This window comes from Vibrio sp. J502 (genome assembly GCF_025397955.1).
In the GTDB taxonomy this organism is placed as follows: Bacteria; Pseudomonadota; Gammaproteobacteria; order Enterobacterales; family Vibrionaceae; genus Vibrio; species Vibrio anguillarum.
Window position 1 is genome coordinate 1,787,816 of sequence record NZ_CP104554.1, and the last position, 57,671, is coordinate 1,845,486.

Consider the following 57,671-nt stretch of genomic DNA (forward strand, 5'->3'; position numbering starts at 1 on the left):
TACTATTCACTCCCAAATGGGTTCTAAACCTTGCAATGGGTGAAGCGGCTGTTTTACTGTTTGACAGTATTAGAGCAAAACCTAAAAAGCTAACCGAGCTAGGATTTCACTTCCAGTTTTCACACCTAGAACCTGCGTTGAAAAATATATTACAACATCGTGCTTAACCAAAACTGGCCTATATTTTTTGTGCATAGCAAGGTATACGATAATGACAAAAGCGATACTTATCAGTGGATAAACCGACGGTTGCATAAAGTAGTACAACCAACTTAATTGTCATTAATTCGTAACATTCATGTGACATGATCCAACTCTGGATATCCCCGTTAATCCAATATAAAGCGTTACATGTGGTACGACGAATATGACATTACACCAATTAAATTGGCTCAGTGTCGGTGTTGCGCTGACACTATTTTTAATATTATAGACACCTTTGCTTGCCCTCTCTTTGAGAGATAAAAAACGCTACTTTAACGGTAGCGTTTTTCATTTGCCCTTGATATTCCAATTTTCACCCCTATTTCTAAGACTATAAACTTGATTATCGCAAGGAAAATATCATGCAATCACCTTACATCGTTGAGGTCAATCAGCACAACTTTCGAGAGGTGTTCGAACGCTCAGTTGAGACTCCTATTCTCTTTTATTTTTGGGCACCCATAAATCAAGAGAGCGTACAACTCATTTCTGAATTACAAAGCGTAGCGCAACAGCACAGTGGCGCATTCACATTGGCTCTTCTTAACTGCCAACAAGAACAGCAAGTGGCAGCACAATTTGGTGTTCAAACCCTGCCAACAATCGCTCTGTTTATTAATGGTCAAGCGGTCGACGGTTTAGCCGGTGCTCAGACCATAGAAACAGTGAATGCAATGTTAAGCAAACATTTGCCAAGCCACGATGAAGTTGCGCTACAGCAAGCCTTAACACTGATAGAGCAAACACAACATTCGCAAGCACTACCTTTGCTACTAAGTCTACCTGACGATATGAAAGCAAAAGCAGAGGTCAAACTGGCCCTCGCTGATGTGTTTCTGGAAACTCAGCAGTATGAAGCGGCAGAAACAGAACTGGAACACATCCCACTAGAGTATCAAGATGGTTACTACAAAGGCTTAATCGCCAAACTGGAGCTGCATAAGCAAGCCGCTGACAGCCCAGAGATTCAATCATTAGAAGAGATTTTTTCCGCTGAGCCAAACAACGCTCACATAGCAAGTGAGTTAGCGCTTCAATATCATCAAGTTAACCGTAATGAAGAAGCTCTCGAGCTGTTATGGTCATTTTTACAAAGCGACCTCAATTGCCTCGATGGCGGGCTCAAAAAAGTGTTTATGGACATCTTAAGTGCTCTTGGACAAGGAAATAGTGTGGCAAATCTCTATCGCAGAAAGCTGTATTCACTATTATATTAATAATATCAAGCAATTAAACTGGAAACGTTCTGCTTTGATTGTTTAAAAAACCAGTATCAAATCTCATTATTTCATTTGTTCCATATCGATAACTGATAGAGAATGATCAATAGCAAAGCTCAAACGTTGATGAGAATCGCTCCTATATCCAAATGACTTGGAGATACCGGCAGTCGGCAAGTGAGTTCATCCCCATGAGCACAATAAGCTCTATGATTGGGGTGAACGAACTTAGCTAACACAGCGGCCGTTTCAATAGAGAAAGGAACATCAACATTAGGATTATTTAATACTTAAAAGGAACCGTTATGGCTATTGATTCACTCGTCGCCGTTGGCATATTTGTATTCGTCGTTATTTCATTTATCTTTTCTGCAGTGAAAACCGTTTCACAAGGGAGCAATTGGACAGTAGAGCGTTTTGGACGTTACACACACACCCTACGCCCCGGTTTAAATATCATTATTCCATTCATTGATCGCGTCGGACAAAAAATCAATATGATGGAACAGGTGCTTGATATCCCAGCACAAGAAGTGATATCCAAAGATAACGCCAATGTTGTTATCGACGCAGTTTGCTTCGTGCAAGTGATTGATGCTGCGAAAGCCGCCTATGAAGTTAGCGAACTACAACACGCCATTCGCAACTTAACTCTAACCAATATGCGTACCGTACTGGGCTCGATGGAACTGGATGAAATGCTCAGCCAGCGTGACATGATCAACACTAAATTGTTATCGATAGTCGATCAGGCGACTAACCCTTGGGGTGTAAAAGTCACTCGTATCGAAATTAAAGATGTACAACCACCAGCGGATTTAACCGCAGCGATGAATGCGCAAATGAAAGCGGAGAGAAATAAACGTGCTGAAGTGTTAGAAGCCGAAGGCGTACGTCAAGCACAAATTTTACGCGCCGAAGGCCAAAAGCAGTCTGAAATACTTAAAGCTGAAGGTGAAAAGCAGGCGGCTATTCTTCAAGCAGAAGCACGTGAACGCGCTGCTGAAGCAGAAGCTAAAGCGACAGAGATGGTTTCAAATGCGATTGCGCAAGGCGACATGCAAGCGGTTAACTACTTTATCGCTCAAGGATATACCGAAGCACTTAAAGCCATTGGTCAAGCAGAGAACAGCAAAATCATAATGCTGCCATTAGAAGCAACTGGGTTGATGGGTTCGGTTGCTGGCATTGCTGAAATGTTCAACCTGAAATCCTCACAAGATAAGTAGGCCTAACGTGATAGAGCTAATACAACAAATGAATTATTGGCACTGGCTCGCATTAGGCTTAGTGCTTGTTGCATTGGAACTGCTTGGAACTGCTGGGTATTTTCTTTGGTTAGGTATTTCCGCACTCATCGTTGGCCTTATCTTTGCGATGCTCCCCATCAGTTGGCAACTGCAGTGGATGGCTTTTGCAAGTTTATCACTCGTCACGACTTGGTTATGGTGGCGTAAACAATTTAAATCAGACCACGATGGTGACGAGACTCGTGATCTGAACCAGAAACAGAAACAGCTAATCGGACAAACAGCTCGTCTTAAAGAGAGCGTTCAAGAAGGGGCAACTTTTCGATTGCAGCTCGGCGATACGACGTGGACAGCAAAATGCCAGCAAAACCTAGAAGCCGATGTTGTGGTTAAAGTCGTAGATGTCGAAGGAATTGTGTTGATTGTTGAGCCTAAAGAGAGCCAGCCTCATTGAGTAAACATCAGTAAGAAAGTACATAAAAACCAAAAGTGATGAATTGCTTTTGGTTTTTTCACTTATGGGCAGCCAAATTGTAGTGAGTGCCTCGACAGCTCATTAGCTAATGAGCTCATTTTCACACTGACTTGTTCAAGTCGTTATGGCAACACTGCCCCTTCAAATTATCTATGATTGGGCATTCACTACCACCGTCGCCTGGACATTCGGTAATCCATTCTTCTAGTTGCAACTTAATCAATGAAAGCTCTGCCAGCTTCTGTGATACTTGTTTCAACTTCTCTTGCGCTTTCTCTTTGACTGCAAAACTGGTCCGGTACGGATCGTTGGCAAGGGCGAGTAAGGATTTACATTCCTCTAAACTAAAACCAACGCGCTTGCATCGCGCAATAAGTAAAAGATCATCAATATGCGCTTGTTGATAATGACGGTAACCATTCTCTGAACGAAGGGGCGGCGATATCAGCCCCTTCTCTTCATAAAGACGAATGGATTTAGCGGTAAGTGCTGTTAACTGAGAAACTTGGCTAATATTCATAGTAAGTGTATACCGAATCAACTTGAAGATGCAGGCTTGAGAACCTGAAAATGATCATTAATTCGAGATGTCAAAGAGCCTGCGATCTCTGGAAGAGTCACAGAAAAAAATTGGTCTATTGCCGCCTTGAAGTCCCGTTTTCTTTTGAAGTAAACGTTGTTCCTCGACTTCTCATTCATTACTTTCCATAGCCGCTCTATTGGGTTGAGGTTTGGACTGTAAGGTGGAAGATAATGCAGTTTAATATTCAGGACAAACGCCGCATCTTTGACTAAGTCACTGCGGTGATATCCCGCACCATCTAATATGATATGAAGCTTATGGGCTAACGAATAACTCTCTCTTAACTTACAGAAAAAACGAACAATCGATTCACTGTTAATGCTCTCATAGTCGTGAACAATGGTTGCACCAATATCCGACAGGTTCAGTGCGCCAATAATGTTCAATCGGCTACGATTACCCGTTGTTTCAATCACTTTATCCTGACCAGTACGTATCCAGCCATGCGATATCTTTGTTGATAGTGTTGGGTGAACTGCATCGATAAAGACTATCGATTCATCCTCGCCACAGCTTGCCTTTAGCGCTTCATACGCCTCTATGAATGCTTGCTGTTTTGCTTCATCAAACTTGTGTGGTATGCCTTTCGGTTGCTTGTAGCTAAAACCATTATGGTGAAGCCATTTGTTCATACCAGAAACAGTATAATCAAGCCCAAACGTCTCTTTAACATAGGCGACAATTTGATGAGTATGAGAATAGGTTTTCTCAGTCAAATGCTCGATTAGGTGCATGGTTTGAATAGCAGAAAGCTTGCTTTGGCTTCCTCCATTCTCAGGCTTAAGTTTTTCAGAAAGTACGTAGTCACTGAGGTGACGTGCAACGGTCGATTCATGAATACGAAGAGCTTGTGAAATCATAGTCTGACTCCAGCCTTCAGAAGCCAGCAAAACAGCCTTAATACGGTCGCAAACTCGACTATCACGCTCAATGTCGTGCATCTGTTCGAGTTGCAGTTTCTGTTGAGGAGTCAGTGTGATTTTCATGGTTTGTAGCATGATCCTGATTCTATTGAAAATCAAGCATCTTCAATGATCACGGGTATAATACTTAAAAGACATGGTTTAACCATGCCTTTTATAACGATAAATCGCAAGCTTGACTATTGATTTAGTAACCAGCTCAGAATCTGAGACTTCTCAGCTTTATTCGCTTTCTCATACCAGTACCCTAGCATATCTAATGGCTTATTTTCTGCCGTCAGAGGTTGGCTAATGTTATCTCGATTACTAAATGCCCAGTTTTCAAATATTTTCCGATCGTTAACATCAGCTTCAGTAAACCAATATTGAACCATTTCAATAGGTTTAGTCGCTTGCTCTTGCACTGAGTGAGTGATACTGGAAGGTATCGTTGAACTGCCTAAGGTGAAATTCGCCTCGTCAATCACGGCTAAGAAGTAGGCTTTAGGCACCGAAAATTCTACTTGGCTTTTGCCTGTTGATGAAGTCAGCGTAAACACAACCGAATCCGAGCTCAGCTGATGAATATATTCTTGAGATAATGGAAACTTAAACCATTGCGTCGTCGTACAATGCTCGGTACAAGTCTCAGCCAATGGACGATATGTTTCTACTTGAAACTTCTGTGATGAGTAAGTAACTGTGTCAAATTGGTCATAATTTTTAAAATAAGTAACATTCATATCAACATATGAATATTCAATATTTACCCCTTCAGATTTAGGGAAATTACCGACATAGCTTAGCTCAGATTTTACAATATCAGGTCCTAAAATTGCCTTAGCTCCTGGTGTAATGTCTTTTGCTACAACTTGAACATAGTTGTGCCTTTCTTTGACATTCTTCGCCACATCATTGAACACACTAGAACTGTCTAAATTACTGCATCCAACGGCCATTGTGATGGTTGAAAATAATATGGTCGTTTTAAATAAATTCATCATTTATGTCCTTGTTTATGGAGTAAAAACACCGGCACAAGGCCGGCGTTTTATTAAAGAAAGGCGAGGTTTGTCAAATTAGAAGCCGTATTCCAAGCCTACACGTACAAATCCTTTCTTATCATCAGAGTTGTATGCATCGTGCTGACCAACACGAATGTATGGCACGAAACCATTTTTCACGTACATCAGCTGTGCAGACAATACTTCATCATCATCATTTTGCTCTACACCGTTCACTTCAGAATCAAGGTTAGCTGCATAGCCTACTTTGAAGCCCCATGGACCATTCCAGTATTGGCCGATCAGAGAGTATTGACCTTGCTCACCTTCTTTACCAGCATTGCTATAGTGTTTAGAAACACCTTCCGTATACTTATAAGCCCCTGCTAAGCCAAAGCCTGCTGGCAGTGGAAGTTCAAAACCTACGATATACGCTGTTGCGTCAGCAGCAGCTTTAATATCATCTTTTTTGCCTTCTGTTAAAGTTAATTGGTATTTTGAGTTATTTTCGTAACCGACATGGAAAGTTACGATATCAGCTGCATTATAGTGAACAGCTGCACCAAAGTGATTTGAACCTTTAGTGCCTACATCACCACGACCAGCAGAAATGTTAAATGTTAGACCACCGAAGGCTGGTGAGTCGTAGCGAGCAATATCACCTTTACGATCATAATGGCCTGCAACATCGCCACCCCAATCGAATACACGACCTAAACCTGGGTTAGAGTATGGCCAGTCAACGATTTCATATAGAGGGGTTAGCATACGACCAAAACGAATTTTACCCCAATCTCCTTGCAAACCAAGAAAAGTATCACGGGCACCTAAAGTGTTACCTTTACCATCTTCGCCAACATAACCTGATTCAATTTGCATAAATACGTTCACATTATCAAACATATCTTTGCTAGCACGGAAACCTATGCGTGATTCATTTTCATAATCGTAGCCATTACTATCTTCTTGATAAAAAGCAGAAATAGCAGCAACACCGTACGCTTGCACGTTAAAATCAGACAGCACACCAATTGCACCTGTTTCAGACGCTGCGAATGCACCAGTTGACGCTATAGCAACTGCAGCGCCTAAAAGAGTACGTTTAAACATTTTGTCCATGGAAAAACTCCTAAAAAATAGATATAGCTGTTTTTTACTTCCCCCTTAAGTTGGCCGCCGAAGGGAGAAATCATTTCCTATGTTGAAAACCTAAATTAGTCATTAATTTTCTGATTTTCTCTTTTCCTGCATACACATCGTGTATCCATGTTCACTAGACTAACTTCGCAACAGAAAACATCAATGAGAACTTAATTTTTATCTAAAAAAATATGAGCTACGGCAAACTTTGACCAAGTAAGTGATCAAGATCTAATAAGTCATAAAACAAAATATAAAAACAAAAAACTCATTAATTTTCAAAACGATAAAAAAACAATTACACTAATAGCTTGAAGTGCATCGCAATAATAAATTGAAAGAGAGTAAAGTTCTTCTTGATTAGCATCGAAGAAAATGAGGGCTTTTTTTCTAATTACTGGACATTTTAATGTGGCGGTTTGAGATAAAAATAAAGCCTCAAAATTAATTTTGAGGCTTTATGAAGGAAGGGATGCTTAAAAAATTAGCTTTTCATTAACTCAAGCAAATCTTGTTCGCTGCGAATTTCGATCCCTAGTTCTTGCGCTTTTACTAATTTTGAACCGGCCGCTTCTCCGGCAAATAGTATATCGGTGTTTTTAGAGACGCTTCCCGTTACTTTTGCGCCAAGCTCTTGTAGCGCCGCTTTCGCATCACTTCTAGAGAGTTTCGACAAGCTCCCCGTCAAAACCACCACTTTACCAAGTAAAGGGAGAATCGCATCTTGGCTCGGCTTTTCGATATTAGGCCACTGGATACCGAGTTCGATCAATTCATTAATCACCCGTTTGTTTTTATCTTGCTCAAAAAAAGATGTGACATGACTCGCAACGATAACTCCAACATCTTGAACTTCAAGTAGTTCTTCATGGGTCGCTTGGCGAATTTTGTCTAATGACCCGAAATGGAGCGCAAGATTCGCCGCCGTCGCTTCCCCGACTTCACGTATGCCCAATGAATACAAAAAACGGGGTAATGTGGTCATTTTGGCGGCATTCAGTGCATTAACGATATTTTGTGCTGATTTTGGTCCCATACGCTCTAACACCGTTAGCTGCCCTGCTTTTAGACGGAAGAGGTCCGCGGGCGTGCTCACCATCTCTTTATCAACAAGCTGCTCAATCACTTTTTCGCCTAAACCATCCACGTCTAACGCTTTGCGAGAGACAAAGTGCTTTAATGCTTCTTTGCGCTGAGCTTGACACACTAACCCCCCTGTACAACGGGCGACAGCTTCACCTTCAACACGCTCAATGTCAGAGTTGCACACCGGGCAGTACTGCGGGAAAACAATATCGACCACTGTATCAGAGCGTCTGTCTAACAACACAGAAACAATCTGTGGGATAACGTCGCCTGCTCGACGAATAATAACGCTATCACCAATTTTCACGCCTAGGCGCTCAATTTCATCAGCGTTGTGTAATGTGGCATTGCTGACGGTGACTCCCCCCACAAATACAGGTTCTAACTTCGCAACAGGTGTAATAGCCCCGGTACGGCCCACTTGAAATTCAACATCGTTCAGGAGCGTTATTTCTTCTTGGGCGGGAAATTTATAAGCAATCGCCCAGCGAGGCGCCCGCGCGACAAAACCGAGCTTTTGTTGCAGTTCAATATCATCAACTTTAATCACCACGCCATCAATCTCATACGCGAGTTGAGCGCGACGAGTTAAGATACTTTGGTAGTACTCTTTCACTTCATCCATTGAAGAGACTAGACGTGTTTCAGGGCACATCGGCAGCCCCCACCCTTTTAACTGCAAAAAGCGCTGATAATGACTGCTTGCTAACTCAGCGCCTTCAATCACACCAACACTGTAAGCATAAAAATTCAACGGCCTTTGAGCTGTGATTTTTGAGTCGAGCTGTCTCAAGCTCCCTGCGGCCGCATTTCTTGGGTTAACAAAGGTTTTTTCACCTTTTTTGAGTGCTTGTTGGTTCAATCGCTCAAAACCGGCTTTAGGCATGAACACTTCACCACGAACTTCTAAACGAACGGGCCACCCTTTTCCCTGTAACTTCAGTGGAATAGCACTGATCGTTCGCACGTTTTCCGTAATATTTTCACCGACCGCGCCATCCCCACGCGTGGCGGCTTGTACTAACACACCATTATCGTAAAGCAAACTCACGGCTAAACCATCAAGCTTAGGTTCGCAGCAAAAAGCGTTAAAGTGGGCACTCGGTATCCGGTCTTGCATCCGCTTGTGAAAGGCATCAAGCTCTTTCTCATCAAACACATTATCTAAAGAGAGCATTGGAATTTCATGAGTCACCTGGGCAAAACCCTCTAAAGGCTTACCTCCAACACGCAAGCTGGGTGAATCCGCTGTGACTAACTCCGGATACTGCGATTCCAACTCAAGCAGCTCACGCATCAAACGATCATACTCAGCGTCAGGAATTTCAGGGTTATCTTCTACATAATAACGTACAGCATGATAATGCAGCGTCTCACGAAGTTGGCTTAATTTGTGTTCTATTGTTTGTATCATAATTCTCTCGGATCATGAAAAAAGGCTCCGACTAGGAGCCCTTAATGGTCGATGTTTATTCTACGCGTTGCGTGCGCTTTTAAACTCTTGGATTTGGCGTCGGTAGGCAGCCAATCGATCTGGCGTCATTAAATTACGCGCATCATCCAATACATTACCACCTAAATCATCGGCGATTTGCTGAGCGGTTTTAAGCATTAATTTGAAATTTTGATCAGGCTCGCCGTAGCAAGGCAGTGTCATGAAGAATGAGATACCGCGAGTAGTAAACTCCGCAGGATCATGATGTGCCAATGTACCGGGTTGCATCATGTTAGCAACACTAAACAGCACTTTCCCAGTACCTGACAGATCGGCATGCCGGTGGAAAATATCCATCTCACCATAAAGAAGGCCGTTTTGCTGCATACTGTCAAAAAGCTTAGTGCCGACAAAGGGATCATTTCCCGCACAATGCACATTCAGCACAATAACTTCCATTTCGGCTTCTTGAACGTCGGATTTTTGATTATCGTCAGCAACGACATCATCTTGTTCACTGAGACTTGAGGATTCGGTTTTCATCGATATTGAGGGCACATCATCGAGTTCATCAAGCACATTTTCAGGTTCAAAACTTGGTGAATAACCGTCAATGAGAGGGTCAACCGCTTCACTAAAATCTGGCTCTTTACGTACTTTGCGAATAATTTCGAAATCATCTTCCGGAGCAAATGAACGCTGGGTCGCAGATTGTGTATCATCGTGATCAACATCAATTTTACCAAGAGGCTTATCCTCAAACTTGGACTTCCCTTCTTTCTTACTGGTCCAAAGACCATGAAATAGCAACGCGGCTATCGCTAGCGCGCCAACAATTATGAGTACGAATCGCAATTCCTGCATGTTTCACTCTCAGTTTCTCGATGCATGGTTATTCTCAGCTTTACCAGCTTGAATTGAACGTGTCACCAACGTGGGTTATATCGGTCTATCGGGGTACTTTACCAAAAGTTTGTACCGATTTAGAACAACTTAATGTGAGAAGTTCAATACATGATGTGATTTTCACCACGCTTTTCTTCTTCGGCAGGTTGAGTAGAATAGCTTTTTAGTATTGATTAACAGATATTCACATGGATAACGGTATGACACTTAAGCAACGTTCAGGTTTTGGATACTTCTTTTTTGGTCTAGAGCTAGCACTGACCCCCGGCATTCGGCGCTTTGTGATTCTGCCATTACTCACCAACATCATTCTCGTCGGCAGCGCTCTTTTTTACTTATTCAATCATCTCAATACGTGGATAGAACAGTTTATTGGTCAAATCCCTGATTTTTTATCTTGGCTAAGTTACGTTTTATGGCCATTGCTCGCGATCACTATCTTAGCCACGTTCTCCTATTTCTTCAGTACGCTGGCTAACTTCGTCGCTGCACCATTTAATGGGCTACTCGCAGAAAAAGTGGAAGAAAGATTAATTGGCGCTCCAATCAACAGCGATGGCATCTGGTCTATGGTCAAAGATATCCCACGTATCCTCGCAAGAGAGTGGCGAAAATTAATCTATACCTTACCCAAAGCAATCGGTTTGTTCTTATTGCTCCTAATTCCTGCCTTAGGACAAACCTTAGGCCCTTTGCTGTGGTTCGTTTTCACTGCATGGATGTTAGCCATCCAATACTGTGACTACCCATTTGACAACCACAAAGTGAGCTTTAACCAGATGAGACACAATTTGAAACAAAAACAGACCAAGGCGTATAGCTTTGGTGTTTTAGTGTCGATTTTTACCACCATACCCATTGTTAACTTAATCGTCATGCCGGTTGCTGTATGCGGTGCAACAGCCATGTGGGTTGGTGAATTTAAAAACAAACTGCAGTGATGGTGCGAGGGAGATTCAACCTGCATATCCCTCTATAAGTTATAACTTTTTAATCCTTTTACGTTTTAAGGTTAACACCTATTCTGCATCTGTATCCACTCACGTGTCTTATCAGACCGCCAGGCACATATAACGTGTGTAATAAAGGAATATCGCAATGAGCAAAATTTACGAAGACAACTCTCTGACTATTGGTAACACTCCTCTTGTTCGCTTAAACAAAGTCAGCAAAGGTAAGGTACTGGCGAAAATTGAAGCGCGCAACCCAAGCTTTAGCGTGAAGTGCCGTATCGGTGCCAACATGATTTGGGAAGCAGAAAAAGCTGGCACACTGAAACCTGGCGTTGAACTTGTAGAGCCAACCAGCGGTAACACCGGTGTTGCTCTTGCGTTTGTTGCAGCAGCTCGTGGCTATAAGTTGACACTTACTATGCCTGAATCAATGAGTTTAGAGCGCCGTAAACTGCTTAAAGCTTTAGGAGCCAACCTTGAACTCACCGAAGCGGCGAAAGGCATGAAAGGCGCAATTGCTAAAGCAGAAGAAATTGTTGCCAGCAACCCTGAAAAATACTTGTTGCTGCAGCAATTCAATAACCCAGCCAACCCACAAATCCACGAAAAAACAACAGGGCCGGAAATATGGGATGCAACTGATGGTGAGATTGACGTGTTCGTTGCAGGTGTCGGAACCGGTGGTACTTTAACGGGCACAAGTCGCTACATTAAGGGCCAAAAAGGCAAGGCTATCATCTCAGTTGCGGTTGAACCTGCGGAGTCGCCAGTCATTGCTCAAGCACTTGCTGGAGATGAAATCAAACCTGCGCCACACAAAATCCAAGGTATAGGAGCGGGATTTATTCCTGGCAACCTCGATTTATCCCTCATTGACCGTGTTGAAGCCGTCACTTCAGAAGAAGCGATTGAAATGGCAAGACGCCTCATGGAAGAGGAAGGGATTTTGGCTGGAATTTCATCAGGCGCAGCGATTGTAGCAGCGAATAGATTAGCAGAACTACCTGAATTTGAAGGAAAAACAATTGTAGCGGTACTACCAAGCTCAGGTGAGCGTTATCTGAGCACCGCACTATTTTCTGGCCTATTTACCGAGAAAGAGAACCAACAGTAATAGGTGGTTAAATCAAATTTTCGTTTAAAAAAGCCCCATACAGGGGCTTTTTTGTTGATCCTTGCCTCACCTTTGGTAATATCACCTCGTTTTATTTTAAGCTTCGAAATAAAGAAGTCAGAAACGTATTAACTATAATGACGAATGACAACATAGATTGAAATCGTGATTATGACATTTAAATCAGTATCAGCTATGACACTAAAACAGCGTTACTCTGCTAGCAGAACCGTTGATTAGCAGTTAAGCTGTTCTGGTGAAGAAACTAACAAAAAATAAATCAATTGGGGTATATAACATGTACGAGAAGCAAGTAGAAATCACTGCAGAAAACGGCCTTCACACTCGTCCTGCTGCGCAGTTCGTTAAAGAAGCAAAAGTATTCGATGCAGACATCACAGTGACTTCTAACGGCAAAAGCGCAAGTGCTAAGAGCCTATTCAAACTTCAAACTCTTGGCCTAGTAAAAGGTACCGTTGTGACTATTTCTGCTGAAGGCCCTCAAGCTAAGCAAGCGGTAGATCACCTAGTTGCTCTCATGGACCAACTACATTAATCCGGTCCACTATTTCAAAGCCATTTTGTGAAAACAAAATGGCTTTGTTGGAAATAGTCTACATTTTGAGCTACTAATTACCGTTAGCGCAATAGTCCACATTCTCCCGTTTACAGTTGACCAATTTAAGGTAACGCTATGATTTCAGGCATCCTAGCATCTCCAGGCATTGCTTTTGGTAAAGCACTGCTACTTCAAGAAGATGAAATTGTCCTAAATACTCACTCTATTTCAGATGACCAAGTAGAAGCAGAAGTTCAGTGTTTTTATGACGCTCGTAACAAATCTTCTGCTCAGCTAGAAGTGATCAAACAAAAAGCACTTGAAACATTCGGTGAAGAAAAAGAAGCCATCTTTGAAGGCCACATCATGTTGCTTGAAGATGAAGAGCTAGAAGAGGAAATTTTAGCACTCATCAAAAATGACAAAATGCATGCAGACAACGCGATCTATACCGTGATCGAAGAGCAGGCTGCTGCCCTAGAATCTCTTGATGATGAATATCTAAAAGAACGCGCGACAGACATCCGCGATATCGGTACGCGCTTTGTTAAAAATGCACTCGGCATTAATATCGTTTCACTGAGTGATATTAACGAGCGGGTGATTCTTGTTGCTTACGATTTAACACCTTCTGAAACTGCACAAATCAATCTTGATTACGTGCTGGGTTTTGCTTGTGATATCGGTGGTCGTACATCTCATACTTCAATCATGGCACGTTCACTTGAGCTTCCAGCGATTGTTGGTACTAACGACATCACTAAGAAAGTAAAGAATGGCGACATGCTTATTCTTGACGCCATGAACAACAAAATCATCATTAATCCTTCAGAAGCACAGCTTGAAGAAGCGAAAAAAATTCGTGATGATTTTGCTGCGGAAAAAGAAGAGCTCGCAAAACTAAAAGACCTACCTGCTATCACACTCGATGGCCACCAAGTTGAAGTATGCGGTAACATCGGCACAGTAAAAGACTGCGATGGTATTTTACGCAACGGTGGTGAAGGCGTTGGCTTATATCGTACTGAGTTTTTATTCATGGACCGCAGCGCGCTACCAACTGAAGATGAGCAATACCAAGCTTATAAAGAAGTTGCAGAAGCGATGAGTGGTGAAGCGGTGATTATCCGTACCATGGATATCGGTGGTGATAAAGATCTTCCGTACATGGATCTACCAAAAGAGATGAACCCATTTTTGGGCTGGCGCGCGATTCGCATCAGCTTAGACCGTCGTGACATCTTACGAGATCAGCTTCGTGGCATTCTGCGTGCATCTGCGCATGGTAAACTGCGTATCATGTTCCCGATGATCATCTCTGTAGAAGAAATTCGTGAGCTTAAAAACGCCATTGAAGAATACAAAGAAGAACTTCGCACTGAAGGCTTAGCGTTCGATGAAAATATCGAAATCGGCGTTATGGTTGAAACACCTGCGGCAGCGGCAATTGCGCACCACTTGGCAAAAGAAGTGTCATTTTTCTCTATCGGTACCAATGATTTAACCCAATACACTCTTGCGGTTGACCGTGGTAACGAAATGATTTCACACCTGTATAACCCACTTTCTCCAGCGGTTTTAACCGTGATTAAGCAAGTGATTGATGCCTCACACGCTGAAGGTAAATGGACGGGTATGTGTGGCGAGTTAGCGGGTGATGAACGTGCAACGCTACTTCTACTTGGTATGGGACTCGATGAATTCTCTATGAGTGGTATCTCTATCCCTAAAGTGAAGAAAGTGATCCGCAACTCAAACTTCGCCGAAGTTAAAGCGATGGCAGAAGAAGCACTCTCTTTCCCAACCGCAGCTGAAATCGAAGCTTGTGTGGAAAAATTCATCGCAGAGAAAACGCAATAATTCGCTAATACCAATGAGATAGACGACTAAAAATAGGTCGTCTATTGTTGGCGATTGGTATACTATAATTCGACAGAATAAAATTAAACGTTAGGAGCATGACACAATGGGTCTGTTTGATAAACTTAAGAAGCTAGTATCTGACGACAGCTCAGATGCAGGTGCGATTGAAATTATTGCCCCTCTTTCTGGTGAAATCGTCAATATCGAAGATGTGCCAGATGTTGTTTTCGCTGAGAAAATTGTTGGTGATGGTATTGCGATTAAACCATCAGGCAACAAAATGGTAGCTCCAGTTAACGGCACTATCGGTAAGATTTTCGAAACTAACCATGCGTTTTCAATCGAGTCTGATGACGGTGTTGAGTTATTCGTTCACTTTGGTATCGACACAGTTGAGCTAAAAGGTGAAGGTTTTACTCGTATCGCTCAAGAAGGCCAAGCGGTTAAAGCAGGCGATACTGTTATCGAATTCGACCTAGCGCTTCTTGAAGAGAAAGCAAAATCAACACTAACACCTGTTGTTATCTCTAACATGGACGAAATCAAAGAGCTGAACAAGCTTTCTGGCACCGTCGTTGTTGGTGAAACACCGGTTCTACGTGTAACTAAGTAATTCGTTAAAATTTTTATTACGTAAAAAACGCTGCTGATCTGCAGCGTTTTTTGTTTCTACAAAAACAGCTCAAATCGCACTACAAACCTAACGCGTATTTCAACAGTTTTTCCTTCACTGGGCCTGAATGTTCGGCCAACTTCAATACCGCGTTGCGCACCAACTTTGCTGGCAAAACCTCGTTGCTGAACGTTTTATAAAACAGATCCATTCCTGATTGCATCACTAAGTTATCCGGCCTTCTGCATGTTTCATAATTCCGTAATTGCGCTTGTGTTAAAGCTTCTTGATTTTGTGTCACAGCTAATAACGCTTTTACATCTTTAAACCCTAAATTCACCCCTTGCCCAGCCAGAGGGTTAATCGTGTGTGCTGAATCGCCAACCAAAACACATTGCCGTTTCGCATATGTCTGAGCATGACGACGAGTGAGGGGAAATGCCCCACACTGCAACACGTTAATATCGCCTAGTTCCTCAGGAAAAGAGGCCAACACTTGCTCCCTTAACTGCTGCTTGTTCATCGCACACAATTGGCGAATTCGTTTTGGTGAGTCATACCATACCAAAGAAGCTTGATTACCCGGCAAAGGAAGAAACGAGCGCGGGCCGGATGGAAAAAATTGCTGCCAAGTAATATCTTGCTGAGGTTGATGAGTTTCGACATTGATCAACATGCAATGGTGTCGATAATCCCACGCGGTAATACCAATTCCCGCCAGCTGCCGCACAAGAGAATTTGCACCATCCGCACCAATCACCCAAGTTGCAGTAAGAGTTGCGCCTGACTCTAAAAGCACGCTATTTTGTTGACCAAACACAATGTGCTTGAGCTTATCAGGACAAAAAACCTGCAAATTCGGATAGTGCACAAATTGCCCCCACAATCCGATCTGAATAAGACGATTTTCGACCATATAACCCAGCTGAGGGAGGCCCAGTGCATCACTATGAAAACGAGTACGGCACTCTGGGTGCTCCCAGGTTTCTAGGCGGCGATAAGGGCAAACACGCATTTGCATAATTTCATCCCATGCGCCTAAGTCAGTAAGTAACTGAACCGAAGTTTGCGAAATGGCAGAAACGCGCAGATCCATTGCTTGGTCTATTGTAAATGCTTCAGGCTCTATACCTTCGACCATAGCAACCGTGCGACCTTGCTTAGCAAAGCCTATAGCCACTGCCGCCCCAACCATGCCACCGCCAATCACCACCACGTCAAAATTGTTCATTGTTTACACTTAATCATCTGAGTTTTGAGTCGATTTTCATTGTACGTTTTCAGCTCTTTTTTGCGAATTTTTTTACACAAAAACCCTGCACTTTCTATGGTGAAAATCTAGAGATGAAGGAACATGCGAGAGATTTTATTGGATGACTAGTCAGTGACTTTTTAAAGCAGTACAATACGCGGCTTACCGCCGAGATGGCGGCTACAATTTGAGCATTAGTTCAACCAATTTAGACCAATAAGACGAGCGAAAGTGAGATGAGTAAGAAACTGCTAATTAAAACCTGGGGCTGCCAGATGAACGAATACGATTCATCAAAAATGGCCGACCTGCTTAACGCTGCAAACGGCTACGAGCTAACGGAAGAGCCAGAGGAAGCAGATGTATTATTACTTAACACCTGTTCGATCCGAGAAAAAGCACAAGAGAAAGTCTTTCACCAACTGGGTCGTTGGAAAACATTGAAAGATAAAAAACCAGGCGTCGTGATTGGCGTTGGCGGCTGTGTTGCAACCCAAGAAGGTGATCACATCCGTGAACGCGCTCCCTTTGTTGATGTTATTTTTGGCCCGCAAACCCTACACCGCTTGCCAGAAATGATAAAACAATCGCAAACCAACGATGCGCCAGTCATGGACATTTCGTTCCCAGAGATTGAAAAATTCGACCGTTTACCAGAACCAAAAGCAGACGGTGCAACCGCATTCGTCTCTATTATGGAAGGGTGTTCAAAATACTGCACTTACTGCGTAGTACCTTACACTCGCGGTGAAGAAGTCAGTCGCCCGATGGATGATGTGTTGTATGAAATCGCGCAACTCGCGGCGCAAGGTGTACGCGAAGTCAATCTTTTAGGACAAAACGTTAACGCATACCGTGGCCCTATGCACGATGGTGAAATCTGTTCATTTGCCAATCTGCTACGCTTAGTCGCCTCTATTGATGGTATTGATCGCATTCGATTCACCACCAGCCACCCACTCGAATTTACCGACGATATCATTGCCGTTTATGAAGACACACCTGAGCTAGTAAGTTTCCTGCATCTTCCGGTACAAAGTGGTTCAGACCGAATCCTAACCATGATGAAGCGTCCACACACCGCGATTGAGTACAAATCCATTATTCGCAAACTGCGTAAGGCGCGCCCAGAGATCCAAATTAGTTCTGACTTTATTGTCGGTTTCCCCGGTGAAACAGATAAAGACTTTCAAGATACAATGAAGCTGATTAAAGACGTTGATTTTGATATGAGCTTCAGCTTTATCTTCTCCCCTCGCCCGGGTACGCCAGCCGCTGATTACCCATGTGATTTATCAGAAGACGCCAAAAAAGAGCGTTTATATGAACTGCAGCAAACAATCAACGCACAAGCGATGCGTTACTCACGTTTGATGTTAGGTACAGAACAACGCGTATTAGTCGAAGGCCCATCTAAGAAAAATCTAATGGAGCTTCGCGCCCGTACCGAAAATAACCGTGTCGTTAACTTTGAAGGCTCCGCCGATCTGATTGGCCAATTTGTCGATGTGAAAATTGTCGATGTGTTTGCCAACTCACTGCGTGGTGAACTGGTTCGCACTGAACAAGAGATGGATCTTCGCACCGTGATTTCACCAACGCAAATGATGGCGAAAACACGTCGAGAAAATGAGCTAGGGGTAGCCACTTTTACACCTTAGGTTTAAGCATAATGTCATACAGTGCTCGATCATAATCGGGCACTGTACCATGGCAAACTGAGAGGCAACATTGAGCAATAAAATTGTTACGCTAGAGATAGATCTAGAACCTTCAGACAACCGCCGTCTTGCTAGCCTGTGCGGTCCATTCGATGACAACATCAAACAATTAGAACGCCGTCTTGGTGTTGAAATTAATCACCGCAGCCAGTTTTTCACCATAGTCGGTAAACCACACACTGCCGCTGCTGCGTTGGATATTATCAAATCTTTGTACGTTAATACCTCACCCATACGTGGTCAAATTCCCGATATCGAACCAGAGCAAATTCATCTAGCCATCAAAGATTCAGGGATCCTTGAGCAGCCGTCTGAATCAAGTATTCAACATGGCAAAGAAGTCTTCATTAAGACCAAAAAAGGGCTGATCAAACCGCGTACGCCTAACCAAGCTCAGTATCTCGTTAACATGGTGACGCACGACATCAGCTTTGGTATCGGCCCAGCAGGGACAGGTAAAACCTACTTAGCCGTTGCCGCTGCAGTTGATGCGCTAGAGCGCCAAGAAGTTCGTCGAATTTTGTTAACACGCCCGGCGGTTGAAGCAGGTGAAAAATTGGGCTTTCTACCCGGTGATTTAAGCCAAAAAGTCGACCCGTACCTACGACCGCTTTATGACGCGTTGTTTGAAATGCTTGGCTTTGAGCGAGTAGAAAAGCTCATTGAACGCAATGTGATTGAAGTTGCGCCACTCGCTTACATGCGCGGACGTACACTCAACGATGCTTTTATTATTTTAGATGAAAGTCAAAACACTACCGTTGAACAAATGAAAATGTTCCTGACACGGATTGGGTTTAATTCAAGAGCCGTTATTACGGGTGATGTGACACAAATCGATTTGCCGCGTGGCGCTCGTTCAGGTCTTCGCCATGCCATTGAAGTGCTCAATGAAGTTGACGAAATCAGCTTCAACTTCTTTTTGTCTGATGATGTCGTACGTCATCCAGTGGTTGCTCGTATCGTCAACGCTTACGAAAAATGGGAAGCTCAGGACCAAAAAGAGCGTAAAGCTCAAGAGCAACGTCGTCGTGAAGAGCGAGAAGTAAAGTCTGTGGATGTTTCTACTGAAGTGAATGCAGTAACCGCAACAAAAAACGTTGGTGAATAATGAGTATCGAACTAGATTTACAATTAGCGGTCAAAAATGAGCAAGGGTTACCTACTTTTGATGATATCAGCCATTGGTTAACTCACGCGGTGACCCCATTTCAGGAACAAGCGGAAGTCACTGTGCGAATTGTTGATTCCGAAGAGAGTCAACAGCTCAATCGCGATTATCGAGGAAAAGATAAGCCGACCAACGTGCTATCCTTCCCTTTTGAGATGCCTCCGGGCATAGAGTTGGATCTGCTCGGTGACCTTGTCATTTGCCGTCAAGTGGTGGAACAAGAAGCCGATGAGCAACAAAAACCGTTGATGGCACACTGGGCTCATATGGTTGTACACGGCAGTCTACATCTGCTAGGTTATGATCATATCGATGATGATGAAGCCGAAGAGATGGAATCTCTTGAAACTGAAATTCTGCAAAAAATGGGCTTTGAAGACCCGTATATTGCTGAGAAGGAATAGCTCCAGACAATGAAGCTAGTACCGCTAAAGTCGGTACGATACGTGTGCTATCACACATCTGATAGCGAGGAAAATTAGAGAAACAATGAACGAAGATAACCCCCAGAATTCTGAAGGTCCGAGTAGAAAGTCCTTCTTTGAACGCCTAGGCCAATTATTTCAAGGTGATCCGAGAGATCGCCAAGAGCTTGTAGATGTGATCCGCGACTCTGAAATCAATGACCTTATCGACCATGACACAAGAGATATGCTTGAAGGTGTAATGGAGATTTCTGAGATGCGCGTGCGTGATATTATGATCCCACGCTCACAAATGGTCACTATCGATAAAAACGATGACTTGGATACCTTAATTGCGCTGATCACCGATGCTCAGCACTCACGTTATCCAGTGATCAGTGAAGATAAAGACCATGTTGAAGGCATTCTACTAGCGAAGGACTTACTCAAATATTTAGGTTCAGACAGTGCACCTTTTAACATTTTAGAAGTGATCCGCCCGGCAGTCGTGGTACCAGAAAGTAAACGGGTTGATCGCTTATTGAAGGAGTTCCGAGAGGAGCGTTACCACATGGCGATCGTCGTGGATGAATTCGGTGGCGTGTCTGGCTTAGTGACCATTGAAGATATTTTGGAAGAGATCGTTGGCGACATTGAAGACGAGTTCGATGATGAAGAACAATTGGATATCCGTAAGCTCAGCAAACATACTTTTGCAGTTAAAGCGCTGACCACCATCGAAGAGTTTAACGAAACCTTTGGTACTAAGTTCAGCGATGAAGAAGTGGATACTGTAGGGGGATTGGTGATGACAGCCTTTGGCCACCTGCCAAGCCGTGGCGAAGTTGTAGAGATCGACAAATACAGCTTTAAAGTCACCGCAGCAGATAACCGCCGAGTGGTTCAACTGCAAGTCACTATTCCTGATCTTGAATCACTTCCAGTGATAGCAGAAGAGTGACATAACCCCATTCACATCAGCAGAATGAGATAGATGATTAAAACACTTTTTCATCGCCTAATGCGGCCGCTTGCGGCCGCTTTTGTTGGCGCATTAACCCCACTCGCTTTTGCTCCTTATCAGTTTTGGCCGCTGGCCATACTCACCCCCATGTTGCTATTGTTGCTCATTAATCAGCAACCAGCTAAAAAAGCAGCGTGGATCGGTTACTGCTGGGGCTTAGGTTTTTTTGCTTTTGGCATCAGTTGGGTGCACGTCAGTATTGATACCTTTGGTGGTATGCCCAAAATTGCCAGCCTGTTCCTGATGTCATTACTGGTCGGTTATTTAGCCCTTTATTCTGGGCTTTTCGCTGGCTTACTCAACCGTTTTTTCCGCCGTAACACTATTAGCCATTTTTTATTAGCCGCCCCTGCGCTTTGGCTAATTACCGATTGGCTTCGAGGCTGGGTAATGACCGGCTTTCCTTGGTTATGGCTTGGTTATAGTCAAATTGATAGCCCGCTTGCCAGTTTCGCACCACTGGGAGGCGTTGAGCTGGTCACCTTCTTCACGCTCCTCTGTTCTAGCGCTCTAGCAATGACGTGGCTTAAGCGCTCTTGGATACTCGTGCTCATTCCTCTGACCATATTGGCGACGGGGTTTGGACTACGCAATTTCGATTGGGTCACTCTCGATCCCAGCACACAAACTCGCGTCGCACTGATTCAAGGTAATATTAAGCAAGCGGAAAAATGGCTTCCCAATCAGCGCTGGCCAACCATTATGGCCTACACCGATCTCAGTCGAGAAAACTGGGACGCAGATATTATCGTATGGCCAGAAGCGGCGATTCCCGCATTTGAATTCGAGATCCCTTCCTATTTGAGTAACTTAGATTCTGCGGCAAAAATGAACGACAGTGCAATTGTCACAGGCGTGCTCAACCAAAGCCCAGAGCGATCCTTTTACAACAGCATTCTGGTACTTGGCACCAACCCTTATGGCGACTACCGTTATAACTCTGACGCTCGCTACCATAAGCATCATTTATTGCCATTTGGTGAGTTTGTGCCATTTGAAGATTGGCTCAGGCCCATCGCACCCTTTTTCAACTTGCCGATGTCTTCATTTAGCCGTGGTGACTATATTCAACCGAATCTGATTGCCAAGGGGAGACACCTAGCCGCGGCACTGTGCTATGAAATCATCTTCAATGAACAAGTCAGAGCGAATGTCACTGATGAAACAGATTTTATCTTAACCCTCTCTAACGATGCGTGGTTTGGGCATTCAAATGGCCCATTGCAACATATGGAGATTGCTCGGATGAGAGCTTTAGAGCTGGGTAAACCGCTCATTCGTTCAACCAACAATGGTGTCACCGCCGTGACGGATCACAAAGGTAAAATAACGCAGCAGATCCCACAATTTGAAACAGCCGTATTGAAAGCAACCATCACGTCGACCAAAGGAGAGACGCCGTATCACGCTGTCGGCACTTGGCCGCTCTACGTCTGGGTGTTACTCAGTTTGATCGTCGGATGGACAAGACGTCACTCACCTCATTCTTAACCTCAAAAAGGCGCATTTCAGCGCCTTTTTGAGGTTTTCTATCAGCAACACTTAAGGTTTTAATGGCTGACGAGTAAAAGCCGTTTGCCCACATTGAATACAAGGCATAATTTCAGTTGGATGATTATACTGGGTTTTATGCCCACAATGGTCACACACTAACATTCCAAGGCCTATCATCTCCCCCGCTTGATACAAACCTTGTCGTTCTAAATCTTGAAACAATTCCACCCATTCCACTTTTGTTTTATCGGTGATTTCAAAAAGCCCCTGCCAAATTGAATTGGTAATCATCAATGAAAATGGGCTGCTTCTGCTCTCTTCAAAACTATCCGCGAATTCTTTGAGATCCGCTTTTACATAGGCAGAAATAAGCGCTAATTCATCTTTGGTGAGATTATTGGCAGCATCAACAACCTTACCTGATGTTTGCAAAACTTGGGACATTTCATCAGGACTATGTTTGAGCGTTTCAATCACGTCATCCACAATCTCTTCGTAACTTGTTTTACGTTTTGGCATCACCCACCTCCATCAAACCAGATTGGCTATTGTTGTGTAACCCTGCTTTAGGTATTCTATGTCGATCTATTAGACTCTGTTCTAACCGAACTCACAAATTCCAAGATAACCGGATATCATCGATGCAAGAGCAATATAACCCGCAAGATATTGAACAAAAAGTTCAACAGCACTGGGATGACAACAAGACCTTTGTTGTAAGTGAAGACCCAAATAAAGAAAAATTCTACTGTCTTTCTATGTTCCCATACCCAAGTGGCCGACTGCACATGGGTCACGTGCGTAACTATACTATCGGTGATGTAGTCTCTCGTTTTCAACGTCTGCAAGGCAAGAACGTCATGCAACCCATTGGTTGGGACGCATTTGGCCTACCCGCTGAAAATGCGGCTGTAAAAAACAAAACGGCACCAGCGCCTTGGACCTACGAAAACATTCAGTACATGAAAAACCAGTTAAAACTGCTGGGTTTTGGCTACGATTGGAGCCGTGAATTCGCCACTTGCACGCCAGAATATTACCGCTGGGAACAAGAGTTCTTCACTAAGCTGTATCAAAAAGGCTTAGTCTACAAGAAAACCTCTTCCGTTAACTGGTGTCCAAACGACCAAACCGTTCTCGCTAACGAGCAAGTTGAAGATGGCTGCTGCTGGCGTTGTGATACACCAGTAGAACAAAAAGAGATCCCACAATGGTTTATTAAGATCACCGCGTACGCACAAGAACTGTTGGACGATTTAGAGAACTTAGAAGGTTGGCCTGAAATGGTCAAAACCATGCAGCGTAACTGGATTGGTCGCTCAGAAGGCGTAGAGCTCAAGTTTGGTGTCAACGGTCATTCAGATCTCGACGTCTATACCACTCGCCCTGATACCTTGATGGGTGTCACTTATGTGGGCATTGCGGCTGGTCATCCATTAGCGACCATTGCAGCGCAAAATAACCCTGCTTTAGCTTCTTTTATTGACGAATGTAAGAACACCAAAGTTGCAGAAGCTGAACTGGCGACCATGGAAAAGAAAGGCATGGATACGGGCCTAACGGCCATTCATCCTTTAAATGGTCGTGAAGTGCCTATTTATATCGCCAACTTTGTGCTGATGGATTACGGTACAGGCGCGGTGATGGCCGTACCTGCTCATGACCAACGTGATTTTGAGTTCGCCACCAAATATGGCCTAGACATCATTCCAGTCATCAAACCAGAAGATGGCTCTGAAGTCGATGTGTCTAGCGCTGCGTACACTGAAAAAGGAGTCCTGTTTGGTTCTGGCGAATTTGATGGTTTAGCCTTCCAAGCAGCATTTGATGCTATTGCAGCCAAGCTGGAGGCTGAAGGTAAAGGCAAGAAAACCGTTAATTTCCGTCTACGTGACTGGGGGGTTTCTCGCCAACGTTACTGGGGCGCGCCGATTCCTATGGTGACCACTGAAGATGGCCAAGTTCACCCAGTGCCAATTGATCAACTGCCCGTCATTCTACCAGAAGATGTTGTGATGGATGGTGTAACTAGCCCAATCAAAGCCGACAAAGAGTGGGCCAAAACCACCTTTAATGGCGAGCCTGCACTACGTGAAACCGATACCTTCGATACGTTTATGGAGTCGTCTTGGTATTACGCTCGTTACTGTTCACCACAAGCGGACGATATTTTAGACCCAGCGAAGGCAAACTACTGGTTACCAGTAGACCAATACATCGGTGGTATTGAGCATGCTTGTATGCACCTGCTCTACTCACGCTTCTTCCATAAGCTATTGCGTGATGCAGGCTATGTCACTTCAGATGAACCTTTCAAGCAACTACTTTGCCAAGGCATGGTATTGGCTGATGCGTTCTACCACACGAACGAGAAAGGCACCAAAGAGTGGGTAGCGCCAACTGACGTAAAAGTGGAACGCGACGGTAAAGGCCGCATCACTCAAGCCGTAGACAACCAAGGCCGCAACGTTGAGCACTCAGGCATGATCAAAATGTCTAAGTCGAAAAACAACGGTATCGACCCGCAAGAGATGGTTGATAAGTATGGCGCCGATACGGTTCGTCTATTCATGATGTTTGCCTCTCCGGCTGACATGACGCTTGAATGGCAAGAGTCTGGTGTAGAAGGTGCTAACCGCTTCCTAAAACGCGTCTGGAAACTGGTTGCAGAACATAGCGCTAAAGGTGTGGCTGAAGCGGTAGATAGCGCCTCTCTTACTGGTGAACAAAAAGCGCTGCGTCGTGATGTGCATAAAACCATCGCCAAAGTGACTGACGATATTGCACGCCGCCAGACGTTCAATACCGCCATTGCTGCGATTATGGAGTTGATGAATAAACTCACTAAAGCGTCACAAGAATCCGTGCAAGATCGGGCCATTCTCGACGAGGCTTTAAAAGCGGTTGTCAGCATGCTTTACCCAATCACTCCTCATATCAGCTTTGAACTGTGGAATGCACTGGGTGAGAGTGATGTAGATAATACCGTGTGGCCGACCTACGACGAATCCGCCCTAGTGGAAGATGAAAAACTGATCGTCCTACAAGTTAACGGAAAACTTCGTGGTAAGCTGACCGTAGCCGCTGATGCAAGTAAAGATCAGGTTGAAGCACTCGGTTTAGCGGACGAGAACGTCATGAAATTTACGGATGGCTTAACCGTGCGTAAAGTTATCTATGTACCAGGTAAGTTACTGAACATCGTTGCGAACTAATATCGCAGCCTAATGTCGTAATAACTGGTTTATCAACAGGGTAGCTCGCTGCCCTGTTGATTTATCTTAGCGTTCTTACCCACAGAGCTATAGAGCGCTAAGATAAGTCACCTAAATATATGAGAACTTAACCCCAATGCGCCAAATTTCGTCTTACTCTCTGAAATTATCGTTAATTGTTATTATGAGCAGCCTACTCTCCGCTTGCGGCTTTCATCTGCGTGGTGATTACTCCGTTCCTGAAGAGCTCAATCGTGTCTCTGTCACCAGCTACGATCAATACAGTACCTTCACTCGCATGGTAAAAAATCAATTACGAATGAGTGACATTGAAATTGTTCCCCCTGCCGAAACGATGCCAAACATCTATCTCATAGGCGAGAGTGTTGGTGAACGGACGCTTTCGCTTTATCAAAATACTCGTGCTGCTGAATTGGAATTGACGTTCAACGCCTCCTATAGCGTCACCCTACCTGAAGTGGGGATAAAAACGTTTTCAACCAGTGTGACTCGTAGCTATCTTGATAACCCATTGACTGCTCTCGCTAAATCGGTAGAGCGAGACATGATTGAAGATGAGATGCGCAAACTAGCCGCAACTCAAATTTTACGCCAAATGGCACGTCTAAAAGCCGATATTGCAGCGAATGAACATCAACTTGAACAACAAGAAAATGAACAGCAGCGAACAGACCAGCAGGCCTATGAGATAAACACCGTGGAAAGTGAACCGTCACAATTCACGGCTCCTGCGACAAACTAAAGGCGAGTAATGAGAATATTTGCTGACAAGCTGGCCGATCACTTAAACAAGCCCTTGATGGGGCTTTACTTACTGTTTGGCAACGAACCGCTATTGCTGCAAGAATCACGCGTGGCGATAGAGAAAAAAGCCTTAGAACAAGGATTTGAAGAACGCCATCGTTTCAGTGCTGATGCCCATTTAAACTGGGATCAAGTCTATGACTGCTGCCAAGCTTTAAGTTTATTTTCCAGCAAAAAAATCATTGAAATTGAATTACCTGAAACTGGTGCAAATGCGGCAACAGCAAAAGAGCTCGTCGCCCTAGGTCAATCGCTTCATCCTGACGTACTACTTGTGATCATCGGTGAGAAATTGACCAAAGCACAAGAAAGCACTAAATGGTTTAAGACACTCTCAAGCCTAGGATGTTGGGTGAGTTGCTTAACCCCGGACATCAGCAAACTGCCACAATTTGTCATGATGCGCTGCCGCACATTGGGGCTAAAACCTGATCAAGAAGCAGTGCAGATGCTGGCGCAATGGCATGAAGGCAATCTGTTCGCACTATCTCAAAGCTTAGAAAAACTCGCGCTACTCTATCCAGATGGCTTACTGACGCTGATCCGCTTAGAAGAGTCATTAAGCCGACATAACCACTTCACTGTCTTTCACTGGGTCGATGCGCTGCTCGAAGGGCAAGCGAATCGGTCACAACGTATTTTACGCCAGCTCATTACCGAAGGCACTGAGCCTGTGATTCTGATACGTAGCCTACAAAAAGAGCTGCTACTGCTGCTGCAAATGCATCAAGATTTAACCCAGATGCCGATTGGCTCAATCTTTGATAAGTACCGAATTTGGCAATCCAAGCGACCTTGGTACGCGGCAAGCTTAAAAAGACTATCGAGAGATAAACTCAAACAGCTGATTGCATTACTCACCCAAGCCGAAAGAGTAACTAAAACTCAGTATGAAACCTCAACTTGGCCAATATTGCAGCAAACCAGTGTTGAATTTTGCTTGCCACAGTCCGTTGTATCAAAGTTGGCTTGAAGGCGTGTTATACTCCGCGCCATTTTGTCAGTAACCAGACCAATTTTTAAAGGAGATGACGCTTGCAACACCACGAATTGAAAGACTTTCTTGCCGATAAAGCCGACGATATGAAAGCCATTGATATCAAAACCTTAGATGTTAAGGGAAAATCTAGCATCACCGATTACATGATCATTTGCACAGGCACATCAAAACGACATGTAACCTCGATTGCCGAACATGTCGCAACTGAAGTCAAAAAAGTGGGCATGGAACCACTGGGTATGGATGGCGAAAGTGAAGGTGAATGGGTCGTGCTAGACATGGGCAGCAGCATGTTGCATGTTATGCAAGAAGAGCACCGTGATCTGTACCAGCTTGAAAAACTTTGGAGTTAAGTTTTGAAAATTCAGTTGATTGCCGTTGGTACCAAAATGCCGAAATGGGTAGAAGAAGGCTTTCAAGAGTACCGCCGACGTTTTCCACACGATATGCCGCTTGAATTAGTGGAGATACAAGCGGGCAAACGTGGCAAAAATGCGGATATTGCAAGAATTTTGCAAAAAGAAGGCGAAGCTATGCTCGCGGCCGTGCCAAAAAGCAATCGAATTGTTACTCTCGATATTCCAGGTAAGCGTTGGGATACCGAACAACTAGCGGAACAACTTGAAAGTTGGAAGCTCGATGCCCGTGATGTATCAATTTTAATTGGTGGCCCTGAAGGGCTTTCTCCTGCATGCAAAGCCGCCGCAGAGCAGAGCTGGTCGCTTTCGCCGTTGACACTTCCTCACCCTTTGGTTCGAGTGGTCATGGCAGAGAGTTTGTACCGCGCTTGGAGTATTACGGCTAATCACCCTTATCACCGAGAATAACTATTCATGTTACGTAAGCGTAGCCAAATTCGTGACTACCAATCAGAAGCTCGGCTGTTTCGCAACCGAGCAATTGTCTCTTTTATTGCGATCATCATGCTGGTGGGCGTTCTGCTTACCAATTTGTACCATATTCAAATTAACCAATATCAAGATTACAAAACGCGATCCAACGATAACCGAATCAAAATCGTCCCGATTGCGCCTAATCGAGGGTTAATTTATGACCGCAATGGTGTGCTACTAGCGGAAAACCGCCCAGTATTCAACTTAGAGATCACACCTGAGCAAGTGCGCGATATGGATGATACGATCACGCGCTTACAGCAATACCTGACCATCTCACCAGAAAAAATTGCCACCTTTGAAAAAGAGCGTCGTCAGACACGCCGGTTTAATTCAGTGCCGCTTTTGACACAGTTAACACCGGAAGAAGTGGCTATTTTTTCGGTCAATCAGCACAAGTTTCCCGGTGTATCAGTAAGCGCAAGCTTAAAGCGCTACTACCCCTATGGTGAAGTTCTCACTCATGTTATCGGTTATGTATCCAGAATCAATGACCGAGATATGGAACGTCTAGAACGCGAAGAGCGCTCAGCCAATTACCAAGCCACTCGTGATATTGGCAAACTGGGGATTGAACGCTTTTATGAGGATGTGCTGCACGGCACGGCTGGCTACCAAGAAGTTGAGGTCAATAGCCGAGGACGCATCATTCGCACCTTAAAATACGTCCCTCCCGTGGCAGGGAAAGACATTGTATTAAGCTTGGACATTGATCTGCAGCTTTATGTGCACAAGTTGTTGGATGGCCGTCGAGGTTCAATTGTGGTGCTCGATCCAAAAGATAACGGTGTCCTTACCATGGCATCAAGTCCAAGCTACGATCCAAACCCATTCGTACATGGTATTTCTAGCGCCGCCTACAACGAACTTCTCAATGACCCAGACCGCCCGTTAGTCAATCGAGCGACACTTGGTATTTACCCTCCCGGCTCAACGATTAAACCTTTTATTGCCGTCGCTGCACTTCAAGAAGGGGTTATAACCCCAACAACAACACGTAATGATCCTGGTTATTGGGTGATACCAAACTCCAAAACGCGGCCCTTCCGAGACTGGTTGCGCTGGGGGCATGGTCGAGTGGACATTAATAAGGCGCTCGAAGAGTCTGTCGATACCTTCTTTTACCAAATCGCCTACGACTTGGGTATTGATCGTCTCTCTAGTTGGATGATGAAATTTGGCTTTGGTGACTATACAGGTTTAGACATTTATGAAGAAGGCAAAGCGAACATGCCAACGCGTGAATGGAAAATGGCACGTCACCGAACCCCTTGGTATCAAGGTGATACGATTCCGGTCGGCATTGGCCAAGGGTATTGGACATCAACACCGATGCAAATTGCCAAAGCGACTTCCGTGCTGGTTAATCACGGCAAAGTGATTGCGCCGCATTTATTGCGTTCGACGCTCAAAAATGGTGAAGAGTTTAGCAGGCAAGAGCTTTCAGAATTAGAAACTTCGCCACCGATCGAAGGGGTGCAGAAACGCTATTGGGACATCGCAATCAATGGCATGCGTCTTGTAAACCACGGCAAAAAAGGAACCGCACGGCGTTCATTTACCAATATGAAATATGTCAGCGCTGGAAAATCTGGAACTGCGCAAGTGTTTGGCTTGGCAGAAAACCAAGTGTATAAGGCCGATGAATTAGCCGAACACCTCCGTGACCATGCCCTATTCACAGGCTTTGCACCTGTAGATGACCCGCAGCTTATTGTCACTCTGGTACTCGAAAACGCAGGGGGAGGTTCTGGCAATGGTGGACCCGTTGTTAGGAAAATATTTGACCGCGCCATTCTAGGTAAAGAGGCTGAAAAATAATGGAACTGGATCCTTCAACAGGACAAAATCGAGCGCTTTTTGAGCGCTTGCACATCGACTTGCCATTACTGCTGGGTATTTTGTTATTGATGGGGTTTGGGCTGGTCGTGATGTACAGCGCCAGCGGTCAGAGCTTAACTATGATGGATCGCCAAGCCATGCGCATGGTACTGGCTCTTGGTGTGATGATCTTTCTTGCTCAAATTTCCCCAAGAACTTATGAGTCTCTTGCACCCTTTATGTTTTTCTGTGGCGTACTGCTGTTGCTCGGCGTGCTGTTTTTTGGCGAATCGTCCAAGGGAGCTCAGCGCTGGTTAAATTTAGGCTTTGTTCGTTTTCAGCCCTCAGAATTGCTTAAACTCGCAGTGCCTCTCATGGTCGCTCGCTACATAGGGAAACGTTCTCTTCCACCCACCTTTAAAACCCTAGTCGTTTCGCTGTTAATGGTGTTTATCCCTACCGTGCTAATCGCGAAGCAGCCCGATCTTGGCACTTCAATATTGATTGCAGCCTCCGGCATTTTTGTCATTTTCTTATCTGGAATAAGCTGGCGAATCATTTTTTCTGCCGCCGTGGCTTTGGGTGGCTTCATACCTGTGCTTTGGTTCTTTCTGATGCGTGAATATCAAAAAACCCGAGTCAGAACACTTTTCAATCCGGAATCCGATCCACTCGGTGCAGGTTATCATATCATTCAGAGTAAAATAGCCATTGGGTCTGGTGGGTTGTCAGGAAAAGGATGGCTACACGGCACACAGTCGCAACTTGAATTCTTACCTGAGCGGCACACCGACTTCATTTTTGCCGTCATTGCTGAAGAGTGGGGCATGATTGGCATCTTGTGTTTACTCGCTATTTATCTCTTTATCATCGGACGTGGTCTATACCTCGCGAGCAACGCACAAACGGCTTTCGGCCGAATGATGGCTGGAAGTATTGTACTCAGCTTCTTTGTTTACGTTTTTGTAAATATAGGTATGGTCAGTGGTATTTTACCCGTGGTTGGTGTTCCCTTGGCTCTCATCAGCTATGGTGGCACATCCATGGTCACTCTCATGGCTGGCTTTGGCATACTGATGTCTATCCACACTCACCGAAAAGCATTTTCTAAGGCAACCTAAGCATGAGAAACTCCCTATTTATCTTTATATTAACGAGTCTATTTCTCATCGGTTGTAGCTCTTCAAGCCGCTATTCAATAACAGACGACGTGGCCCCTAACACGCCACTCGCGGTTGAGCATATTGAAGATGCACATCCGCAATACGAACCCTATAGTTTGGGCGGCAACAAGAATTACACTTTGAGAGGCATAAACTACACCATTGTCAAAGAGGCCAAAGGATTTACAGAGAAAGGCCAAGCCTCGTGGTATGGAAAAAAGTTTCATGGACATCTGACATCCAACGGTGAAATCTACGACATGTATTCGATGACGGCCGCCCATAAAACGTTGCCGTTACCCAGCTACGTTAAAGTAACGAATTTAGATAACAAAAAAACCGCGATCGTTCGGGTAAACGATCGTGGTCCCTTTCATGAGGGACGAATTATTGATTTAAGTTACGCTGCCGCTTACAAATTGGGTGTAGTTCAAACCGGGACTGCGAATGTGGCTATCGAAGTCATCACCATCGATAAACCCATCACGACGTCACCACAGAAAAAGAAGGTTCAATATCTCATCCAAGTTGCCTCTGCAAAATCAGAGCAAAGAATACGAACTTTATCCGAACAATTGAGTCAAACATTGACGGTTGAAAGCTTTGTAGACAGTGTGAATGGCAGTCATCGCGTATTTTTAGGGCCATTTAATGACGATGCCCTGACTCAACAAACGCTAGAAAAAGTTAAATTACTCGGTTACGAGACCGCCTTCATCAAAGCGCAACCCGTCACTCAGTGACTTATCAAATCCAGTGATCTTGATTCAAGCTCTGGTTTGATAGGTCGTTTCTGTTAAGATATGGACAGTTAATAAGATAATTTGCATTCCTCATGAAAAAACACACATTCTTAAAACCGATTCTAGCGTCTTCTATTGCGCTTTCTGCAACCTTTACTAGCTCAGTATTTTCTGCGCCTATCGTGATACCTGATGCTCCTCAGATTGCCGCTAAAGGCTATGTGTTGATGGACTACCATTCAGGTAAAGTGCTGGCAGAAAAAGAGATGAACACCAAACTTTCACCTGCAAGTTTGACGAAAATGATGACCAGCTACGTGATTGGCCAAGAACTTAAACGTGGCAATATCTCTCCACAAGATAAAGTGGTGGTCAGTAAAAATGCGTGGGCTAAAAACTTCCCTGACTCTTCTAAAATGTTTATTGAAGTCGGCACTACAGTTACCGTAGAAGAACTGAACAAAGGTATCATCATTCAGTCTGGTAATGACGCTTGCGTGGCGATGGCTGAACACATTGCTGGCTCAGAAGACGCTTTTGTTGACCTAATGAATGCGTGGGCAAGTTCACTAAAAATGAGCAATACGCACTTTGCTAACGTACACGGTCTAGATAACCCAAATCTCTATTCAACTCCATATGACATGGCGCTACTAGGTCAAGCGTTGATTCGTGATGTACCAAACGAGTACCGTATTTATTCAGAGCAGAAATATACCTATAACGGGATTACCCAGTACAACCGAAATGGTTTGCTGTGGGATAAAAGTATGAACGTAGATGGTATTAAAACCGGTCATACGAGTAATGCTGGGTACAGTTTAGTTAGCTCTGCAACGGAAGGGAAAATGCGCCTCGTTGCTGTGGTTATGGGGACCAAAGATGAAAATGCTCGTAAATCAGAAAGTAAAAAACTTCTGAGCTATGGCTTTAGATTCTTCGAAACCGTTGCGCCACACAAAGCAGGTGAAACATTCGTCGAAGAAAAAATCTGGATGGGTGACAAAGATAAAGTGGCGCTTGGTGTCAATGAAGATACTTACGTTACACTGCCTCGCGGTCAAGCGAAAGATCTCAGCGCAAGCTTTGTTCTTGAAAAAGAGCTCAGAGCGCCAATAAGCCAAGGTGATGTGGTCGGTAAGCTTTACTACCAGCTTGATGGCAAAGACGTGGCTGAATACCCTCTTTTGGCATTAGAAAATGTTGATGAAGGCAGCATATTTAGCCGTCTTTGGGACTACATTATATTGCTTTTCAAAGGGTTATTCTGATATCCCTTGTAGAAGATAAAACAAAGCCGCCTTACCGCGGCTTTGTGATTATTGAGTTCCATCAACATTCGCTGTAGTATTCGCCACCGCTAATCGAATTATCAACGGGAGTTTCCATTATGCTGACTATCAACTCTGATGCAAAACTCAAAGACTTACTCGAGTTTCCTTGTTCATTTACCTACAAGGTGATGGGCCACGCAAAGCCCGAACTTCCAGAGAAGGTTCTTGAAGTTATCCAACGTCACGCTCCAGGTGATTACAGCCCACGAGTTAAACCCAGTGCAAAAGGGACTTATCACTCCTTATCGATTAACATTACCGCCACCTCTATCGAGCAAGTTGAAATACTGTACAAAGAGCTAGGCGAGATCGATATCGTACGTATGGTTCTGTAGCCCAAAAACCGTGATTGAGATGCCTAGCCTCTCATTTTTTGATTTATTCAATTTTTTTTGAAAGCAGCTTAGGCTGCTTTTTTAATATAAATCATATAGCTAGCATATACCCCATCACACTAAGGACAAATTTATCGTCCTCATTAGTAGTCCATTCGCTGGAAGAAGTTTATAATCCAAAAACTTTATTTATACGGTAGATGAGTCACGCTGATGTTAAATTCGCTTGTTGTAAAACGTCTGGGTCGCCAAGAATACCTTCCTGTATGGGAAGCTATGCATGAATTTACCGATACAAGAACCGAAAGCACACCGGATCAGATTTGGCTTGTCGAACATCAACCAGTTTTTACCCAAGGCCAAGCAGGTAAAGCTGAGCATCTTCTCAATACTGGCGATATTCCAGTGGTACAAAGTGACCGAGGCGGCCAAGTTACCTACCATGGTCCAGGCCAACTGGTGGCTTATTTCTTGATCGATTTGCGCCGCAAAAAATTAGGTGTAAGAGAGTTAGTGACCAAAATTGAACAGATCGTGATCAATACCTTGCAAGCATACCGTATTGACTCAGCCGCAAGACCAGATGCCCCTGGTGTCTATGTCAAAGGGAAAAAAATCTGCTCTCTTGGGTTACGGATCCGTAAAGGTTGTTCGTTTCATGGTTTAGCGCTAAACGTCAACATGGATCTCTCCCCTTTCCTACGCATTAACCCTTGTGGCTATCAGGGTTTAGAAATGGCCCAAGTCAGTGAACTGGGCGGCCCGACAGAACTACAAACCGTAGAAAAACAACTTATAATAGAACTCGTTAACATATTGGCTTACGAGCAAGTAGAATTCAGCACAGAAGCACCTCTTCAAAGGTAAAAAGCATGAGCAAACCGATCCAAATGGAAAAAGGCGTTAAATACCGCGACGCTGATAAGATGGCATTAATTCCTGTAAAAAATATGCCAGCCGCCGAACAAAAAGAAGTTTTGCGTAAGCCCGAGTGGATGAAAATTAAGCTGCCGAGTGATAGCCAACGCATCCAAGAGATCAAATCGGCAATGCGTAAAAATAATCTCCATTCGGTGTGTGAAGAAGCGTCTTGCCCTAACCTAGCAGAATGCTTTAACCACGGAACCGCCACCTTTATGATTTTAGGCGCCATCTGTACAAGACGGTGCCCATTTTGTGACGTTGCTCATGGACGGCCAAATGCCCCAGAGACAAACGAACCACAAAAACTGGCGCAAACCATTAAGGATATGAAGTTGAAATACGTGGTTATCACCTCAGTTGACCGTGATGACCTACGTGATGGTGGTGCCCAACATTTTGCCGACTGTAACCGTGAAATTCGAGCATTAAACCCAGAGATCCGTATCGAAACGTTAGTACCGGATTTTCGTGGCCGTATGGATATCGCCCTTGAACTACTCAAAGATAACCCACCGGATGTATTTAACCACAACTTAGAAACCGCACCACGTCTATATCGTAAGGCGCGTCCTGGGGCAAACTATAAATGGTCACTGGAACTGTTGAAGAAATTCAAGCAACAACATCCAAGTATCCCTACCAAATCAGGCATCATGATGGGGCTTGGTGAAACAAAAGAAGAGATAGTGGAAGTATTGAAAGATCTTCGCGCTCACGACGTCACAATGCTGACTCTTGGTCAATATTTAGCACCGAGTCGCCATCACCTGCCAGTTGAACGCTACGTTCCACCGTCTGAATTTGACGAACTAAAAGAGATCGCACTAGAGCTTGGATTTACTCACGCCGCCTGTGGCCCGTTCGTACGTTCCTCCTATCATGCGGATATGCAAGCCAAAGGGCTAGAAGTGAAATAACCACACAGCACAAGTTCAATCAAGCCGATGTTCACTCATCGGTTTTTGAGACTCTGCTCGGTTAATGATTGAAGCTTGAATATTGATTCTATGTTCTATAGGCTAACGACATAGAAAATAGATAACAAAGCTAGGGATTTATTAATATGAAAACGATCAGTACATTAGCACTTGTTACAGCCACTTTAATGGCCGGTTGTGCATCTAATACTCAGCAAGATAACTATCGTGAAGCCTCCTTTGAGCTTTGTAATACTGAAGTCAACATTTACTCTGTGAGTGATGATGGCCGCGTTCGTATTGTCTGCGCTGACGGCTCTAAGTTTGCCTTAAATAGCGAAAAGACACTTGATACTATGCGCAATATTAATATTGAGTATTGTGATGGTGAAGGTTTAGGCAAATTTAACGAGAGCACTAAATATTACTCTTTTCAATGTAAGTCAGGCACATTGCTCAGCATTGCAAAATAATTCTGCAGAGCACATTCAACAGCAAGAGACCACTCTTCTTATTGGTGCTCAATAAAATAAATAATGATCAAATAAAAAAGCTCCTGAATATTAGGAGCTTTATTTTATTGTGCGTAAAACTACGCGTATACAGGCAAACGCTTACAAATTTCTAACACTTTTGCCTTCGTTGCTTGAATAACAGATTCATCACCCATGTTGTCCAAAATATCACACATCCATCCAGCTAGTGCTTTCGCATCAGCTTCAGTAAAACCACGGCGAGTAATTGATGGAGAACCCACGCGGATGCCAGAGGTGACAAATGGGCTACGCGGATCGTTCGGTACAGAGTTTTTGTTCACTGTAATGTTAGCCGCACCCAATGCCGCATCAGCATCTTTACCTGTAATATTTTTATCGATCAAATCGACAAGGAACAGGTGATTTTCTGTGGAACCTGAAACAATGTTGTAACCACGAGCCAAAAACTCGGCCACCATCGCTTTCGCATTGGCGACTACGCGTTTTTGATACTCTTTGAACTCTGGTTCTAGAGCTTCTTTGAACGCGACCGCTTTACCTGCGATAACGTGCATTAAAGGACCACCTTGACCACCAGGGAATACGGCTGAGTTAAGCTTCTTATATAAGTCTTCACCTGCATTCGAAAGAATAAGACCACCACGAGGACCTGCCAGTGTTTTGTGGGTAGTGGTCGTCACTACGTGGGCATGAGGAACTGGGTTAGGGTAAACACCCGCCGCAATCAAACCAGCTACATGCGCCATATCAACGAACAAGTAAGCGCCCACTTTATCAGCAATTTCACGCATTCTTTTCCAGTCGCAAACTTGTGAATAAGCAGAGAAGCCACCGATGATCATTTTTGGCTGATGCTCAACCGCTAATGCTTCCATCTCTTCGTAGTTAATTTGACCTTTTGCATCAATGCCATAAGGAATGATGTTGTACAGCTTACCAGAAAAGTTGACAGGAGAACCGTGAGTCAAATGGCCACCGTGTGCCAAGCTCATTCCTAATACGGTATCACCTGCGTTAAGCAAAGCCATATAAACCGCGTTGTTTGCTTGTGAGCCTGAATGCGGCTGCACGTTCGCATAGTCTGCACCAAACAGTTCACACGCACGTTCAATCGCCAGTGTTTCTACTTTATCGACAAACTCACAACCACCGTAATAGCGTTTACCTGGGTAACCTTCAGCGTATTTATTGGTGAGCTGTGAACCTTGCGCTTCCATTACACGTGTGCTTGTGTAGTTTTCTGAAGCGATAAGTTCAATGTGTTCTTCCTGACGAAGAGTCTCTTCTTGAATAGCTGCGAACAGGTCCGCATCGTAATCTGCGATGTTCATATCACGCTTAAGCATCTGTATCTCCTGACTCAGATTTTACTGAAAGTTTCAAAAAAACCACACAACGACTAAAAGCAAACGTTTTCGTCACCATAATATGGCGCACATTCTACATAATTTGATCTGGGTCATAAAGAACAAATTACAGAAATTATCATGCAGTTTTTTCATAATGGATAGTGAGGTAACTCATGCTAAACAGTAAGTTGGATAATGATGAGTTAGTATGTCAACCATTCTGCTTTACACCTTGTAAAGCTGCAATTACATAGGTTTACCTCAATTTTCACTCTCTATCTACCGAAAATATTACTTTTTCTTTACTATGCTCGCCATTCTTAGCTATTAAAGTTATTTATCGATGCGAACACACACACGTAAAGAAGATTGGGTTGCCATTTTAACGGGAACCTTTTTGGTCGCACAAGGCGTCTTCTTTCTCCAGTCCGCTCATTTACTAACAGGTGGAACCGCTGGTTTAGCACTGCTGATCAGCCAGTTAGTCCCAGCCTCATTTGGTAGCATTTATTTTTTGGCTAACACCCCTTTTTACATTTTGGCTTGGAAACGATTTGGTCATCGCTTTGCCATCAACAGCGCGCTATCCGGCGCATTAGTCTCTATTTTTGCGGACCATCTTTATTTGGTAATTTCTTTGGAAATGGTCAATGAAATTTACTGCGCCATTGCCGGGGGATTATTAATGGGTCTTGGCATGTTAATTCTCTTTCGTCACCGTTCCAGCTTGGGTGGCTTTAATGTCTTGTGTTTGTTTATTCAAGATAAATTTGGGATCCCTGTTGGCAAAAGTCAGTTGATTATAGATTGCTCAATTTTAGCTGCTTCTGCCTTTTTTGTTTCGTTTTCCATTGCCACACTGTCTGTGCTCGGGGCTGTCTCACTTAACCTTGTATTAGCAATGAATCATAAACCCACACGATATAGCGTGACTTACCCTTAAGCTGTCGCAATACCCATAAGATTACGAAGAGATAAAAACACAACCAAATTTAGCCTTAATTCTTACACCGTAAATGCCCCCCATTATTTTTATTTAAACATTAGCTGGCTCTTATATAGAGGATCTCTAACAAGGTGACCACATTAAGCTAATGCAGTAATAGCAAGTGATTACATCACCTTATCCGACTCTCGGTACTCCATCTCAAATTGAAAAACCCAAAATACAGTCACCCATTCCATATATCACACATCGCGTCTTATTTTTGATGCACCTGATCAGTTGAAGTCGTCGGAGCTTAATATGAGAATGCACTGCTAAAAAATAATTATTATTCGTTACCTTAATAATTGAGCGGTTAGGAGCTTCTACAATGGGTGAAAGAGGAAGGATCCGTATTTCTAACTATCAAGGTAAATTTTTCTACCGCCTGATAGATTGCTTAGTAATACTGATCACAATGTATATTACACTAAAGTTTCACTCACATATCGTTACGATGTCTTATATATCTGTGGGACTTTTAGGGGTTATTTTTTATTCATTTATTGCTGAAAGCCTTGATATATACAGCGGTTGGCGAACCACAAAACTTAGAGTTTTAACTCTACACACTGCTTTTTGTTGGGCTTCAACTGTTGGCTGCTTAACTTTAGTTGGTTATTTCACAAAAACTGGAAGCGATTTCTCACGTTTAATTTTAGGTTTTTGGTTTGTCGGATCATTTATTTTATTACTGCTTTGGCGCTTCGTCGCATTTACAGTCATTTACTATCTACATAAAAAAGGTTATCACACCACTAAAGCTGTCATTATCGGCATGACACCGCAGGGCCTAGAACTATCGAAAAATCTCATCAATAACCCTGAGTTAGGTATTAAACTGACGGGTTTTTACGATGATAGGGGTGATGAACGTATCGCAAGCGATATTCCAGTGCTCGGTAAAGTTAATGATGCATTAACACTTGCCAAAAACGGTGAAGTAAAAAGTGTGTACATAGCACTACCAATGCAAGCCCAGCATCGAATCAGCAAGATTCTAGAGGCCTTTTCGGATAGCACAGTTAATACCTATATTGTGCCAGACTTTTTCACCTTCAATTTACTGCATTCGCGTTGGTATACCATCGGCGATGTTAATGCTTTTAGTATTTTTGACACACCGTTCAATGGGTTAGGTACGTGGCTAAAACGTTTTGAAGATTTAGTCTTAAGTAGTCTTATCTTGATTTTAATCAGTCCTGTCCTTATTGCAGTTGCAGTAGGCGTGAAACTCAGCTCACCAGGTCCCATTATTTTCAAACAGATGCGTTATGGGCTGGATGGAAAGTCTATCAAAGTATGGAAATTCAGAAGCATGCGTGCCATGGACAATGGGAACAAAGTGACACAAGCAACAAAAAATGATCCCCGAGTGACTCCTTTTGGTGCGTTTATTCGGAAGACATCATTAGATGAGCTACCACAGTTTATTAATGTGCTACAAGGTCGAATGTCTATTGTCGGCCCTCGCCCTCATGCCGTAGCGCATAACGAAGAGTATCGAACGATCGTTAACCGCTACATGCTGAGACATAAAGTAAAACCAGGAATTACTGGCTGGGCACAAATTAATGGCTGGCGTGGTGAAACCGATACGCTAGATAAAATGGAAAAACGTGTCCAATTTGATTTGGACTATATACACAGATGGTCGTTGTGGTTCGACATCAAAATCGTATTTCTCACCGTATTTAAAGGATTTGTAGGCAAGAATGCTTACTAGAATGGATAAAGTATACTCATATGAAAACAACTAATTTAAATAGAATCGCGTCCTTTGGTTTGGCTTTTTTTGCGTTGTCAGCCGTACAAGCAAAACCGCAACCTAACCCAATTATGACTGAATCAGGAATTGCTATTGTACCGTTTTTAAACTTATCAATGGGTTATAACGACAACTTAGCAAAAGCGTCACAAGATCTCGAACATTCTCAATATTCAGTGTTTGAGCCAGGTGTAGGTTTTGCTATAGAGCCAGCTAATGGGCAGAAATATCGTCTAGGTTATCGGCTACAAAGAGGTGATTATTTCAGTTCTAGTAAAGATAATTATACGGATCATTTTTTCGATTTAGCAGGTGACTGGGAACTCAGCTCCAAACATCGCCTTGACTTGAGTTACAACTTAGCGTTGACCCATGAGCAACGGGGTGATAATGATACAACACTCAACTTATCGCACAATGAGTACAATACCAATAACATTAACCTTGGCTATGGCCTTGGTGGTGAAGATGCTAAAGGCCGACTAGAAACCAATATTGGATGGAGTAACTTTGATTACCAAAATAACAAAAATATAACTCAATACCAAAATTGGGATGAATTACGCTTTAATAGTGCGTTTTATTATAAAGCGTTGCCCAAAACGTTCTTGGTTTTTCAATTTGTCGTCAATGACCGACATTATGATGAGATAGCTCCAGGCTCAACTACCAAAGATAGTAAACACTATTTTACCTACGTAGGTACTTCGTGGGATGCGACAGGCAAATTGCAAGGTAGTGCAAAAGTTGGTGTACAGCATAAAGATTACGAGTCTTCTTCTAGAGAAGATTTCAACTCATTTTCATGGGATATCGATGTTACATATCTGATCCGAACCTATTCTGCTGTGCAACTAAAAACCAATCGTAAATCAACCGATACAAATGGTACCGGAGATTCAATTGACACGAAAACCTATGCTATTAACTGGTCGCATAACTGGAGTGATATTATTTCATCCAATCTTGACTATTCACTGTTAAACGAAACTTACACTCGTCCTGAACGTACAGACGATACGAATAAAGTGTCGTTATCGTTAAGCTACGATTTTCGTCGTTGGTTAACATTCAAGGTCGGCTATAGGTTTGAATCTAGAGATTCCAATATCAGCAATTTAAGCTACGATCAAAATATTTATTACTTTGCGATTGAAGGGGTTATGTAACTTACAATGAAGTACTTCTTAGTCATTATTTTAAGTTGCCTCTCTTGGTCAACATTGGCCAATCAGAGCTTCTATAAGCTAGGCGTCGGAGACCAAATTCGGATTCAAGTATATGACGAGCCTGAATTGTCACTTGAAACTCGGGTTAGTGACAGTGGCACGATTGACTACCCTTTTTTAGGACGTATAAAACTGAAAGGTAAAACGACAGAAGAGGTAAAAGCCGCAATTCACGATGGTTTACTAGATGGCTATTTAATTAATCCTAATGTTTTTGTGAGTGTGGTTATGTACCGCCCCTACTTTATTAATGGACAAGTCAAAACTTCAGGCAGTTATCCATATTATCCCGGATTAACAGTAAACAAAGCCATTACAATTGCGGGAGGCTTCACAGAGCGAGCGTCCAAAACTAAGATCTACATCTCTTCAAGTGATGAACCTAGTGCTCAACCTGTAAAGGTTAACTTACTTGATAAAATTCAACCAGGTGACATCATCACCGTCGAAGAAAGCTTTTTTTAGGTAACGTAGTTGTATGGAAAACTCTTTAATTAAACCTCGCTTGAATTCAGATGAAATCATTGATATTCGTCAGTATTTCAATATCCTTCTCAACTACAAATGGCGTATTTTACTTTTTTCTGCCATGGTTACAGCCATTGCAGTGTTGATTACTTTGTCTGTTCCTTCACAATATACAGCTCGTGCATCCTTGCTGATTGAATCAAAACAAGCAAAAGCCGTTTCGATTGAAGATGTCTATGGGATAGATACTAAAAGCCAAGAGTATTATCTCACTCAAATAGAGATTTTAAAATCAGACCGAGTTGCAGAGGAAGTCATCAAACGGCTTAACCTCATCAGTCACCCAGAATTTTCTCTCAACTCAGAAAGTGAGCAAAGCTCTAACGTTATGACAAATATTAAAGAGAGGTTTCCGATTTTAAAGTCCTTCAAACAAGGAACAACTGAAATATCATTGGAAGAAAGAAACTACCGAGAAAATCGATTAGTTCTTAAGGCATTCAAAAGTGGGCTGGAAATCAGTCCTATTCGGAAAACTCAATTAGTCAATATATTTTACACCAGTAAAGATCCTAAGTTATCAGCTCAAATTGCCAATGAAATTGGTAATGTCTTTATGGATAGTCATATTGAAGATAAACTTCAAGTGGAACTAAAAGCAAATAGTTGGCTCAATAATCGGATGGGTGATTTGCGAGAAAAACTAAAAGAGTCTGAAGTTCAGTTACAAACGTTTTTGAAATCTGAGGGGCTGGTCGATATCCAAGGCGTTGAAAGCTTAGCATCTCAAGAACTCGAAGAACTCACCTCTCAATTAAATAAAACGAGAGATAGACGTGTTGCAGCTGAAACACTCTATCTGGTGGCACAAACTTACAGCCGCCAAGACAGTGATCTTTCAGCACTTGCTTCTATACCTGAGATATCTAACCACCCGACGATTCGAGATGTTAAATTAGCAGAAGTACAAGCTGAGCGAAAAGTTTCAGAACTATCAAAACGCTATGGAGATAAACACCCAAAACTCAAAGCAGCACAAGCCGAACTAGCCTCTGTTAAACGTAATTTAAATTCCGAACTAAAACAGCTACTAAACGGGATCAACAATGAGTTACAGGCTGCTAAGCAAGCAGAGAGTTCTTTGCACCGGGAACTTGAGAAACGCAAATCAGAGTTTCAAAGCCTCTCCGTAAAAAATGCACGATATTCAGAGCTAAAGCGCGAAGTCCAAACAAACCGAGAGCTGTTTGATCTCTTTTTAAGTCGTCAAAAAGAGACCAGTGCATCGAGCGACTTTAATGCTACGATTGCTCGTTTTACCGATTTTGCCAATCCGCCCCTCGCCCCAAGTAAACCGAACCGTAAACTGATTGTATTATTAGCGTTCGTCGCTTCGTTTGGTTTGGCATGTGTTGTTGCTTTCATTGCTGATGCGGTAAACGATACATTCCTTGATGTAAAACAGGTCGAAAAACAGTTATCACTAAGCTTGCTCGGTATTATACCGGCAATTAAAACTCGAGGCCCCCTAACGCTAAAAACCTATTTTGATTCGAAACACCGAGAGCTCACAGAAGCGATTAGAACCGTTCGGACTGGTTATTTACTTGCCAACACCAACAAAGATCATCATGTGGTAATGGTTACTTCTTCACTACCTGAGGAAGGAAAAACAACCTCGAGTATCAATTTGGCTTTTTCACTGGCACAAATGGAAAAAACACTGCTGATTGACTGCGATTTGAGAAAACCGTCGGTTGCACACCGTTTTGGCATCTCTGGTTCACAGCCAGGAATGAGCAACTTGCTCATAGGTACGCATACCATAGAAGAGTGTCTCTATACCGATGAAGAATCAGGGCTTGATGTTTTGGCAGCAGGAGTCGTGACAGACAATCCTCTTGAACTTATCTCCTCGCCTAAGTTTGCCTCACTACTCGAAGAGCTAAAGACACGCTATAGCAGAATTGTGATTGATACACCTCCATGTTTAGCCGTTAGTGATGCATTTATGCTGTCGCAGTACGTGGACTCGACCATACTCGTGATCAATGCTCCACACACACGTACTAAAGTGGCTAGAGATGTGGTCGGACGCTTAACGCAGCAAGGAGCGAGAATTGATGGCGTCATATTGAACAAACTGAACACCAAAAAAGCCTCTAATTATAGCGGTTATCATCAATATCAATCCTATTACGGCCCAGAAAAATAACCATGAAGGTCGCGAATCACCCTTTTTTAGCCCATGCTTTGCGTTTGAGCATTGGGCTAACTGCACTCGTGACTCTCTATTTTGCATTTCATTTTTTGACGGCGTCCATTTACGCTCTAGCAACAGAAAGAAATATCGACTACTGGACAAAGCACAGTGATGGTGTAACTTTAGAGCAAGTGAATGAGACAAAACTCATGATACTAAAGGCCCTACAACACCACAGCGACCATCCTCATTACCACAATTTACTGGGTAAGGTGTATGAGTGGGAAGCCTATTTGGGCGATGATGTAGATAAAGAGAGCCGCTTGCTCAATGCAAAAAAGGCCTACTTGGAAAGTGCATTATTGAGACCCACTTGGTCAGACACATGGGCTGATTTATTGGTGATTGAAACTCAGTTGAAAGGGGAAAATATTGATCTCTATTTTGCACAAGCCGACAGATATGGGCCTTTTACACCCAAAGTGAACAACACACTTTCCCAGATTGGCCTTAACCATTGGTCTATTTTTTCAGCGCCGCAGCGAACTATCATTATTGATCACGCCGCAAGAGCATTAGCTCATCCTCAAAGCCGAGGAGAAGCCTACCAGTATCTAAAATCAAAAGGTCTCTTAAAATTTACCTGTGCAGCTATTATTTATAACCCTCAACGTTATACTGAGAAAAATAGTCTCTGCAAGAGAGCGCTAGAGTGATCTCGATGATAAAACATTATTCAATAAACCGGCCTATCGCCTTGTTCATGTTAGCCTTGCTTTTTCTTGGTACAGCTTCGCTATCACTGGCAAAAACACTGAATATTCATGCTGAGATACCGATATTTTTGGAAAAGTCACTCGGCGGTGATATTTATCTCCACTTTACACTTGCGCTATTCATTACCTTGGTTTTTATCCGAGTAATTTCCGCCACTCTTTCCCCTATACAGAGCATCTTTCTCGCCATAGTTATCGTCTCGACCTGTTGCGTAATTGATGAAAGTTTACAAATGTTATCGAGTTCACGATCATTCTCTTTGCTCGATTTAGGGGCAAGCTTACTTGGTATAACAATGGCCTCAATAATCTATTACGTTACTAGCAGACTTCAATCTTCAAACTTATGCTCCAAACTAAGACAACCTCGCGCATAAAAACGCCTTAAGAATGAGAATCGAACCCTTATTAACAGAAGTACGATATCACTGGATGTACTACTTCACTTATAATCATCGCAACAGTAAATCGTAGGCTTTTAGGACTTACCAATGAAAAAATCACTATGGATGTTTTGGATTGCTATTTCAGCTTTGCTGGCTAGTTCAAGGTTATATGCCGAAACAGAAATTACTTGTTCACTTTATAAAAACCATAAAGTGGCCACAGGCACAATAAGAGCCAGCCTAGAACAAGCAGACGATGCCATTATTTCTCTGCAAGCTTTGATGAAACTATGCCCAAGCATGGCACTAGAAATGGCGGACCTAGCGTCTACTCTGCATCCACAACTAGCACTCGATATCTTCAATACAGTATTTGACCATATATCGAGTGACCAAGTCGCAGCTTTGACTGCAATACTCGTTAAAAATGCACCTCAAGAGATGCGTTCTGAAGTCATTCAGCTTGCTGTAACTAAATCACCAGAGTCAGCTCAAGCTATCGTTGATGCTGTTATTGCAATGGATTTAATGGACTCAACTGATGTGATTGTTGCTGCAATCTCCGGTGGCGCTGACCCAGCGACCATTACTGAACCGACAGCGGCAGGTACTCCATCGGCTTTACCTGGTGGCTTACCTCCAGTCGCAACGGTGCCAGGTAACACCACAACACTTGGAACCGGCAATGGCAGTGGTGGTGGTACCGCTTCACCAAACTGATCGTTTAATTCGATGCTTTCATCCAGTTTAGGGCAGGTATATTCCTGCCCTTCTTAATTGATATTAATAGTATGCGTCTAATAGAAAAATCCATTTTCCCAATATTTCTCATTTTTATATTTTGGCTGCCCATACCTTTAGGTAGTAATCGCCCATTAGCATGGTCATTCAATGAAATCTGGATTGCATTGCTGCTTATTGCCTGTTTATTCAACTACTCTTTTGAGCACTGGAAAAACTGTCTGATAAAGGGAAAATTAGTCATCATTCCCATCGCACTTATCACTTGCTGGTCATTCATCCAAAGTATTCCACAACTTGGTATAACTCAGGATCCTAGTTTAGTCTTTGTCTCTGCAATCAAATCGCTCCACTATTTCCAGTTTTGTCTTATTGCTCTTGTCCTTATCAACACACCTAAAAAATTAAAACTTCTCGCAGTAGTCATGGTTAGCAGTGGAATTTGCCAAGGCTTTTACGCTGGCGTGATTTTGCTACTCAACCTAGATCATTCGATAGTTTTCAACCTACCACTAGGTAACAGAGCATCCGGAAGCTTTGTTTACCATAACCACTTAGCTAATTTTCTGATGCTGAATCTTTGCATTGGATTTGGTTTACTGATCGCGCAACTCGATAGCTCACATAAAAATGGATTGAGAAATATCATTAAACAATTTTTAGCGGTGCTACTAACCGATAAGGCTTTTGTTCGTTTAGGGCTCGTGATCATGGTGATCGCACTAGTCTTAACACGCTCAAGAATGGGAAATATGGCTTTCTTTATCGCCCTAACCGTAGGTTGTGTGCTGTTGCTATTGTTTTACAAACCGAAACCCAAAAGTGTTTATGTGCTTATAATCAGTTTATTCATCATTGATACGTTCATCGTGAGCCAATGGTTTGGATTGGAGAAAGTCAAACAACGTCTTATTGAAACTAGCTTGGAAAGTGAATCAAGAGATGATGTTGTCAGATATTCCCTAGTTGCAATACAAGAAAGGCCTCTGACTGGCTTTGGGGCTGGTACTTTCTACTCCACTTTTCCTTCCTACAATCAAGGAAAAGTAAAACTGTTTTACGATCATGCTCATAATGACTACATCCAATTCACATTAGAATCAGGCCTTGTCATGGTTTCGATATTAGGTGTAATGATCTTAGTCGCCGCCCAACGCGCATTTTATGCGTTTAAAAACCGCAGAAATAGATTGATGAAAGGGATCGGATTATCATCCATGATGGCTATTATTGGTATGTTGATACACATGAGTGTTGATTTCCCACTTCAAGCTCCCGCAACAACACTTTATTTCTTGCTGTGTTTATTGATGGGACACTGGTCAAATTCAATGCCGAGTCTGGTCACTCGTTCAAAATATTCCTGATATATAAAAACGAGGGCGTTCAGAATTCTGTGTCAGCTAATTTTGGCTAAATATCTAAGACGTCATCCAAGCGACCTTCAAAATGAATCGCCAGTTGAGACAATGTCATATTCCAATTCTGTATTGGCATTGTCCATTTCTTAGAAGCATTCAATATCCCAGCATACAGTAGCTTAAGCAAGCTATTTTCATTTGGGAACCCACCCTTAGTTTTGGTCAGTTTACGGAATTGGCGATGTACGGCTTCAATAGCATTTGTCGTGTAAATAGCCTTTCGGACGTATTCTGGATATTTAAAGTAAACCGATAAATTTGCCCATTTGTTCCGCCAGGAACGAATCACTATTGGGTATTGCTGTCCCCATTTGGCTTCCAAACGATCCAACTCCATCTCGGCCGCTTCTTTGCTGACAGCCCGATAGACTGGCTTCAAGTCGGCCATAAACGCCTTCTGATGCATTGCTGAACTTCTGTATCAGGATAGATGGTTGCTATCGCTTCTGGGAAGCCTGTTAGCCCATCTACGCAGGCGATCAAGATATCTTCAACGCCGCGGTTATACAGATCTGTTAGCACGGAGAGCCAGTAATTAGCGCCTTCCGACTCTGACAGATAAAGACCGAGCAGCTCCTTTTTCCCCTCAACATCTAAGCCCAATATTGTGTATATCGCTTTGCTAACGTAGCGTCCGTCTTCTTTGATTTTATAGTGGATGGCATCAAGCCAGACAAAGGGATAAAGTGCATCGAGCGGACGTTGCTGCCACTCCTTCAGCTCAGGTATCAAACGGTCGGTAACACCTGTGATGGTGGCCTCAGAGACATCAATGCCATACATATCTTCTACGTGACCACGGATATCACGGTAGCTCATACCGAGCGAGAACATGGATAGGATCTTACGGTCGATCTCATCGGTCAATTTAGTCTGGTTCTTCTTAACTAACTGGGGTTCAAATGTTCCAGAGCGGTCGCGTGGGGTATCCAGTTCAAACGTGCCGACAGAAGACTTAATCGTTTTCTTGCTTGAGCCGTTCTTACGGTTAGGTTGCTCATCACCTTCAAGGTGCTGTTCGAGTTCTGCTTTCAAAGCAGCTTCTGTGATTTGTTTAATGAGCGGAGTTAAGAAGCCATCTTTACCTGTCAGGTCTTGGCCTGACTGAAGGGCTTTAATAGCTTGTTCTAGATCGAAGTCTTTGTTCATGTGTCATTCCTGTTTTGTATATCATACTGAAATGACACAGATTTCTAAACACTACCATAAAAACGACTTTAAGTTGCAGGTAAACGAATGTATCCAACACCGCGCAGCTTTAAGTAGGAATGGTATACGTCCTGAGCAATTTGATTAATAAAAAAATCCCTCGATTATCTCGAGGGATTTTCAATTATTAAATTAAAACGATATCAATTAATCGAATACAAACTGTAAGCCTTCAACTAACCAACCACCAGTCCAAACATTAATCTGCTTGATGCGTTTACCTTGCGGCACAGTGTACGTTTCAACTTTTTTGTTGCTCGCATAGTGGCTTGAACCCAATAACACGCTAGAGCCATCCTTCATCGTGAACTTAATCGCCACTATGTGGTAACCACCCCAGTTATAAAGACCAGAGGTGACTTCCACGGACTGCAATTGATCAAGAGCAATCGGTGCTCTTAGCACACCACCGTTAGTACCTTGTACCGGGCCGCCCACCAAGTTGTTGGCCGTCGTGCCGATCGCATCGATCGCAAAACCAGAACGCAGATACATCTGGTTATCCGCCGTCACGACACGTTGCGATTGCTGAGTATTTGAGTAACCCAAAATTGGAGACTCCCCCCCCCCCGTTGCACGTAATGTACTCGAACGGTATGTATTATGGCTCAACCAACTCGGTGTCGCATTTGTAGGCACTACACCATCTTGAGTAACATTCGTCAGATGGAAAGCATGCTGGTTCCAGATGCGAGTTGCACTGGCCCAAGGTTTGGATGCATCAGCAGATTCATAAACAAACACACCATGATTAACGACATAGTTTTTATCAAAATCATTAGCAACAACAATCAGTTCTGCATTGTTGTCACCAGCAAGATCTACAACAATAGGATATTCCCATAAGGTCGCTGAAGAGTTTGCTATAATAGCTCTTTCATTCCCAGTTTGACCGTCTAAAATACGAACTCGCATTTGATCTTGAACGATAACTTCATCTACACCATCACCATCAAAATCGTAAGCAGAAACGCCAATCTTACCACTAGTGCGGTCATCATTTGGTACAGACCAAATTAATTCACCATTTTTGTTATACATATCAACCGCAGTATAGCCAGCATGTACGATACCTTTAACATCGTTGTTAGCCTGCTCTGATACTATCTCAAATTGCAAACCATCGATTAACCAACCTGCAGTCCATGCTTTGATATTACGGATTCTGCTGTTTTCTGGAATCTGTAAACGTTCAGTTTTTTTAGAAAAGGCATAATGTTTGGAACCCATGAAGACTGTAGAGCCATTTTTTAGATGGAATTCTAGAGCCAATACATGTTCTCCACCCCACCAATACTTACCCGACGTAATATCAATTGAAGCAACTTGATTTAATTGAAGTGGGGAATTAAAGCTACCACCATTACCGCCAGTAATAGCGTTACGTGATATCCCAATAGCATCGATAGCGGCCCCAGAACGAACAAATAATGGGTCAGAATTATTAACAGAAATCGTATATGCGGTGCTATGTCCTGTGTAACCAAACACATGAGACCACTTACTAGTTTCCGTTATTTTCTTACCTAAGAAGTTAGAGATCGCCTGAACACCACCACCAGGGTTAGACATACTATTAATTTCCCACTTCACCGAACCGTCATGCTCTAAAACTGCAAATCGGCTATTTTGCGCAGTTGCCACTGAAGCTGGAACTGACACTACAACTTCAGGAAATTCATCATCATCAAGATTGACAAGAGAAGAAAACCATGCAAAATCTTTCTTATCATATTGCCAGCTTAAAGAACCATCGGCTTTATAAAGGTCACCATTCATGAATATTTCTTGAACTTTATCTCCATCAAAATCACCACTGATAGAAGACGGTGTCCAAGAATGGGAAAATACTAAACCCGTATCGTAGTTATAAACCCCATCGGCAGAAAGTATCTCAACTGAGGAATCACCATCGAGATCAGTTAAAGTGATATTGCCTGATGCACCACCGCCCGTCTTTGTCTTCTCGATTTGTTTTTTGATATTACCTTCAATATCAAGCACGTTGATATATGCACTATTTAAACTTGTCGTAACGATTTCAACCAAACCATCACTATCGAGGTCAGCAACTGCAGGAGTATAGCGAGCATCCGCAATTATACCGCCATTTGAGTAGGACCAAAGTTCAGAACCATCAACGCCACTTAACGCTCTGACAATACCTCCCGCGTTATATTTGTTACTTTCAAATGTAACAACAATGATGTCAGCAACATCATTATTATCTATCTTACCATCATGATTATCATCATTGAGTTGTGCAACCACTGGTGTAGCCATAACCTGATTAAATTCAGGTTTGAACTGGCTACGTTCCCAAGACCATTTCAAGTTTGTTTCAATAACATCTATTGGTTTGGTATAAGGAACGACGCGCATCGAATGAGGATGCGAAAAATCAAGAATTTCACCATTATAGGCTTTAACCGCGTTGAGCAGAGAGCTTGCTGTGTCACCACCAAAAACTGCAAGGCGATTATAGGAAAGATTATCCCAATCACTGAGCATAACCCCTAAACCTTTCGGAGCTTCCACATCAACTTCATGCCCATAAATATAGGCAGGCAGAGAATAACCTGAGCGCTCTCCTTCTTTGAGACAAAAACGCTCCCCACTCTTACGACTAATAATACAGGCTTCTGGATACGTGTCTGAAGCAAGCACACGCATTGAACGAGGATGTGAAAAATCTAATATCTGCCCATTATAAGCTTTTACATTTTTAAGTTCATCATTACCGGTATAACCATCAAACATTGCTAGGCGGTTGTATGACAAATTATCCCAATCGCTAAGCATAACGGAGATGCCGCTAGGTGCCAGCACATCAACGGCATGATTATATATCCACTGCGGTAAGGAGTAGCCGGATCGCTCACCAGGCTTTAAACAGTATTTAGCACCAGTTTCACGACTAATAATACATCCTTCAGCCTCTGAATCGATTGATGCTGCTTGTACCACCGTACTTCCAAGCGAGATTAAGCCGAAAGCAATAGTGAAATATTTCAAATTCTTCATGAGGAATCGCCCCTCTCTGGTATGTTATTTTATCATAAGTAAATGAAAATATAGTGTTCTGAGATAGCCATCAGCAATATCTGAGCTATTTCTTATCCGCACAACTAAGAACAATCAGAATTATCAATAACAAGGCAAGTGATTTCAACTCAAAAGGCCTTGTACTTTGTCTTAAAGGTGAGATGTATTAAATGTGAGATATTTTTTTATTTCCACTTTAATTGTGGCAGCTTATCGAAAATATGATTTCCAAGTATATCTAAAGTTTCGACTTATGATTAGAAAATCTAGCTTTCACTAATAAATATAAGAATTTGCTATTAGTCACTAGGTAGCGTTTCCACATTCTTCTCGGCTCCTGAAAAACTCGATACAACCACTCTAATCCAGCTCGTTGCATCCAAGTGGGAGCACGTTTTACTTTACCCGCAACAACATCAAAAGTACCTCCAACACCCATGACGAAGTCGACACCCAAGTCGTCTTTCCACTTATTAATAAAATTTTCTTTTTTTGGTGAAGTAATTGCAACAAATAATAATCTAGCTCCAGACTCTTTAATTTTATCAACAATTATTTTCTCTTTCTCCCAAAAATAGCCATTATGAAAACCTGCTATTTTTAAATTAGGATAAGACGAATGGATATTCTTAACTGTCAAATTAACGACATCGTCTGTTGCACCGAGTAGGAATACCGGCAGGCCATTTTCAGAACTCATACTAAGTAACTCGAAGAATAAATCCACACCAGCCACTCTTTCTTTAATTCTATATCCTAAAAATCGAGCTCCAAAAACAACGCCCATTCCATCAATATTAATTAAATCACATTCCTTAACCGATTGTGCAAGTTGCTCATCATGCTGCATATTAATTATTTTAGCTACATTAACAACAACATGCTGTAAGAATACCTTATTTTCAATGTGCTCTTTAATAAATGCAACAGTCTCAGACATAGATGCAATATCCATTGGTGCACCTAAAAAATCAATCCTTTTCATATATTTCTCTTTAATTACTTGCTAATTTTAATCAATTAATAAATAGAGCTCTAAACTTAATATTATTTGATGATTGTATTTTAGGATGACGATACATACCAATTTTAAGATAATGCTGGTATTTATTATGCATATTCTTTCCTTTAAATAGGATAGGGTCACTCTCATCAACTGCAAACTTCAATTGTCCATCTTCATCATCAGACCATAAAAAATCAAATTCTAGTGTATACCACTGGTCATATTCTATGGGGAACCAATGCGCTGAATCACCATATCTTATTCCAATACCAAAATTTCTATTTATCTTCTCAGTATATAGATAAGTAATAGGACTTCGGCCAGGGAAGTCTTTCCATGTTTCACCTAATTTAGGATTGGGCTGATCATGCCATTGTGCCAATATATACCAACGATTATCATCATCACTAATAAAATTATTAGGTACTAGAATATCAAACCTATAAGAAACTCTTTGTTTAGTTTCAAATGGATAATTAACCGACAACTCACTTCTAACGCCAGAAAACATTTTTTTTTGCTTTGATTTTATAGAAAACTGGATAGAACTATCTTCAGCAAAAATAGTTTCTTCTGGAATTGCCTCCAAAAACATATACTCACGTAACTGTTCAGCGCCTAAAGATTTTGCAACTTGATCGGTATAAGCCTCTCGCCTATTTTCAGGCGTTGCATCGACAAAAGAGGATGAAATTAAAGAAAAAAAACAAAAACTAACGAATACTAGCCTGATCATAAATATCTTTCCACTTGGGAAGCACTTGTAATGAAGTAAAATTTTCAGTGTAAATATTTTTTGCAGTCTTAACGACGTCTTGCAATTCTTGTGGAGATGAAAGTATGAATTCTAGCTTACTCGCTAGCTCTGATACTTCGCCTGGTTCAACCAAATACCCAGAAATACTATCAACAATTAATTCTGGTATGGCGCCTACCGGGGTCGTAAGTACTGGTATTTCACATGCCATAGATTCGATAATCGTCATTGGCAAACCCTCATTAAAGGCTGGTAAAACCATTACAGAACAAGAGGCAAGCAATTTTTTCTTATCCTCATTACCGACCCATCCATGAAAAGTAATTCTTTCCTTTAAATCAAGTTCAGTAACCATATCTTCAACCCTTGCATCTTCTCCACTACCACAAAGGTGTAGATGAAAATCTAAGGGTAACATTGAGCAAGCTCTTAATAACTCATAGATTCCTTTTCTCTTAATAAATGCACCTAAGAATAATATCGTGTTTTTTTCTCGATTAATGTCATTCGGTGATATATCAACATAATTATGAATTACGATTGGTTTTACATTAGATATAGATAATATATATTCAGACCAACCTTCGGACAGAACAACAAAGTAGTCGCAACTATGTATCATCCATACAACTAATTTCTTTACTACATATCCTCTGCTAGAAAAATATTCTTTAAATTCAGAGCCATGAAGATGAATGATGGTTTTGTTTTTAAATAATTTAGCTATCAATAAAAAAGATAACTTCCTAAAAAAACTACCATTATAAGACATATGACAATGTAGTATTAAATTTTTTCTTTTGACGCTGAGATAAAGTAAATTCATTATCGCTGATACAAATAACATTAGATCATTTAATCTACTTTTTCCCATATGACTAATCAATCTGATATGTTCAAAATCATAAAACAAACCATTATCTATATAACCTTTAATTACTGAATCTATTCCTCCAGGAGCACCTGTTCCAATGGTTATTATTGGAATTTTCATCTATTAAACTCCCAAATGTTTTTTTGATAATGCCAAGAGCCTTTTAAAGAGATTATTTTTGATGGATTACCAACAACAACACCATTATCTGGAACACTTTTAGTCACTACAGCATTCGCGCCTATAATTGCATTATTACCAATAGTAATATCTCCAAGAATACACGCACCGCAACCTATATAAACATTATCTCCAATAACAGGGAAACACTTATTTTTACCTGCAATAGTAACACCATGGACGATTGTAACATTACTACCTATTCTCACCATTTGACCAAACGTAGTGCCAAAAACATGGTATATGCAAAAACCAGGACCTATATCAGCACGATAATTTATATCAGAGACATAAATTATCTTGTAAAATTTATACATAAATATTGGAAATAACCTAATTATGGGATACTTATTAAAATACTTAGCTAGTCTTAACCAAAAAACAAACTTAAAACCTTTATTAAATAAAAGAAATCTAATAAAGGTTAGAAAACTTACTCGTCCAGACTGGCGATATAAGTCAGATTTAACTAAGTATTTTAAGCTATTTATTTTTACAGACATATTCAATAGCCTTATAATATTTATCAACTATTTTAGTTTCAGAAAAATCTTTTGCACGATTAATAATTTCCTCTTTAGATACTAGAGGCTGATTAATTTCAGATATTATTGCTTTGGCAAGTTCCTCGTGATCGCCCACAGGTACCAATCTGCCAAGCTTTCCACCATTTAAGATTTCCCTCGGTCCAAAGTTACAATCAGTAGAAACTATAGGAAGCCCGAAAGACATGCTTTCAATAATGACATTACCAAATCCTTCCCATGCGGAGGACATCACTAAAATATCTGAAGTTTTGTAAAAATTAGATACATCAGAGTGATAACCTTCGAATTTAACAATTTTCTCCATTCTTAAATCTTGTAATAAAACAACCAAACGCCTATATTCTTCTTGGCAAAAAATACCGCCTACTATTTTTAATTCTATATCATATGATGATGACACTATTTTTACAGCACGCAATAATGTTTTAAAGTCTTTAGGTACACTAACCCTTCCAACAGCAAGTAATGTTATAGGCTTAACGCGATTTTCTGCATCATATTTTCCATATGAGAATTCAGAGTATCTTAATGGATTGTAAATCGTTATCACTCTTTCATCAGATCCTATTAAGTTAGAAACCTGCTCCGTAAGCCCATTAGAAACACATACAACGAGAGAGGATAACTTATATAGTTTAGATACATAAAACTCTAATAATTTTTTTTTTGCCCACGATTTATCTGACCAATGTTCAAAAAGAGATGCATGTTCACTTACTATAACAGGTACCTTGTGACAAGATAACATATTAGATAAAATACATGCAGCATTAGTATCCGTATAAGCAGATATAATCACATCAGGTTTGATTGTATTAATTACCTTTATTAAGGGTAAAATAGACAACATATTCCTTCTAACATTTAAGTTTATTAATTTACATCCAAACCTTTCAGGCTCATTTGTATTTTTTCCCAATAAATTATCTACAACAAAATGAATGTCACATCGATAATTTGTCATTAAGGATTTAGCCAATGAAATAAAAACCTGTTCCGCCCCTCCAAAACCCATTTTAGAGATCCTAAACATTATTTTCATTTTTTACTCCTTTTAACCATCTTAAATACTCATACACTCTGGGGGATAATAATATTATTTTCTTTCTATATGATATATTTCTTTTAGATAAGCATTTAAAAAACAAACATTTAAACTTTAATCTAACCATTATGGGTAATTTTTTCCCCATGGAGCATCGGTAAAGAAGATATGATAAGTTTATTAGCATATAATCAATATTTTTATTATCTATATCTTTTATACTATAATAGAAATTTAATAAATTATCATAATAATCTTCTTTTATGTTTAACGTTGCTCCTTGTGGGTTAGTTCTATAACCATATAATGACTTTCTAATTGAATATATTTTTCTATTATTGAGATATACTTTATAAATTGCCATCATATCTTCACAAAAACGGACACCAGGAGGGAAAAAGTGCTCCTTATCTAAAAGAAGGTTAGACTTAAAAACACGACACCATGGATACCACATTGATTTTGAGTATATATATGAAGAAATATCATCAGAACTATTCATTCCAATTTTATTATGCACAAAAATATCTTCCCCATTGTCTAGATCAATAGATGAAGAGAATTTTCGGAAGCCAAATTCTATAATATCAGGTTCATGTGTATCTATACTTACCATTATATTCTCAACATAACCATCTAATAACAGGTCATCTGAATCAAAGAAAGTAACATACTTTCCCTTACTTAAAGTAATACCTTTATTTCTTGCAACACTAACACCACTATTATCTTGTTTATATAACTTTATGAGTCCAATCGATATTTCATTCCTGAAATTTTCTAATATTAATCTGTAACTATTATCTGTAGAACCGTCATCAATAACGATCAGCTCAACATCAGGAGATCCCTGCTTGGTGTATGAATTTATAGATTCTACAATATAATTTTCAGAATTATATACAGGAAGAATTATTGATAGTTTCATAATGTCATCTACAACTCAAAGTATAGTTTATACGCTTTATATTTTCACGCGGATTTATGAAGAACAAAACAACTGAAGATAATCCCATATAGAATATAAATCTTGTTTCTCTAAAAAATAAATAAATCAAGAAATCAGCAATAAAATAGGAAGTCAAAGATATATAAGCAGCTGCAAATAATCCATATTTAGGTATTAATAAATAATTAAGAGACAAGCTAATTATAGCAACAATTAAAGACTTAATAAATTCATATTTAGCTAATCCATACAATATAAGAAGCCTAGAGTATAATGCAGCTGGTAGTATAAAAACCCATTTCCATGCAAGTATTTCTAATACATGATCAGCACCATGAAACTTATCTCCATATAAAAAATAAATAATTACCTCTGAAAATAAAAATATGATAGCCGACATAAATACAGAAATAGTAAAAAGCATAGAGAACATGCCCTCAATAAACTTCTTTTCATCTGGTGACGATAGATTGATCCGATTGGATAATGCCAGATAAAACGTCATCGTAATGATATTACCTAAGAATACGAACTGAGTAATTAATCTAGATGCAGCGCTATATATTCCTACGTCCTTTTCCGACATAATAATAGATATTAATAAAATGTCGGCTTGCATGAATAAAGGGAATAATATTGATGATGCTATCAATGGCATTGCTTCGACTAAAGTTTTTTTCGCTATTCCACTA

General features: G+C 41.9%; 52 protein-coding genes and 1 pseudogene (2 of these 53 running past the window's edge). 35 read left to right on the plus strand and 18 right to left on the minus strand.

Translation table 11 applies throughout. The features are described from left to right. The 4 genes from N5E84_RS08215 to N5E84_RS08230 form a co-directional block, all read left to right on the plus strand. Nucleotides 1-167 carry the 3' portion of a TIGR01777 family oxidoreductase gene (locus N5E84_RS08215; RefSeq protein ID WP_013857312.1) on the plus strand. 748 nt of this gene lie to the left of the window's left edge, so 167 of the gene's 915 nt are visible here — the last part of the coding sequence; its start codon lies off the left edge, out of view; it ends in the stop codon at nt 165-167. A 399-nt stretch (nt 168-566) separates the two neighbouring features. Next, a complete protein-coding gene (locus N5E84_RS08220; RefSeq protein ID WP_069212223.1) occupies nt 567-1,421 on the plus strand; it encodes a thioredoxin family protein in 855 nt (284 codons plus the stop codon). Nucleotides 1,422-1,729: 308 nt separating this feature from the next. Further along, nucleotides 1,730-2,653: an SPFH domain-containing protein gene (locus N5E84_RS08225; RefSeq protein ID WP_013857314.1), complete on the plus strand. Its 924-nt coding sequence runs from the start codon at nt 1,730-1,732 to the stop codon at nt 2,651-2,653. A gap of 7 nt (nt 2,654-2,660) precedes the next feature. Then, the gene (locus N5E84_RS08230) at nt 2,661-3,128 is read left to right on the plus strand and encodes an NfeD family protein (protein ID WP_013857315.1); all 468 of its coding nucleotides are present in this window, start codon (nt 2,661-2,663) and stop codon (nt 3,126-3,128) included. A gap of 121 nt (nt 3,129-3,249) precedes the next feature. Here N5E84_RS08230 and cueR read toward each other — a convergent pair whose 3' ends face one another. The 6 genes from cueR to zipA all read right to left on the minus strand — a co-directional run bounded on the left by cueR (nt 3,250) and on the right by zipA (nt 10,163). After that, complete coding sequence (gene cueR, locus N5E84_RS08235; protein WP_019282246.1) at nt 3,250-3,669, minus strand: Cu(I)-responsive transcriptional regulator; 420 nt, start codon at nt 3,667-3,669, stop codon at nt 3,250-3,252. Nucleotides 3,670-3,686: 17 nt separating this feature from the next. After that, complete coding sequence (locus tag N5E84_RS08240; RefSeq protein WP_026027704.1) at nt 3,687-4,718, minus strand: IS630-like element ISVa15 family transposase; 1,032 nt, start codon at nt 4,716-4,718, stop codon at nt 3,687-3,689. A gap of 116 nt (nt 4,719-4,834) precedes the next feature. Next, nucleotides 4,835-5,638, minus strand: coding sequence for a hypothetical protein (locus tag N5E84_RS08245; protein WP_029388306.1), 804 nt, complete (start codon nt 5,636-5,638; stop codon nt 4,835-4,837). 75 nt (nt 5,639-5,713) lie between these two features. Continuing rightward, the gene (gene chiP / locus N5E84_RS08250) at nt 5,714-6,757 is read right to left on the minus strand and encodes a chitoporin (RefSeq protein ID WP_019282602.1); all 1,044 of its coding nucleotides are present in this window, start codon (nt 6,755-6,757) and stop codon (nt 5,714-5,716) included. A gap of 505 nt (nt 6,758-7,262) precedes the next feature. Then, nucleotides 7,263-9,278, minus strand: a complete 2,016-nt coding sequence (ligA, locus tag N5E84_RS08255) for an NAD-dependent DNA ligase LigA (protein ID WP_019282601.1) — start codon at nt 9,276-9,278, stop codon at nt 7,263-7,265. Nucleotides 9,279-9,338: 60 nt separating this feature from the next. After that, nucleotides 9,339-10,163 carry a cell division protein ZipA gene (gene zipA, locus N5E84_RS08260; RefSeq protein WP_019282600.1) on the minus strand — a complete coding sequence of 275 codons (825 nt, stop codon included), beginning with the start codon at nt 10,161-10,163 and terminating at the stop codon, nt 9,339-9,341. Between the two features lie 230 nt (nt 10,164-10,393). Between zipA and cysZ the strand changes: the two genes are divergently transcribed. From cysZ to crr, 5 genes are all read left to right on the plus strand, one after another. After that, entirely contained in the window at nt 10,394-11,146 is a 753-nt protein-coding gene (cysZ, locus tag N5E84_RS08265) for a sulfate transporter CysZ (RefSeq protein ID WP_069211918.1), read from the plus strand. Between the two features lie 157 nt (nt 11,147-11,303). Continuing rightward, nucleotides 11,304-12,272 (plus strand): cysteine synthase A, encoded by a 969-nt coding sequence (gene cysK / locus N5E84_RS08270; protein ID WP_013857323.1) that lies wholly within the window; start codon nt 11,304-11,306, stop codon nt 12,270-12,272. A gap of 298 nt (nt 12,273-12,570) precedes the next feature. Further along, entirely contained in the window at nt 12,571-12,828 is a 258-nt protein-coding gene (locus N5E84_RS08275; protein ID WP_026027491.1) for an HPr family phosphocarrier protein, read from the plus strand. A gap of 138 nt (nt 12,829-12,966) precedes the next feature. Continuing rightward, nucleotides 12,967-14,691: a phosphoenolpyruvate-protein phosphotransferase PtsI gene (gene ptsI, locus N5E84_RS08280; RefSeq protein WP_013857325.1), complete on the plus strand. Its 1,725-nt coding sequence runs from the start codon at nt 12,967-12,969 to the stop codon at nt 14,689-14,691. A 106-nt stretch (nt 14,692-14,797) separates the two neighbouring features. Next, nucleotides 14,798-15,307 carry a PTS glucose transporter subunit IIA gene (crr, locus tag N5E84_RS08285; protein WP_010317358.1) on the plus strand — a complete coding sequence of 170 codons (510 nt, stop codon included), beginning with the start codon at nt 14,798-14,800 and terminating at the stop codon, nt 15,305-15,307. Nucleotides 15,308-15,386: 79 nt separating this feature from the next. On the opposite strand, the gene N5E84_RS08290 is transcribed toward crr, so the two are convergent. Then, nucleotides 15,387-16,538 (minus strand): 2-octaprenyl-3-methyl-6-methoxy-1,4-benzoquinol hydroxylase, encoded by a 1,152-nt coding sequence (locus N5E84_RS08290; protein ID WP_017049487.1) that lies wholly within the window; start codon nt 16,536-16,538, stop codon nt 15,387-15,389. Nucleotides 16,539-16,795: 257 nt separating this feature from the next. Between N5E84_RS08290 and miaB the strand changes: the two genes are divergently transcribed. The 5 genes from miaB (at nt 16,796) to lnt (ending at nt 22,370) form a co-directional block, all read left to right on the plus strand. Continuing rightward, nucleotides 16,796-18,220: a tRNA (N6-isopentenyl adenosine(37)-C2)-methylthiotransferase MiaB gene (gene miaB / locus N5E84_RS08295; protein WP_013857327.1), complete on the plus strand. Its 1,425-nt coding sequence runs from the start codon at nt 16,796-16,798 to the stop codon at nt 18,218-18,220. 70 nt (nt 18,221-18,290) lie between these two features. Then, the gene (locus tag N5E84_RS08300) at nt 18,291-19,391 is read left to right on the plus strand and encodes a PhoH family protein (protein ID WP_017043446.1); all 1,101 of its coding nucleotides are present in this window, start codon (nt 18,291-18,293) and stop codon (nt 19,389-19,391) included. Continuing rightward, entirely contained in the window at nt 19,391-19,855 is a 465-nt protein-coding gene (gene ybeY / locus N5E84_RS08305; protein ID WP_013857329.1) for an rRNA maturation RNase YbeY, read from the plus strand. Before N5E84_RS08300 ends, ybeY begins: the two co-directional genes overlap by 1 nt. An 85-nt stretch (nt 19,856-19,940) precedes the next feature. After that, entirely contained in the window at nt 19,941-20,816 is an 876-nt protein-coding gene (gene corC, locus N5E84_RS08310) for a CNNM family magnesium/cobalt transport protein CorC (protein WP_010317353.1), read from the plus strand. A gap of 33 nt (nt 20,817-20,849) precedes the next feature. Then, complete coding sequence (gene lnt / locus N5E84_RS08315) at nt 20,850-22,370, plus strand: apolipoprotein N-acyltransferase (protein WP_069211919.1); 1,521 nt, start codon at nt 20,850-20,852, stop codon at nt 22,368-22,370. Nucleotides 22,371-22,421: 51 nt separating this feature from the next. On the opposite strand, the gene N5E84_RS08320 is transcribed toward lnt, so the two are convergent. Continuing rightward, complete coding sequence (locus N5E84_RS08320) at nt 22,422-22,892, minus strand: zinc ribbon-containing protein (protein WP_029388304.1); 471 nt, start codon at nt 22,890-22,892, stop codon at nt 22,422-22,424. Between the two features lie 122 nt (nt 22,893-23,014). Between N5E84_RS08320 and leuS the strand changes: the two genes are divergently transcribed. From leuS to N5E84_RS08385, 13 genes are all read left to right on the plus strand, one after another. Next, nucleotides 23,015-25,588, plus strand: a complete 2,574-nt coding sequence (leuS, locus tag N5E84_RS08325) for a leucine--tRNA ligase (protein ID WP_026028474.1) — start codon at nt 23,015-23,017, stop codon at nt 25,586-25,588. A gap of 136 nt (nt 25,589-25,724) precedes the next feature. Continuing rightward, nucleotides 25,725-26,351: an LPS assembly lipoprotein LptE gene (gene lptE, locus N5E84_RS08330; RefSeq protein WP_019282597.1), complete on the plus strand. Its 627-nt coding sequence runs from the start codon at nt 25,725-25,727 to the stop codon at nt 26,349-26,351. Between the two features lie 9 nt (nt 26,352-26,360). After that, complete coding sequence (holA, locus tag N5E84_RS08335; RefSeq protein ID WP_069211920.1) at nt 26,361-27,386, plus strand: DNA polymerase III subunit delta; 1,026 nt, start codon at nt 26,361-26,363, stop codon at nt 27,384-27,386. Nucleotides 27,387-27,448: 62 nt separating this feature from the next. Then, nucleotides 27,449-27,766: a ribosome silencing factor gene (gene rsfS, locus N5E84_RS08340; RefSeq protein ID WP_019282596.1), complete on the plus strand. Its 318-nt coding sequence runs from the start codon at nt 27,449-27,451 to the stop codon at nt 27,764-27,766. 3 nt (nt 27,767-27,769) lie between these two features. Further along, nucleotides 27,770-28,240, plus strand: coding sequence for a 23S rRNA (pseudouridine(1915)-N(3))-methyltransferase RlmH (gene rlmH / locus N5E84_RS08345; RefSeq protein ID WP_013857336.1), 471 nt, complete (start codon nt 27,770-27,772; stop codon nt 28,238-28,240). A gap of 6 nt (nt 28,241-28,246) precedes the next feature. Further along, entirely contained in the window at nt 28,247-30,127 is a 1,881-nt protein-coding gene (mrdA, locus tag N5E84_RS08350; RefSeq protein WP_019282595.1) for a penicillin-binding protein 2, read from the plus strand. Beyond that, nucleotides 30,127-31,248: a rod shape-determining protein RodA gene (gene rodA, locus N5E84_RS08355; protein ID WP_013857338.1), complete on the plus strand. Its 1,122-nt coding sequence runs from the start codon at nt 30,127-30,129 to the stop codon at nt 31,246-31,248. Before mrdA ends, rodA begins: the two co-directional genes overlap by 1 nt. A 2-nt stretch (nt 31,249-31,250) precedes the next feature. Continuing rightward, nucleotides 31,251-32,033 carry a septal ring lytic transglycosylase RlpA family protein gene (locus N5E84_RS08360; protein ID WP_019282594.1) on the plus strand — a complete coding sequence of 261 codons (783 nt, stop codon included), beginning with the start codon at nt 31,251-31,253 and terminating at the stop codon, nt 32,031-32,033. Between the two features lie 92 nt (nt 32,034-32,125). Then, the gene (locus N5E84_RS08365) at nt 32,126-33,304 is read left to right on the plus strand and encodes a serine hydrolase (protein ID WP_017045828.1); all 1,179 of its coding nucleotides are present in this window, start codon (nt 32,126-32,128) and stop codon (nt 33,302-33,304) included. 119 nt (nt 33,305-33,423) lie between these two features. Further along, the gene (ybeD, locus tag N5E84_RS08370; RefSeq protein WP_010317329.1) at nt 33,424-33,702 is read left to right on the plus strand and encodes a DUF493 family protein YbeD; all 279 of its coding nucleotides are present in this window, start codon (nt 33,424-33,426) and stop codon (nt 33,700-33,702) included. A gap of 213 nt (nt 33,703-33,915) precedes the next feature. Beyond that, nucleotides 33,916-34,569 (plus strand): lipoyl(octanoyl) transferase LipB, encoded by a 654-nt coding sequence (lipB, locus tag N5E84_RS08375; protein ID WP_013857342.1) that lies wholly within the window; start codon nt 33,916-33,918, stop codon nt 34,567-34,569. Between the two features lie 5 nt (nt 34,570-34,574). Next, on the plus strand, nt 34,575-35,543 hold the full coding sequence (gene lipA / locus N5E84_RS08380) for a lipoyl synthase (RefSeq protein WP_013857343.1): 969 nt from the start codon (nt 34,575-34,577) through the stop codon (nt 35,541-35,543). A 146-nt stretch (nt 35,544-35,689) separates the two neighbouring features. Further along, the gene (locus N5E84_RS08385; protein WP_013857344.1) at nt 35,690-36,016 is read left to right on the plus strand and encodes a hypothetical protein; all 327 of its coding nucleotides are present in this window, start codon (nt 35,690-35,692) and stop codon (nt 36,014-36,016) included. Nucleotides 36,017-36,135: 119 nt separating this feature from the next. Here N5E84_RS08385 and glyA read toward each other — a convergent pair whose 3' ends face one another. Beyond that, nucleotides 36,136-37,386: a serine hydroxymethyltransferase gene (gene glyA / locus N5E84_RS08390; protein WP_019282593.1), complete on the minus strand. Its 1,251-nt coding sequence runs from the start codon at nt 37,384-37,386 to the stop codon at nt 36,136-36,138. A gap of 346 nt (nt 37,387-37,732) precedes the next feature. On the opposite strand from glyA, the gene N5E84_RS08395 reads away from it, so the two are divergent. The 8 genes from N5E84_RS08395 (at nt 37,733) to N5E84_RS08430 (ending at nt 47,312) form a co-directional block, all read left to right on the plus strand. Continuing rightward, a complete protein-coding gene (locus tag N5E84_RS08395; protein ID WP_017045830.1) occupies nt 37,733-38,332 on the plus strand; it encodes a YitT family protein in 600 nt (199 codons plus the stop codon). 373 nt (nt 38,333-38,705) lie between these two features. Further along, nucleotides 38,706-40,100, plus strand: coding sequence for an exopolysaccharide biosynthesis glycosyltransferase VpsL (gene vpsL / locus N5E84_RS08400; RefSeq protein WP_069211921.1), 1,395 nt, complete (start codon nt 38,706-38,708; stop codon nt 40,098-40,100). A gap of 20 nt (nt 40,101-40,120) precedes the next feature. Beyond that, nucleotides 40,121-41,311, plus strand: a complete 1,191-nt coding sequence (locus tag N5E84_RS08405) for an outer membrane beta-barrel protein (RefSeq protein ID WP_019282592.1) — start codon at nt 40,121-40,123, stop codon at nt 41,309-41,311. Between the two features lie 6 nt (nt 41,312-41,317). Next, nucleotides 41,318-41,836, plus strand: coding sequence for an exopolysaccharide export protein VpsN (gene vpsN / locus N5E84_RS08410; protein ID WP_019282591.1), 519 nt, complete (start codon nt 41,318-41,320; stop codon nt 41,834-41,836). Between the two features lie 13 nt (nt 41,837-41,849). Next, nucleotides 41,850-44,054 carry an exopolysaccharide regulatory tyrosine autokinase VpsO gene (gene vpsO, locus N5E84_RS08415; protein ID WP_019282590.1) on the plus strand — a complete coding sequence of 735 codons (2,205 nt, stop codon included), beginning with the start codon at nt 41,850-41,852 and terminating at the stop codon, nt 44,052-44,054. A gap of 2 nt (nt 44,055-44,056) precedes the next feature. Next, nucleotides 44,057-44,758, plus strand: coding sequence for a VpsP family polysaccharide biosynthesis protein (locus tag N5E84_RS08420; protein WP_019282589.1), 702 nt, complete (start codon nt 44,057-44,059; stop codon nt 44,756-44,758). Between the two features lie 551 nt (nt 44,759-45,309). Beyond that, nucleotides 45,310-45,924 carry a hypothetical protein gene (locus N5E84_RS08425; protein ID WP_019282588.1) on the plus strand — a complete coding sequence of 205 codons (615 nt, stop codon included), beginning with the start codon at nt 45,310-45,312 and terminating at the stop codon, nt 45,922-45,924. Between the two features lie 71 nt (nt 45,925-45,995). Further along, the gene (locus N5E84_RS08430) at nt 45,996-47,312 is read left to right on the plus strand and encodes an O-antigen ligase family protein (RefSeq protein WP_019282587.1); all 1,317 of its coding nucleotides are present in this window, start codon (nt 45,996-45,998) and stop codon (nt 47,310-47,312) included. Nucleotides 47,313-47,358: 46 nt separating this feature from the next. Here the strand turns inward: N5E84_RS08430 and N5E84_RS08435 are convergent. The 9 genes and pseudogenes from N5E84_RS08435 to N5E84_RS08475 all read right to left on the minus strand — a co-directional run. Further along, nucleotides 47,359-48,515: pseudogene (locus N5E84_RS08435) on the minus strand (IS256 family transposase). A gap of 207 nt (nt 48,516-48,722) precedes the next feature. Further along, nucleotides 48,723-51,599, minus strand: coding sequence for a beta-prism lectin domain-containing protein (locus tag N5E84_RS08440; RefSeq protein WP_069212024.1), 2,877 nt, complete (start codon nt 51,597-51,599; stop codon nt 48,723-48,725). 259 nt (nt 51,600-51,858) lie between these two features. Further along, nucleotides 51,859-52,605 (minus strand): WecB/TagA/CpsF family glycosyltransferase, encoded by a 747-nt coding sequence (locus N5E84_RS08445; RefSeq protein WP_019281718.1) that lies wholly within the window; start codon nt 52,603-52,605, stop codon nt 51,859-51,861. Between the two features lie 31 nt (nt 52,606-52,636). Beyond that, on the minus strand, nt 52,637-53,362 hold the full coding sequence (locus tag N5E84_RS08450) for a heparin lyase I family protein (protein WP_017047999.1): 726 nt from the start codon (nt 53,360-53,362) through the stop codon (nt 52,637-52,639). After that, nucleotides 53,340-54,377, minus strand: a complete 1,038-nt coding sequence (locus N5E84_RS08455) for a glycosyltransferase family 4 protein (RefSeq protein ID WP_019281716.1) — start codon at nt 54,375-54,377, stop codon at nt 53,340-53,342. The genes N5E84_RS08450 and N5E84_RS08455 overlap by 23 nt, the downstream gene beginning before the upstream one ends. Beyond that, nucleotides 54,374-54,940, minus strand: a complete 567-nt coding sequence (locus tag N5E84_RS08460; protein WP_019281715.1) for a serine O-acetyltransferase — start codon at nt 54,938-54,940, stop codon at nt 54,374-54,376. The genes N5E84_RS08455 and N5E84_RS08460 overlap by 4 nt, the downstream gene beginning before the upstream one ends. Continuing rightward, nucleotides 54,921-56,027, minus strand: coding sequence for a glycosyltransferase (locus N5E84_RS08465; protein ID WP_069212022.1), 1,107 nt, complete (start codon nt 56,025-56,027; stop codon nt 54,921-54,923). The genes N5E84_RS08460 and N5E84_RS08465 overlap by 20 nt, the downstream gene beginning before the upstream one ends. Next, entirely contained in the window at nt 56,011-56,958 is a 948-nt protein-coding gene (locus N5E84_RS08470; protein WP_019281712.1) for a glycosyltransferase family 2 protein, read from the minus strand. Before N5E84_RS08470 ends, N5E84_RS08465 begins: the two co-directional genes overlap by 17 nt. Nucleotides 56,959-56,962: 4 nt before the next feature. After that, nucleotides 56,963-57,671, minus strand: partial view of a flippase gene (locus N5E84_RS08475; protein ID WP_019281711.1) — the 3' portion only. The gene runs 620 nt beyond the window's last position; the window shows 709 of its 1,329 coding nt (coding positions 621-1,329); its start codon lies beyond the right edge, outside the window; the stop codon is at nt 56,963-56,965.

Bases quoted from the DNA above. Each gene is read 5' to 3' on its own strand.
- N5E84_RS08455 (WP_019281716.1), bottom strand. From the start codon at position 54,377: ATGAAAATTCCAATAATAACCATTGGAACAGGTGCTCCTGGAGGAATA.
- vpsO (WP_019282590.1), top strand. From the start codon at position 41,850: ATGGAAAACTCTTTAATTAAACCTCGCTTGAATTCAGATGAAATCATT.
- N5E84_RS08465 (WP_069212022.1), bottom strand. From the start codon at position 56,027: ATGAAAATAATGTTTAGGATCTCTAAAATGGGTTTTGGAGGGGCGGAA.
- holA (WP_069211920.1), top strand. From the start codon at position 26,361: ATGAGAATATTTGCTGACAAGCTGGCCGATCACTTAAACAAGCCCTTG.
- N5E84_RS08450 (WP_017047999.1), bottom strand. From the start codon at position 53,362: ATGATCAGGCTAGTATTCGTTAGTTTTTGTTTTTTTTCTTTAATTTCA.
- N5E84_RS08430 (WP_019282587.1), top strand. From the start codon at position 45,996: ATGCGTCTAATAGAAAAATCCATTTTCCCAATATTTCTCATTTTTATA.
- lnt (WP_069211919.1), top strand. From the start codon at position 20,850: ATGATTAAAACACTTTTTCATCGCCTAATGCGGCCGCTTGCGGCCGCT.
- N5E84_RS08240 (WP_026027704.1), bottom strand. From the start codon at position 4,718: ATGAAAATCACACTGACTCCTCAACAGAAACTGCAACTCGAACAGATG.
- N5E84_RS08420 (WP_019282589.1), top strand. From the start codon at position 44,057: ATGAAGGTCGCGAATCACCCTTTTTTAGCCCATGCTTTGCGTTTGAGC.
- corC (WP_010317353.1), top strand. From the start codon at position 19,941: ATGAACGAAGATAACCCCCAGAATTCTGAAGGTCCGAGTAGAAAGTCC.
- zipA (WP_019282600.1), bottom strand. From the start codon at position 10,163: ATGCAGGAATTGCGATTCGTACTCATAATTGTTGGCGCGCTAGCGATA.
- N5E84_RS08425 (WP_019282588.1), top strand. From the start codon at position 45,310: ATGAAAAAATCACTATGGATGTTTTGGATTGCTATTTCAGCTTTGCTG.
- chiP (WP_019282602.1), bottom strand. From the start codon at position 6,757: ATGGACAAAATGTTTAAACGTACTCTTTTAGGCGCTGCAGTTGCTATA.
- ybeD (WP_010317329.1), top strand. From the start codon at position 33,424: ATGCTGACTATCAACTCTGATGCAAAACTCAAAGACTTACTCGAGTTT.
- lipB (WP_013857342.1), top strand. From the start codon at position 33,916: ATGTTAAATTCGCTTGTTGTAAAACGTCTGGGTCGCCAAGAATACCTT.
- N5E84_RS08360 (WP_019282594.1), top strand. From the start codon at position 31,251: ATGAGAAACTCCCTATTTATCTTTATATTAACGAGTCTATTTCTCATC.
- vpsN (WP_019282591.1), top strand. From the start codon at position 41,318: ATGAAGTACTTCTTAGTCATTATTTTAAGTTGCCTCTCTTGGTCAACA.
- ptsI (WP_013857325.1), top strand. From the start codon at position 12,967: ATGATTTCAGGCATCCTAGCATCTCCAGGCATTGCTTTTGGTAAAGCA.
- N5E84_RS08365 (WP_017045828.1), top strand. From the start codon at position 32,126: ATGAAAAAACACACATTCTTAAAACCGATTCTAGCGTCTTCTATTGCG.
- cysK (WP_013857323.1), top strand. From the start codon at position 11,304: ATGAGCAAAATTTACGAAGACAACTCTCTGACTATTGGTAACACTCCT.
- N5E84_RS08290 (WP_017049487.1), bottom strand. From the start codon at position 16,538: ATGAACAATTTTGACGTGGTGGTGATTGGCGGTGGCATGGTTGGGGCG.
- leuS (WP_026028474.1), top strand. From the start codon at position 23,015: ATGCAAGAGCAATATAACCCGCAAGATATTGAACAAAAAGTTCAACAG.
- N5E84_RS08225 (WP_013857314.1), top strand. From the start codon at position 1,730: ATGGCTATTGATTCACTCGTCGCCGTTGGCATATTTGTATTCGTCGTT.
- crr (WP_010317358.1), top strand. From the start codon at position 14,798: ATGGGTCTGTTTGATAAACTTAAGAAGCTAGTATCTGACGACAGCTCA.
- ligA (WP_019282601.1), bottom strand. From the start codon at position 9,278: ATGATACAAACAATAGAACACAAATTAAGCCAACTTCGTGAGACGCTG.
- lipA (WP_013857343.1), top strand. From the start codon at position 34,575: ATGAGCAAACCGATCCAAATGGAAAAAGGCGTTAAATACCGCGACGCT.
- lptE (WP_019282597.1), top strand. From the start codon at position 25,725: ATGCGCCAAATTTCGTCTTACTCTCTGAAATTATCGTTAATTGTTATT.
- cueR (WP_019282246.1), bottom strand. From the start codon at position 3,669: ATGAATATTAGCCAAGTTTCTCAGTTAACAGCACTTACCGCTAAATCC.
- vpsL (WP_069211921.1), top strand. From the start codon at position 38,706: ATGGGTGAAAGAGGAAGGATCCGTATTTCTAACTATCAAGGTAAATTT.
- N5E84_RS08470 (WP_019281712.1), bottom strand. From the start codon at position 56,958: ATGAAACTATCAATAATTCTTCCTGTATATAATTCTGAAAATTATATT.
- cysZ (WP_069211918.1), top strand. From the start codon at position 10,394: ATGGATAACGGTATGACACTTAAGCAACGTTCAGGTTTTGGATACTTC.
- N5E84_RS08445 (WP_019281718.1), bottom strand. From the start codon at position 52,605: ATGAAAAGGATTGATTTTTTAGGTGCACCAATGGATATTGCATCTATG.
- N5E84_RS08385 (WP_013857344.1), top strand. From the start codon at position 35,690: ATGAAAACGATCAGTACATTAGCACTTGTTACAGCCACTTTAATGGCC.
- glyA (WP_019282593.1), bottom strand. From the start codon at position 37,386: ATGCTTAAGCGTGATATGAACATCGCAGATTACGATGCGGACCTGTTC.
- rodA (WP_013857338.1), top strand. From the start codon at position 30,127: ATGGAACTGGATCCTTCAACAGGACAAAATCGAGCGCTTTTTGAGCGC.
- N5E84_RS08405 (WP_019282592.1), top strand. From the start codon at position 40,121: ATGAAAACAACTAATTTAAATAGAATCGCGTCCTTTGGTTTGGCTTTT.
- N5E84_RS08460 (WP_019281715.1), bottom strand. From the start codon at position 54,940: ATGTCTGTAAAAATAAATAGCTTAAAATACTTAGTTAAATCTGACTTA.
- N5E84_RS08220 (WP_069212223.1), top strand. From the start codon at position 567: ATGCAATCACCTTACATCGTTGAGGTCAATCAGCACAACTTTCGAGAG.
- miaB (WP_013857327.1), top strand. From the start codon at position 16,796: ATGAGTAAGAAACTGCTAATTAAAACCTGGGGCTGCCAGATGAACGAA.
- ybeY (WP_013857329.1), top strand. From the start codon at position 19,391: ATGAGTATCGAACTAGATTTACAATTAGCGGTCAAAAATGAGCAAGGG.
- N5E84_RS08275 (WP_026027491.1), top strand. From the start codon at position 12,571: ATGTACGAGAAGCAAGTAGAAATCACTGCAGAAAACGGCCTTCACACT.
- N5E84_RS08320 (WP_029388304.1), bottom strand. From the start codon at position 22,892: ATGCCAAAACGTAAAACAAGTTACGAAGAGATTGTGGATGACGTGATT.
- mrdA (WP_019282595.1), top strand. From the start codon at position 28,247: ATGTTACGTAAGCGTAGCCAAATTCGTGACTACCAATCAGAAGCTCGG.
- N5E84_RS08245 (WP_029388306.1), bottom strand. From the start codon at position 5,638: ATGATGAATTTATTTAAAACGACCATATTATTTTCAACCATCACAATG.
- N5E84_RS08440 (WP_069212024.1), bottom strand. From the start codon at position 51,599: ATGAAGAATTTGAAATATTTCACTATTGCTTTCGGCTTAATCTCGCTT.
- N5E84_RS08395 (WP_017045830.1), top strand. From the start codon at position 37,733: ATGCGAACACACACACGTAAAGAAGATTGGGTTGCCATTTTAACGGGA.